Origin of the sequence: Streptomyces sp. NPDC047072, assembly GCF_040643855.1 — a bacterium.
GTDB lineage: Bacteria > Actinomycetota > Actinomycetes > Streptomycetales > Streptomycetaceae > Streptomyces.
This window is the reverse complement of the sequence record NZ_JBEYVC010000062.1, coordinates 1-53,958: the sequence shown is the minus strand read 5'-3', so window position 1 is coordinate 53,958 and position 53,958 is coordinate 1. Positions and strand designations below refer to the sequence as shown.

Annotated in this window: 56 protein-coding genes and 1 pseudogene; 37 read left to right on the top strand and 20 right to left on the bottom strand. The window is 71.5% G+C overall.

All coding sequences use genetic code 11. From position 1 onward, the window contains the following. Window positions 1-81: 81 nt before the first annotated feature. The 3 genes and pseudogenes from ABZ896_RS25295 to ABZ896_RS25285 all read left to right on the top strand — a co-directional run. A pseudogene (locus tag ABZ896_RS25295) lies at window positions 82-1,032 on the top strand (maleylacetate reductase); the annotation flags it as partial. A gap of 5 nt (window positions 1,033-1,037) precedes the next feature. Beyond that, complete coding sequence (locus ABZ896_RS25290; RefSeq protein WP_360933320.1) at window positions 1,038-1,952, top strand: YceI family protein; 915 nt, start codon at window positions 1,038-1,040, stop codon at window positions 1,950-1,952. 148 nt (window positions 1,953-2,100) lie between these two features. Beyond that, window positions 2,101-3,207, top strand: coding sequence for an FAD-dependent oxidoreductase (locus ABZ896_RS25285; protein WP_360933318.1), 1,107 nt, complete (start codon window positions 2,101-2,103; stop codon window positions 3,205-3,207). On the opposite strand, the gene ABZ896_RS25280 is transcribed toward ABZ896_RS25285, so the two are convergent. The 3 genes from ABZ896_RS25280 to ABZ896_RS25270 form a co-directional block, all read right to left on the bottom strand. Next, window positions 3,192-4,061, bottom strand: a complete 870-nt coding sequence (locus ABZ896_RS25280; RefSeq protein WP_360933315.1) for a hypothetical protein — start codon at window positions 4,059-4,061, stop codon at window positions 3,192-3,194. The genes ABZ896_RS25285 and ABZ896_RS25280 overlap by 16 nt on opposite strands. Window positions 4,062-4,138: 77 nt before the next feature. Continuing rightward, window positions 4,139-4,816, bottom strand: coding sequence for a response regulator transcription factor (locus ABZ896_RS25275; protein ID WP_360933312.1), 678 nt, complete (start codon window positions 4,814-4,816; stop codon window positions 4,139-4,141). Window positions 4,817-4,967: 151 nt separating this feature from the next. Next, window positions 4,968-6,005: a serine/threonine-protein kinase gene (locus tag ABZ896_RS25270; protein ID WP_360933309.1), complete on the bottom strand. Its 1,038-nt coding sequence runs from the start codon at window positions 6,003-6,005 to the stop codon at window positions 4,968-4,970. Between the two features lie 101 nt (window positions 6,006-6,106). Here ABZ896_RS25270 and ABZ896_RS25265 point away from each other — a divergent pair, with 101 nt between their 5' ends. The 10 genes from ABZ896_RS25265 (at window position 6,107) to ABZ896_RS25220 (ending at window position 17,524) form a co-directional block, all read left to right on the top strand. Continuing rightward, window positions 6,107-6,958, top strand: a complete 852-nt coding sequence (locus tag ABZ896_RS25265; RefSeq protein WP_360933306.1) for a hypothetical protein — start codon at window positions 6,107-6,109, stop codon at window positions 6,956-6,958. A 171-nt stretch (window positions 6,959-7,129) separates the two neighbouring features. Further along, window positions 7,130-8,164, top strand: a complete 1,035-nt coding sequence (locus ABZ896_RS25260) for a LacI family DNA-binding transcriptional regulator (protein ID WP_360933303.1) — start codon at window positions 7,130-7,132, stop codon at window positions 8,162-8,164. A gap of 117 nt (window positions 8,165-8,281) precedes the next feature. Continuing rightward, the gene (locus ABZ896_RS25255; RefSeq protein WP_360933301.1) at window positions 8,282-9,619 is read left to right on the top strand and encodes an ABC transporter substrate-binding protein; all 1,338 of its coding nucleotides are present in this window, start codon (window positions 8,282-8,284) and stop codon (window positions 9,617-9,619) included. Between the two features lie 11 nt (window positions 9,620-9,630). Further along, entirely contained in the window at window positions 9,631-10,569 is a 939-nt protein-coding gene (locus ABZ896_RS25250; RefSeq protein WP_360933298.1) for a sugar ABC transporter permease, read from the top strand. Continuing rightward, window positions 10,566-11,384, top strand: a complete 819-nt coding sequence (locus ABZ896_RS25245) for a carbohydrate ABC transporter permease (protein WP_360933295.1) — start codon at window positions 10,566-10,568, stop codon at window positions 11,382-11,384. The genes ABZ896_RS25250 and ABZ896_RS25245 overlap by 4 nt, the downstream gene beginning before the upstream one ends. A gap of 39 nt (window positions 11,385-11,423) precedes the next feature. Continuing rightward, entirely contained in the window at window positions 11,424-13,475 is a 2,052-nt protein-coding gene (locus ABZ896_RS25240) for a beta-galactosidase (protein ID WP_360933292.1), read from the top strand. A 77-nt stretch (window positions 13,476-13,552) separates the two neighbouring features. Beyond that, a complete protein-coding gene (locus ABZ896_RS25235; RefSeq protein ID WP_360933289.1) occupies window positions 13,553-15,133 on the top strand; it encodes a methylmalonyl-CoA mutase family protein in 1,581 nt (526 codons plus the stop codon). Next, complete coding sequence (locus ABZ896_RS25230; protein ID WP_360933286.1) at window positions 15,133-15,543, top strand: cobalamin B12-binding domain-containing protein; 411 nt, start codon at window positions 15,133-15,135, stop codon at window positions 15,541-15,543. Before ABZ896_RS25235 ends, ABZ896_RS25230 begins: the two co-directional genes overlap by 1 nt. Next, entirely contained in the window at window positions 15,528-16,484 is a 957-nt protein-coding gene (locus tag ABZ896_RS25225; RefSeq protein WP_360933283.1) for a TIGR03564 family F420-dependent LLM class oxidoreductase, read from the top strand. Before ABZ896_RS25230 ends, ABZ896_RS25225 begins: the two co-directional genes overlap by 16 nt. Then, complete coding sequence (locus tag ABZ896_RS25220; protein WP_360933280.1) at window positions 16,481-17,524, top strand: CoA transferase; 1,044 nt, start codon at window positions 16,481-16,483, stop codon at window positions 17,522-17,524. The genes ABZ896_RS25225 and ABZ896_RS25220 overlap by 4 nt, the downstream gene beginning before the upstream one ends. Here ABZ896_RS25220 and ABZ896_RS25215 read toward each other — a convergent pair. After that, window positions 17,515-18,525, bottom strand: a complete 1,011-nt coding sequence (locus tag ABZ896_RS25215) for a ferredoxin--NADP reductase (protein WP_360933277.1) — start codon at window positions 18,523-18,525, stop codon at window positions 17,515-17,517. The genes ABZ896_RS25220 and ABZ896_RS25215 overlap by 10 nt on opposite strands. An 89-nt stretch (window positions 18,526-18,614) precedes the next feature. Here ABZ896_RS25215 and ABZ896_RS25210 point away from each other — a divergent pair, with 89 nt between their 5' ends. From ABZ896_RS25210 to ABZ896_RS25195, 4 genes are read left to right on the top strand one after another with little or no spacing between them, the layout of a single operon-like run. Beyond that, entirely contained in the window at window positions 18,615-20,006 is a 1,392-nt protein-coding gene (locus ABZ896_RS25210; protein WP_360933274.1) for an AMP-binding protein, read from the top strand. Further along, entirely contained in the window at window positions 19,984-20,877 is an 894-nt protein-coding gene (locus tag ABZ896_RS25205) for an acyl-CoA dehydrogenase family protein (RefSeq protein ID WP_360933271.1), read from the top strand. The genes ABZ896_RS25210 and ABZ896_RS25205 overlap by 23 nt, the downstream gene beginning before the upstream one ends. Further along, window positions 20,864-21,955, top strand: a complete 1,092-nt coding sequence (locus tag ABZ896_RS25200) for an acyl-CoA dehydrogenase family protein (protein ID WP_360933268.1) — start codon at window positions 20,864-20,866, stop codon at window positions 21,953-21,955. Before ABZ896_RS25205 ends, ABZ896_RS25200 begins: the two co-directional genes overlap by 14 nt. A gap of 1 nt (window position 21,956) precedes the next feature. Further along, window positions 21,957-22,733: an enoyl-CoA hydratase/isomerase family protein gene (locus ABZ896_RS25195; RefSeq protein WP_360933265.1), complete on the top strand. Its 777-nt coding sequence runs from the start codon at window positions 21,957-21,959 to the stop codon at window positions 22,731-22,733. On the opposite strand, the gene ABZ896_RS25190 is transcribed toward ABZ896_RS25195, so the two are convergent. Together ABZ896_RS25190 and ABZ896_RS25185 are read right to left on the bottom strand one after the other, a co-directional pair. Next, on the bottom strand, window positions 22,730-23,167 hold the full coding sequence (locus ABZ896_RS25190; protein ID WP_360933262.1) for a GNAT family N-acetyltransferase: 438 nt from the start codon (window positions 23,165-23,167) through the stop codon (window positions 22,730-22,732). The genes ABZ896_RS25195 and ABZ896_RS25190 overlap by 4 nt on opposite strands. A gap of 37 nt (window positions 23,168-23,204) precedes the next feature. Beyond that, a complete protein-coding gene (locus ABZ896_RS25185; RefSeq protein WP_360933259.1) occupies window positions 23,205-23,972 on the bottom strand; it encodes an SDR family NAD(P)-dependent oxidoreductase in 768 nt (255 codons plus the stop codon). Between the two features lie 98 nt (window positions 23,973-24,070). Between ABZ896_RS25185 and ABZ896_RS25180 the strand changes: the two genes are divergently transcribed. Next, a complete protein-coding gene (locus ABZ896_RS25180; protein ID WP_360933257.1) occupies window positions 24,071-25,225 on the top strand; it encodes a thiolase family protein in 1,155 nt (384 codons plus the stop codon). 5 nt (window positions 25,226-25,230) lie between these two features. On the opposite strand, the gene ABZ896_RS25175 is transcribed toward ABZ896_RS25180, so the two are convergent. From ABZ896_RS25175 to ABZ896_RS25165, 3 genes are all read right to left on the bottom strand, one after another. Continuing rightward, window positions 25,231-26,280, bottom strand: coding sequence for a dihydrodipicolinate reductase (locus ABZ896_RS25175; protein WP_360933254.1), 1,050 nt, complete (start codon window positions 26,278-26,280; stop codon window positions 25,231-25,233). After that, window positions 26,277-27,104 (bottom strand): acyl-CoA thioesterase domain-containing protein, encoded by an 828-nt coding sequence (locus ABZ896_RS25170; protein WP_360933251.1) that lies wholly within the window; start codon window positions 27,102-27,104, stop codon window positions 26,277-26,279. Before ABZ896_RS25170 ends, ABZ896_RS25175 begins: the two co-directional genes overlap by 4 nt. Window positions 27,105-27,180: 76 nt before the next feature. Further along, complete coding sequence (locus ABZ896_RS25165) at window positions 27,181-27,852, bottom strand: TetR/AcrR family transcriptional regulator (RefSeq protein ID WP_360933248.1); 672 nt, start codon at window positions 27,850-27,852, stop codon at window positions 27,181-27,183. 122 nt (window positions 27,853-27,974) lie between these two features. On the opposite strand from ABZ896_RS25165, the gene ABZ896_RS25160 reads away from it, so the two are divergent. Genes ABZ896_RS25160 through ABZ896_RS25150 form a run of 3 tightly spaced genes read left to right on the top strand, consistent with a single transcriptional unit; the run spans window position 27,975 to window position 30,947 of the window. Beyond that, on the top strand, window positions 27,975-28,970 hold the full coding sequence (locus ABZ896_RS25160) for an acyl-CoA dehydrogenase family protein (RefSeq protein ID WP_360933245.1): 996 nt from the start codon (window positions 27,975-27,977) through the stop codon (window positions 28,968-28,970). 8 nt (window positions 28,971-28,978) lie between these two features. Continuing rightward, window positions 28,979-30,154, top strand: a complete 1,176-nt coding sequence (locus tag ABZ896_RS25155) for an acyl-CoA dehydrogenase family protein (protein WP_360933242.1) — start codon at window positions 28,979-28,981, stop codon at window positions 30,152-30,154. A gap of 10 nt (window positions 30,155-30,164) precedes the next feature. Beyond that, window positions 30,165-30,947 carry an enoyl-CoA hydratase gene (locus tag ABZ896_RS25150; RefSeq protein ID WP_360933239.1) on the top strand — a complete coding sequence of 261 codons (783 nt, stop codon included), beginning with the start codon at window positions 30,165-30,167 and terminating at the stop codon, window positions 30,945-30,947. Here ABZ896_RS25150 and ABZ896_RS25145 read toward each other — a convergent pair. Then, window positions 30,944-31,780 (bottom strand): helix-turn-helix transcriptional regulator, encoded by an 837-nt coding sequence (locus ABZ896_RS25145; protein WP_360933236.1) that lies wholly within the window; start codon window positions 31,778-31,780, stop codon window positions 30,944-30,946. The two genes, ABZ896_RS25150 and ABZ896_RS25145, sit on opposite strands and share 4 nt — an antisense overlap. A 102-nt stretch (window positions 31,781-31,882) precedes the next feature. Between ABZ896_RS25145 and ABZ896_RS25140 the strand changes: the two genes are divergently transcribed. Continuing rightward, the gene (locus ABZ896_RS25140) at window positions 31,883-32,590 is read left to right on the top strand and encodes an SDR family oxidoreductase (protein WP_360933233.1); all 708 of its coding nucleotides are present in this window, start codon (window positions 31,883-31,885) and stop codon (window positions 32,588-32,590) included. A 45-nt stretch (window positions 32,591-32,635) separates the two neighbouring features. On the opposite strand, the gene ABZ896_RS25135 is transcribed toward ABZ896_RS25140, so the two are convergent. From ABZ896_RS25135 to ABZ896_RS25115, 5 genes are all read right to left on the bottom strand, one after another. Further along, window positions 32,636-33,514 (bottom strand): acyl-CoA dehydrogenase family protein, encoded by an 879-nt coding sequence (locus ABZ896_RS25135; protein ID WP_360933230.1) that lies wholly within the window; start codon window positions 33,512-33,514, stop codon window positions 32,636-32,638. A 2-nt stretch (window positions 33,515-33,516) separates the two neighbouring features. Then, complete coding sequence (locus tag ABZ896_RS25130; RefSeq protein WP_360933227.1) at window positions 33,517-34,608, bottom strand: acyl-CoA dehydrogenase family protein; 1,092 nt, start codon at window positions 34,606-34,608, stop codon at window positions 33,517-33,519. After that, complete coding sequence (locus ABZ896_RS25125) at window positions 34,605-35,021, bottom strand: nuclear transport factor 2 family protein (RefSeq protein WP_360933224.1); 417 nt, start codon at window positions 35,019-35,021, stop codon at window positions 34,605-34,607. The genes ABZ896_RS25130 and ABZ896_RS25125 overlap by 4 nt, the downstream gene beginning before the upstream one ends. Further along, the gene (locus ABZ896_RS25120; protein WP_360933221.1) at window positions 35,011-35,577 is read right to left on the bottom strand and encodes a carboxymuconolactone decarboxylase family protein; all 567 of its coding nucleotides are present in this window, start codon (window positions 35,575-35,577) and stop codon (window positions 35,011-35,013) included. The genes ABZ896_RS25125 and ABZ896_RS25120 overlap by 11 nt, the downstream gene beginning before the upstream one ends. A gap of 89 nt (window positions 35,578-35,666) precedes the next feature. Further along, window positions 35,667-36,125, bottom strand: coding sequence for a pyridoxamine 5'-phosphate oxidase family protein (locus tag ABZ896_RS25115; protein WP_360933323.1), 459 nt, complete (start codon window positions 36,123-36,125; stop codon window positions 35,667-35,669). 133 nt (window positions 36,126-36,258) lie between these two features. Here ABZ896_RS25115 and ABZ896_RS25110 point away from each other — a divergent pair, with 133 nt between their 5' ends. From ABZ896_RS25110 to ABZ896_RS25055, 12 genes are read left to right on the top strand one after another with little or no spacing between them, the layout of a single operon-like run. After that, a complete protein-coding gene (locus ABZ896_RS25110) occupies window positions 36,259-37,713 on the top strand; it encodes an aldehyde dehydrogenase family protein (protein WP_360933218.1) in 1,455 nt (484 codons plus the stop codon). A 24-nt stretch (window positions 37,714-37,737) separates the two neighbouring features. Further along, on the top strand, window positions 37,738-39,120 hold the full coding sequence (locus ABZ896_RS25105; protein ID WP_360933215.1) for an ABC transporter substrate-binding protein: 1,383 nt from the start codon (window positions 37,738-37,740) through the stop codon (window positions 39,118-39,120). A gap of 9 nt (window positions 39,121-39,129) precedes the next feature. Next, window positions 39,130-41,241: an ABC transporter permease gene (locus tag ABZ896_RS25100; RefSeq protein ID WP_360933212.1), complete on the top strand. Its 2,112-nt coding sequence runs from the start codon at window positions 39,130-39,132 to the stop codon at window positions 41,239-41,241. Beyond that, the gene (locus ABZ896_RS25095) at window positions 41,222-41,932 is read left to right on the top strand and encodes an ABC transporter ATP-binding protein (RefSeq protein ID WP_360933209.1); all 711 of its coding nucleotides are present in this window, start codon (window positions 41,222-41,224) and stop codon (window positions 41,930-41,932) included. The genes ABZ896_RS25100 and ABZ896_RS25095 overlap by 20 nt, the downstream gene beginning before the upstream one ends. Beyond that, on the top strand, window positions 41,929-42,636 hold the full coding sequence (locus tag ABZ896_RS25090; RefSeq protein WP_360933206.1) for an ABC transporter ATP-binding protein: 708 nt from the start codon (window positions 41,929-41,931) through the stop codon (window positions 42,634-42,636). The genes ABZ896_RS25095 and ABZ896_RS25090 overlap by 4 nt, the downstream gene beginning before the upstream one ends. Further along, complete coding sequence (locus ABZ896_RS25085) at window positions 42,633-43,076, top strand: hypothetical protein (protein WP_360933203.1); 444 nt, start codon at window positions 42,633-42,635, stop codon at window positions 43,074-43,076. Before ABZ896_RS25090 ends, ABZ896_RS25085 begins: the two co-directional genes overlap by 4 nt. Beyond that, the gene (locus ABZ896_RS25080) at window positions 43,042-43,359 is read left to right on the top strand and encodes a hypothetical protein (protein ID WP_360933200.1); all 318 of its coding nucleotides are present in this window, start codon (window positions 43,042-43,044) and stop codon (window positions 43,357-43,359) included. Before ABZ896_RS25085 ends, ABZ896_RS25080 begins: the two co-directional genes overlap by 35 nt. Before the next feature lie 13 nt (window positions 43,360-43,372). Next, window positions 43,373-44,134: an SDR family NAD(P)-dependent oxidoreductase gene (locus ABZ896_RS25075; protein WP_360933198.1), complete on the top strand. Its 762-nt coding sequence runs from the start codon at window positions 43,373-43,375 to the stop codon at window positions 44,132-44,134. Next, a complete protein-coding gene (locus ABZ896_RS25070; protein WP_360933195.1) occupies window positions 44,134-45,330 on the top strand; it encodes a CaiB/BaiF CoA-transferase family protein in 1,197 nt (398 codons plus the stop codon). Before ABZ896_RS25075 ends, ABZ896_RS25070 begins: the two co-directional genes overlap by 1 nt. After that, complete coding sequence (locus tag ABZ896_RS25065; RefSeq protein WP_360933192.1) at window positions 45,327-46,121, top strand: enoyl-CoA hydratase-related protein; 795 nt, start codon at window positions 45,327-45,329, stop codon at window positions 46,119-46,121. The genes ABZ896_RS25070 and ABZ896_RS25065 overlap by 4 nt, the downstream gene beginning before the upstream one ends. Continuing rightward, window positions 46,114-47,247: a thiolase family protein gene (locus ABZ896_RS25060; protein ID WP_360933189.1), complete on the top strand. Its 1,134-nt coding sequence runs from the start codon at window positions 46,114-46,116 to the stop codon at window positions 47,245-47,247. The genes ABZ896_RS25065 and ABZ896_RS25060 overlap by 8 nt, the downstream gene beginning before the upstream one ends. An 11-nt stretch (window positions 47,248-47,258) precedes the next feature. Next, window positions 47,259-48,407 carry an acyl-CoA dehydrogenase family protein gene (locus ABZ896_RS25055; protein ID WP_360933186.1) on the top strand — a complete coding sequence of 383 codons (1,149 nt, stop codon included), beginning with the start codon at window positions 47,259-47,261 and terminating at the stop codon, window positions 48,405-48,407. Here ABZ896_RS25055 and ABZ896_RS25050 read toward each other — a convergent pair whose 3' ends face one another. Together ABZ896_RS25050 and ABZ896_RS25045 are read right to left on the bottom strand one after the other, a co-directional pair. Next, window positions 48,408-49,427 carry a phosphotransferase family protein gene (locus ABZ896_RS25050; protein WP_360933183.1) on the bottom strand — a complete coding sequence of 340 codons (1,020 nt, stop codon included), beginning with the start codon at window positions 49,425-49,427 and terminating at the stop codon, window positions 48,408-48,410. Further along, a complete protein-coding gene (locus ABZ896_RS25045) occupies window positions 49,424-50,719 on the bottom strand; it encodes an acyl-CoA dehydrogenase family protein (protein WP_360933180.1) in 1,296 nt (431 codons plus the stop codon). Before ABZ896_RS25045 ends, ABZ896_RS25050 begins: the two co-directional genes overlap by 4 nt. 37 nt (window positions 50,720-50,756) lie before the next feature. Between ABZ896_RS25045 and ABZ896_RS25040 the strand changes: the two genes are divergently transcribed. The 3 genes from ABZ896_RS25040 to ABZ896_RS25030 are packed head-to-tail and all read left to right on the top strand — an operon-like array spanning window position 50,757 to window position 52,746. After that, window positions 50,757-51,413 (top strand): helix-turn-helix domain-containing protein, encoded by a 657-nt coding sequence (locus ABZ896_RS25040; RefSeq protein WP_360933177.1) that lies wholly within the window; start codon window positions 50,757-50,759, stop codon window positions 51,411-51,413. Beyond that, window positions 51,410-51,865: a VOC family protein gene (locus ABZ896_RS25035; protein WP_360933174.1), complete on the top strand. Its 456-nt coding sequence runs from the start codon at window positions 51,410-51,412 to the stop codon at window positions 51,863-51,865. Before ABZ896_RS25040 ends, ABZ896_RS25035 begins: the two co-directional genes overlap by 4 nt. After that, window positions 51,862-52,746: an SDR family oxidoreductase gene (locus tag ABZ896_RS25030; RefSeq protein ID WP_360933171.1), complete on the top strand. Its 885-nt coding sequence runs from the start codon at window positions 51,862-51,864 to the stop codon at window positions 52,744-52,746. The genes ABZ896_RS25035 and ABZ896_RS25030 overlap by 4 nt, the downstream gene beginning before the upstream one ends. Here ABZ896_RS25030 and ABZ896_RS25025 read toward each other — a convergent pair. From ABZ896_RS25025 to ABZ896_RS25015, 3 genes are all read right to left on the bottom strand, one after another. Further along, window positions 52,732-53,043: a DUF1330 domain-containing protein gene (locus ABZ896_RS25025; protein WP_360933168.1), complete on the bottom strand. Its 312-nt coding sequence runs from the start codon at window positions 53,041-53,043 to the stop codon at window positions 52,732-52,734. The two genes, ABZ896_RS25030 and ABZ896_RS25025, sit on opposite strands and share 15 nt — an antisense overlap. Before the next feature lie 32 nt (window positions 53,044-53,075). Next, window positions 53,076-53,264, bottom strand: a complete 189-nt coding sequence (locus ABZ896_RS25020) for a ferredoxin (RefSeq protein WP_360933165.1) — start codon at window positions 53,262-53,264, stop codon at window positions 53,076-53,078. Further along, on the bottom strand, window positions 53,261-53,958 hold a 698-nt coding region (locus ABZ896_RS25015), incomplete at its 5' end, for a cytochrome P450 (RefSeq protein ID WP_360933163.1). The genes ABZ896_RS25020 and ABZ896_RS25015, both read right to left, overlap by 4 nt.

Below are 53,958 nucleotides of genomic sequence, written 5' to 3'. Positions count from 1 at the left end.
TTGGCGCCCGCCAGGGAGACGGTGACGAGGTCGCCGCTGCGGATCGTGGCGGGGCCGAGGGTGATGTCCCGGGTGGCGTAGCGGTCGACCGCGGACGCCCTCGGCGACGCCTGCGCCGGACTCCATGCCGAGGCCCGGATGCACGTGCCCGTCGAGGACGCCGACCGGGCCGTCGCGGTCGCCCGCGCGGCCGGGGCCGACGGGGTCGTCGCGGTCGGCGGCGGCTCCTCGGTCGGCCTCGGCAAAGCGATCGCCCTGCGCACCGGACTCCCGCTGATCGCCGTCCCGTCCACCTACTCCGGCTCCGAGATGACCCCGGTGTGGGGCCTGACCGAGAACGGCGTCAAGCGGACGGGACGCGACCCGAAGGTCCAGCCCCGCAGTGTCGTCTACGACCCCGAGCTGACCCTCTCCCTGCCGGTGCCGCTCACCGTGACCAGCGGCGTCAACGCCCTCGCCCACGCCGTGGAGGCGCTGTACGCCCCCGACACCTCGCCGCTGATCGCGCTGATGGCCCAGGACGGCGTACGGGCGATGGCCGAGGCGTTGCCGCTGCTCGCGGCCGACCCCGCCGACCTGGACGCGCGCGGCCGGGCGCTGTACGGCGCGTGGCTGTGCGGGGCGTGCCTCGGGGCGACCACGATGGGCCTGCACCACAAGCTCTGCCATGTCCTCGGCGGCACCTACGGGTTGCCGCACGCGCAGACGCACACCGTCGTCCTGCCGTACGCCCTCGCCTACAACGCCCCTGCGGCTCCGGGGGCGTTGACGGCACTGCGCCAGGCGCTCGGTGCCGACGACCCGTCACACGCCCTGTGGGAACTGGCCGGACGCCTCGGCGCCCCGCGTTCCCTCGCCGAACTCGGCCTCAAGGAGAGTGACTTGGCGGAGGCCGCCGCGCAGGTGGCGGGACAGCCGTACGCCAACCCGCGTCCCGTCTCCCAGGAAGGCGTGCTCACGCTTCTGCGGGCGGCCTACGAGGGACGCCACCCCGATCTCCCCACCGAAGAAGCAGTCCCCGAAGAAAGGTGAACACCATGGCCCTCGCACTCCTCAGGCGCCGGCGGTCCAAGGCTGCCCTTGCCGAGGCGGCGGGCCTCTCCGTCCCCCTCCCCGCCGGCGCGGGCGCCGTGGCCCGGGAGATCGTCGACCCGATGGGCTCGCCGATGGCCGGTGCCGACGTCACCGTCACCGCCCTGGACACGCACCGCGTGGCGGCCCGCGCGACGACCGACCCCTACGGCAACTTCATGGCCGTGCTGCCGCCCGGCCGGTACAGCCTGCTTGCCGCGGCCGAGGGACTCCAGCCGCACCGGGAGACGGTCGACATCCACCAGGGCGCGGTCGCACCCGCCGAGCGGATCTGGCTCCAGCCCGCCGCGGCGCTGCAACTCCCCACGCCCGGCGTGTGGTTGTTCGACCCGCCCCACACCGCGATCCGCTTCATCGCCAAGCACGTCGGCATGGCCCATGTGCACGGCCGCTTCGAGCGGTTCGAGGGCGGCATCCAGGTGGCGCAGGACATGGCCCAGTCCCGGGTGCACGTCCGCATCGACGCCTCCAGCATCACCACCGGGAACAACACCCGCGACGCGCATCTGAGGTCCGGCGACTTCCTCGACGTCGAGCGCTTCCCGCACATCGACTTCGTGAGCACGCGGTTCGCCTACCGGGGCGGCAGCAAGTGGACCCTCCAGGGCACCCTCACGATGCACGGCGTCAGCCGCTCGGTCGCGCTGGACACCACCTACCTGGGCACCGTGAACGGCGGCTACGGCGAGGAGTTGCGCTGCGCGGCCCTCGCCACCGCGGAGCTGCACCGCGAGGACTACACCCTCAACTGGCGTTCCATGCTGGCCCGGGGCATCGCGGTGGTCGGGCCCACGGTCCAACTGGAGCTGGACGTACAGGCGATGTACCGCACCCATGACACACCGACCCCGCCCGAGTAAAGGGGTGAGACAGCTTCACCAAAGTCACACAGGACTCACCTGACACTTGAGGTTTCAAGCGTTATTCTCACCGTCATCCGAGTGCACGGGGGCGCGGGCATGAGTCCGTCATGGCGCTCGACTCCCCCCACCGTGCAGGAGATTCGGCGTGAGTGACGGCGACGTAGTGGTGATCGGCGGCGGCTATGCGGGCGTCCGGCTGGCGAAACGGCTGGACGCGACCGCCCGGGTCACCCTGGTGGACCGCAAGGAAGTGTTCTTCCACCGGATCTCCTCCCTGCGCGCGGGTGTGCGCAGGGAGTGGACGGTGACGCCCTTCATACCCTACGACCGACTCCTGCGGCACGGCCGGGTGGTCGTCGGCAAGGCGCTCCGCATCGACACCGCCGAGCGCCGGGTCGTGCTCGCCGACGGCACGCGACTGCCGTACGACGTCGTGGTGATCGCCACCGGCGCCGACTACCCGGAACCGGCGCGCTTCACCGGCACCACCACCGAGGAGGCGATGAAGTCCTTCGCGGAGCACCAGGAGAGCATCACCCGGGCCGAGCACATCCTCGTCGTCGGGGGCGGGCCCTCCGGGGTCGAACTCAGCGCGGAGATCCGCCTGGCCAGGCCCGACGCCCGGGTCACCCTCGCCCACTCCGGCACGGAGCTGCTGCACTCCGCGGGCAGCGGGCGGGCCGGCCGCAAGGCCCGCACCTGGCTGGAGGCGCACGATGTCGAGGTCCGCCTCGACTCCTTCATGGCGCCCGGCAACGACTTCGGCACCTACCGCTCCGCGCACGGCGACGTCATCGCCGCCGACCTCTCCTTCTGGGCGACCGGCACCACCCCCAACACCCTGTGGCTGCGCCTCGGCGGCCACGGCGAGTGGCTGAACTCCTCGGGCCATGTGAAGGTGGACCGCACCCTGCGCGCCGAGGGCCATCTGGACGTCTTCGCGGTGGGTGACGTGAACGACGCGACGGAACAGAAGATCACCCCGGCGGCCCTGGCCCAGGCCGACCTGGCGGCCTGGAACATCCGGGCCCACCTGAACAGCTCGGGCCGCCATCGCAAGGAACCCCGCTTCTACCGCCCGGTCCACCGCACCCCCCTGATCATCCCCTTCGGCCCGGCGGACGGCGTGACGGTCCTCCCGGTACCGGGCGGCGAGACGGCGGTACTGGGCGCCCGCACCTCGACACTGGCCAAGGCGAAGACGCTGATGACCCCGTACATGCGGCGCCAACTCGGCTATACGGCGGCCTGAGGGGCGAAGGTCACCTCAGCCGTCGCATGCCGGGCTTCCCGGTGGCTGGAGACATGCAGGCGGACCCCGCTCTCGGTCGGGGTCCCCTCGGCGAGCAGGTGCTCACCGGCGAAGGCCGGACGGTGCAGGCGATACGACAGCGTCCGCACCCGCCGGCCGGCGGCATGCCGCCGGACCAGATCAAGCATCAGCACCGCGAGCAGCGGCCCGTGCACGACGAGCCCCGGATACCCCTCGACGTCACGGCAGTACGGGGTGTCGTAGTGAATGCGATGGGCGTTCGCGGTGAGCGCGCTGAACCGGAAGAGCAGACGGGAATCCGGCTGGAGGCTCAGCCCCCAGGGTGCTGAACCCGTCGGCACGCTCTGCGAGTCGACCGACTCCGGATGCCGCCCCGAAACCCGCCCGGAGCGGTAGACGATGTCCTGTTCCTCCACGACACAGACGCGCCCGCCCTGCCGGAACTCCTGCCGCTCGGTGACGAACAACAGCTCCCCGGTGCGCCCGTGCTTCGGTGTGACCGCACGGAGGCTGCTGACCCGCGTGACCGGCTCACCGACCCGCAGCGGCGACACGATCTCGCACCGCCCGCCCGCGAACATCCGCTGCCGCTCGGGAATCGGCGGAAGGAAGCGCGCGTCGCGCAGATGCCCGTCCGGTCCGAGCTCCCGCTGCGCGGGCCAGTCCAGGAAGTGGAACCACTGCCACAGTGGCGGCAACGGATCCCCGGCCCCGGCCACCGGTTCCGGCAGGTCCAGCAGCGCGGAGACCGCGGCTGTCGGACCGGGCGGAAGCGGGTCCGTCTCCGTGACGGGCGCCGGGTGCCAGGACTCGACGTACGAACTGAGGGGCATCGGCACTCTTTCCTCGCGTGGTTGCCCCGTGCCTATCAGAAGCGCTGCCTGTCAGAAGCGCCGCCTGTCAGAAGTACTCAGGCGCGCAGGACGTGCTGGGTCGGCCGGACCAGCCCGGTCTCGTAGGCGAACACCACCGCCTGCACCCGGCCGCGCGCGCCGATCTTCGTGAGGATGTTGCTGACGTGGGACTTCACGGTGGTCGGGGCGATGGAGAGACGGCTGGCGATCTCGGCGTTGGAGTCGCCGGAGGCGACGGCGGTGAGGACGTCGCGTTCGCGTTCGGTGAGAGCGTCCAGTTGGCCGCCCCGCAGCGGGCGGTCCAGGGCGCGCTGGGTGCGCACCGTGTCGATGAGCGCGCGGGTCAGTCCGGGGGAGACGACGACGTCACCGGCGGCCACGACCCGGATGGCGGCGGTGAGTTCCTCGGGGGTGGCGTTCTCGGGGAGGTGTCCGGCGGCTCCCGCGCGCAGGGCCGCGTAGGGAGGGGCGTCGGTGTCCGGGGTGAGGAGCAGGACGTGCGGCGCCGGTCCGTCCGGTGCGTGGGCGAGCCGGCGGACGGTCTCGACGGCGTCCGGGGCGGCCGTACGGCTGTCCAGCAGGACGACGTCCGGCCGGAGCTCGGCGCTCAGGCGGACCGCCTCCGCTCCGTCCGCCGCCACGCCGACCACGGTCAGGTCGGGCTGGGAGGCCAGGAGCATACGGAGGCCGACGCGCTGAAGGGACTGGTGATTGGCGATGAGGACGGTGGTCATGGCGTGCGTACTCCATCCTCGCCCAGCGGAGTAGATGCTGAACGAAACGGTTTCGTTCTCGTGGGCATCAGCGTAACCCCGGAGCTATCGAAACGGTAGCGTGTCGGTTATGTGGTGGATCACATTCCGTTTTTGGGTCGGGAGGTTTGGGTCACGGAGTCGAGGGGCCCGGTGGCGACGGCGGTCGTGACGTGCCCGCGACCGTAGGAGGCGGTGTCGTGTCCGGCAGGCGGGTCTCCCCGCCGGGCGGAATCGCGGTGAGCACCATGACGGTCGCCACGGCGGCCGCGACGATCAGGACCGCGGCGACGAGGAGCCGGGAGCGGACGTCGCGGACGGGCGGTGCCGTGGGTGCGGGCCGGGGCGGCGGAGGTGTCGCGAGCGGGGTCAGGAAGGCCGCGATCTCGTCCGCGCCCGGCCGCAGCGCCGGGTCCTTGCTGAGCAGCCGGTGCAGCAGGGGAGTCAACGGACAGTCCACGGAGGGAAGTTCGGGATCCTCGTGGACGACCGCCAGCAGGGTCGCGGGCGCCGACGGCCGGGCGAAGGGGGAGCGGCCGGTGAGGGCCGTGCAGAGGGTGGCGCCCAGGGACCACCAGTCGGAGGCCGGGCCGGGGGCCGCTCCGGTCGCGCGTTCCGGGGGCATATACTCCGGGGAGCCGAGCAGCAGGCCGTCCCGGGTGATCGCCCGGGCGTCGTGCAGGGCGGCGATCCCGAAGTCGGCCAGGACGACCCGTCCGCCGGGGGCGAGCAGGACGTTGCCGGGCTTGACGTCCCGGTGCAGGACTCCGGCGGCATGGACCCGGGCCAGCGCCTCGGTCAGGGCGAGCCCGACGCGGGCCGTCTCGTGGACGTCGAGCGTCCCGTGCGCGGTGACGGTCTGTTCCAGCGACGGTGCCTCGATCAGCTCCATCACGATCCAGAGCCGGTCGTCCTCCTCCAGGACGTCGTAGATCCGCACGACGCCCGGGTGGTCGACGCGCGCACCGGCCCGCGCCTCGCGCAGGGCGCGCGCCCGCCGGGCGTCCCGGTCCGCCTCGATGCCGTCGAAGTACAACTCCTTGACCGCGACCGGGCGTTGGAGCATCTCGTCCCGGGCCCGCCACACCCGCCCCATGCCACCCTGGCCGACGCTCTCGACCAGGCGGTAGCGGCCCCCGATCCGCATGGCGCTCACCTCCCCCGCGTCCATGACAGCACGTTCCGTGCCGGGTTCGGCAGAGGGGGCAACCCGGGCGCGACCGGCGGCGACCCAAGGGTGAAATCCCGGCCCCCACGAAGGGAGTTCACTTCATGCGCACCCGCATCACCCGTCTGCTCACCGTCCTCGCCGCACTGGCCGCGGTCCTCGTCGCCCCCGTCGCGACGGCGTCCCCGGCCCAGGCGGCGGACAACTGGAGCCCGCCCGCCAATCTCGTCCAGCCGCTGAACGAGGTGTGGAACCACGTCGAGTCGACCTATCCCGACCTCTACGGTTTCCGCAACTACGGCTGGGACCAGGTCATGGCGAACAAGGGCAGCGTCAACTACTGCGTCCGCTGGGAGTCCGACGCCCCGGTCAGCACCGCCCTCAGGGACCAGATCCACGCGGCCCTGAAGAAGCAGTTCGGCAAGTGGATGGCCGCCATGCTCGACAACGGCACGGGCACCAACGCCTGGCCCTACACCACCGTGCCGGTCAACATCGTCGGCTGGGCCGTCAAGGACCGCTCCACCTTGCAGTGGACCGACAACTCGGTCGACATCTACGCCGGCAACCTCGACAGCGGTGGCGCCCCGCAGTGCGCGCCCGACTGCGGCCGCTTCTTCCACCAGGACGGCAACTACTCCAAGTGCCCCGGGGGAGTCGCCCGCCACTACGACCAGTCGCTCTGGCTGACCAAGGGCTTCCAGGGCGGCGCCGGCGGTGACTGGGGCCAGCGCGTCGGCCAGGAGTACTTCACCGGCGCCCTGGCCCAGGAGAACATCCACATCTATCTCCACGAGGTCGGCCACACCTTCGGCCTCGACGACTTCTACGACTGGACCCCGACCGGCCAGTGCTGCTTCCTCATGAAGGCCGGCAGCGCGACCCAGATCACCGACTTCGACAAGTGGATGCTGCGCGACTTCTGGCGGCACCTGAAGAGCCGGTACGGCCTGTGAGCACCCGCTGGTACGGCCGCTGAGGACACCGTGCGTTCGGCGGGTCGGACGTCGACCGGCCGAACCGCTTCTTTCCGGCCCGAGGCATTGACGTCGCCCTCTGTGCCTGTCACTGTCCTGACTACGTAGTCATTGACTACGTAGTCACTCACTGGACGGCGAGGAGCGCGCATGGCGGTCACCGGAACCGGACGTCCCCGGCGCGGCCCCGGCATGACCGAGGTCGCGCGGGCCGCCGGTGTCTCCCAGAAGACCGTCTCGCGGGTCGTCAACGGCGAACCGCACGTCAGCCCGGAGGTGCGCGACCGCGTACTGAGGGCCGTTCAGGAGCTGGGGTACCGCCCGAACAACGCGGCGCGCGCCCTGCTCCTCGGCCGGTACCGCAGGATCGGTGTCGTCTCCCTCGGCACCGCCCTGTACGGCCCGTCCACCCTGCTCCTCGCCCTGGAGCGGGCGATGCACCGGGCGGGCTACTCCTTCGCCCTGGCCGGCACCCTCGAAGGGCAGCCGGTCTCGGTCGCCGTGGAGGCGCTGCTGGAACAGGGCGTGGACGGGATCGTGCTGTCCGAGCCGATCGACGACGGGACCCCGCTCCGGCTCGGCGCGGACGTCCCCCTCGTCAGCCTCGCCGAGGGCATCGAGATCACCGAGGGGGCCGGCGCCGTGGTCGGCGCCGACGGGGTCACGGCGGCGAGGACGGCCACCGCGTACCTGCTCTCGCTCGGCCACCGCACCGTCTGGCACATCCCCGGCCCGCACGACTGGTGGGCCGCCCGGGACCGTGCACGCGGCTGGCGGGAGGCGCTCGCCGCCGCCGGTGCCCCCGAACCGCCCTTGGCGGCCGAGGGGGACTGGAGCCCGGCCTCCGGGTACGCGGCCGGCCGACAGCTTGCCCAACTCCCTGATGTCACCGCCGTGTTCGCCGCCAACGACGACATGGCGATCGGCGCCCTGCGGGCGTTCGCGGAGGCGGGGCTCGACGTCCCCGGTGACGTGAGCGTCGTCGGCTACGACGACATCCCCGCGGCCGCCTATCTCTCCCCGCCCCTGACCACCGTCCGGCAGAACTTCACCGCCGTCGCCGACCGTGCCGTCGACGTGCTGATCGCCCTGATCGAAGGAAGACCGGTGCCCGCCGAACGCACCGAACCCGTCGTGGAGTTGACCGTACGGTCCTCGACCGGAACCCGCCCCACCAACCGCTGAACCGTCGGCGCAGCGGCCCCTGGCAACCCGCCCCGGGCCCCGTCCGCCCTGCCCGCGTGTGCCGCCCGGGACGGCCGCACCGCGCTTCCCGTAGCCGCACCACGTGAGGAGTCACGTGTGTTCCCCGTACCCCCGACCCGCCGCACCCTGCTCCGGGGCGCCCTCGGCCTCGGCACCGCAGCCGCCCTCACGGCCTGCGGAGCCGACAGCACCACCGCCCGCACCTCCGGAGACGTGACCCTGTCCCTGTGGACCCACGACCCCGGGTACGAGAACTTCTTCCGCAAGGGCATACCGGAGGCAGATCAACTCACCGACGTCCGCTACCACTTGAAGGTCACCAGGGCCGCACCCGCCGACCTCGTCACCAAGCTGCTCGCCCAGGCCGTCGCGGGGCGCGGCACCCCCGACATGGTGGGCTTCGAGATCGGCAGCTTCCCCCGCATGCTGCGCGGCGACATCGCCCCACGCCTGCTGCACGACCTCACCCCGGACATCGCCGCCGTCCCCGGCCTGAAGGCCGACCTGCTGCCCGCCCGCCTCGCCCCCTACAGCAAGGACGGCAGGCTCTACGCCCTCGACTCGGACACCCCGATGGTCGTCTACTACTACCGCGACGACCTCTTCCGGAAGTGGAACCTCCCCACGGACACGGCCACTTGGGAGGAGTACGCCGAACTCGGCGCCCAGGTGCACAAGGACCACGGCGCCTCCCTGTGCGTGGTCTCCACCGTCGGCAGCGACACCGGCCAGGTCGTGCAGTCCTTCCAGATGCTGCTCTACCAGCGCGGTGGCTCCTTCTTCGACGCCGACGGCGAGCTGGTCCTCGACTCGCCCGAGGCCGAGGAGGTGCTGCGCTTCCTCTGCGACGGACTGCGCACCGGCTTCGTCATCGACATCTCCGACTACTACGGAGCGGCGATGCAGGCCGCCCTGAAGACGGACAAGGTCGTCGGCCTGCCCATGGCCATCTGGTACAAGACCTACGGCCTGATCTCCAACGTGCCCGAGCAGAAGGGGAAATGGCGGGTGCGGGCGATGCCCCGCTTCACGGAGGGCGGCGGTGTGACGGCCGCGCTCGGCGGCACCGGCTTCGGCGTCGTCAAGGACAAGGCCAACACCGAGGCGTCCGTCGACTTCCTCCTCAACACCTGGCTCACCCACGAAGGACAGGTGCGCCGGTACACCGAGACCGGCTATCTGCCCACCCGCCGCTCCGTCTACGAGGACCCCGAACTCAACGCCTCCACGGACGAGTTCTGCGGCGGCCAGAAGCTCTTCAGCCTCTACCGCTCGCTCCTGCCGGACGTCCCCGCCTTCTACCAGAGCCCCGACCAGTCGATCCTCTTCGACGTCCTCGCCGGCAACCTGCTGCGCGCCTACCGCGGCGACCTCACCCCACGCCAGGCCCTCAAACAGACCGCCGCCGACTACCGCGACCAGGCCGGACGCTAGGAGGCCCCGCCATGACCACCGCCCTAGCGGGCCGCGCCCGCACCACCTCCGGTGCCACCGACACCGGCACCGCCCGCCGCCCGCGCAGGTCCTGGGCGCCGTACCTCTTCATCTCGCCCTTCTACCTGCTCTACGTGCTGTTCATGCTGGTCCCGGTCGCCGTGTCGCTGTGGCTGAGCATGACCGAATGGGTCGGTCTCGGCAGCCCGCACTGGGTGGGCCTGCGCAACTACCGGTTGCTCGCCACCGACATCAGCTTCCACCGGGCCCTCGGCAACACGGCCGTCTTCGTGCTCGTCTCCGTCTGCGTCGTCGTCCCGCTCGCCCTGCTCATCGCCCAGGCCCTCAACACCCGTGGCCTGCGCGCCCGGGACCTGTGGCGCACCGCCTACTTCGTGCCGATCGTCGTCTCCCCGATCCTCGTCGCGCTCATCTTCGGACTGCTCTTCGACCGGCAGTTCGGGCTGATCAACTCGGTGCTGCGGGCGCTGTTCGGCACCGGTGGCGTCGACTGGCTCGGTGACCCCAGTCTCGCCAAGGTGAGCATCGCGCTCGTCATGATCTGGCGCTGGACCGGCTACCTCACGGTGTTCTTCCTCGCCGGACTCCAGAACGTGCCCAAGGAGTTGTACGAGGCCGCAGCCCTCGACGGTGCCGGACGCCTGCGCACCTTCACCACCGTCACCCTGCCCGCCCTGAAGCCGGTCACCGCGTTCGTCGTCGTGACCTCCTTCATCGGCGCGGCCCAGATCTTCGAGGAGCCCTACCTGCTCACCGGTGGCGGCCCCGCCGAATCCACCCTCTCGGTCACGATGTTCATCTACCGGGCCGCCTTCCAGCGCCAGCAGTTCGGGTACGCGGCCGCCGCGGCCGTCGTCCTCTTCGTCCTCGTCTTCGGACTGAGCCAGCTCTTCAACCGTCTCCTCGGCATCGGGAGGGCGTCCGCATGATGCGCACCCGTATTCCCCTCTACGGCACGCTCGTTCTGCTGCTCGTGGGCTTCCTCGCCCCGCTGGCCTGGGCGTTGAGCGGGTCCTTCAAGCCGCGCGGCGACATCTTCGCCTACCCGCCCCGGCTCTTCCCAGACCCGTTCACCCTCGACAACTACCAACGCCTGTTCTCCGGGCAGCCGTTCTGGCGCTGGTTCCTGATGAGCACGGTCGTCGCCCTCGTCGCCACGACGGTCTCCGTCTTCGTCTGCGCACTGGCCGGATACGGCTTCGCCAAGTTCCGTTTCGCGGGCCGTCAGTTGCTCTTCGGCGTGATGTTCAGCTCGCTGTCGATCCCCTTCGCGGTGATCCTCGTGCCGCTGTTCGTGATCCTCGTCAAGACCGGCCTCGGAAGCCCCTGGTTCGCGCTGATCGTGCCCTGGGTGGCGCCCGCGTTCGGGATCTTCATGATGCAGCAGTACATCGTGCAGTCGATCCCGGACTCGGTCCTGGAGGCCGCCCGCATCGACGGGGCGAGCGAGTTCGGCATCTTCCGCACCATCGTGCTGCCTCTTCTGCGGCCCTCGCTGGGCGCGTTGGCGGTCTGGCAGTTCCTCCAGAGCTACAACAGCTTCCTGTGGCCGCTGGTCCTGGTCTCCGACAGCTCGCAGTACACGCTGCCGCTCGGCCTGCAGACCCTCTTCGTCTCCGAGCAACGGCAGTACGACCTCGTGCTGGCCGGAGCCGTCATCGCCGTCGTGCCCGCGGTGGCCCTCTTCGTGGTGCTGCGCAAGCAACTCCTCGAAGGCCTGTCCACGGGTGCGGTCAAGGGCTGACGGGTTCCAGGAAAGACTCAACCACCGTATTGGAGAAGGATGTTCGCGCTTCCACCCCGGGTCCTCTTCGGCGCCGCCTACTACCACGAGTACCAGCCGTACGAGCGGTTGAAGGACGACCTCGACCAGATGGCCGAGGCCCGCTTCACCGTGATCCGGGTCGGCGAGTCCGTCTGGTCGACCTGGGAACCGGAGAACGGCCGCTTCGACCTCGACTGGCTCCAGCCCGTCCTGGACGGCGCCCACGAGCGGGGTATCTCGGTGATCCTCGGGACCCCGACGTACGCCGTCCCACCGTGGCTGGCCCGCCAGTACCCGGAGATCGCGGGGGAGTCCCGCACCGGCGAGCGGATCGGCTGGGGCGCCCGTCAGGAGGTCGACCTCACCCACCCGGCGTTCCGCTTCCACGCCGAGCGGATCATCCGGAAGATCGTGGCCCGGTACGCCGACCACCCCGCGGTGATCGGCTACCAGGTCGACAACGAACCGGGCCTCCAACTCCTGCACAACCACGGCGTGTTCCAGCGCTTCGTGGACGAACTCCGCGCCCAGTACGGCGACGTGGAGACCCTGAACCGCGCATGGGGCCTGGTCTACTGGTCGCACCGGCTCTCCACCTGGGCCGACCTGTGGACCCCCGACGGCAACGCCCAGCCGCAGTACGACCTGGCCTGGCGGCGCTTCCAGGCCCGGCTCGTCACCGAGTTCATCACCTGGCAGGCGGACATCGTGCGCGAGTACGCCCGCCCCGGCCAGTGCGTCACCACCTGCATCTCCTACGACCGTCCGGGCGTCGAGGACGACAAGCTCACCGAGCGCCTCGACGTCACGGCCGGCAACCCGTACTACACGATGCAGGACGCCCTCGAACTGCCCGACCGGGACGGACCCGGGCAGGACTGGACGACCAACGGCACCTGGGCGCTGTACCGCAGCGCCGACCGCATGTACTCCTCCCGCCAGGAACCCTTCCTCGTCACCGAGACCAACGCGCAGGCCATCAGCTATCCCTGGAACAACCGCCCTGCCTACGACGGACAGTGGCGCCAGGCCGCCTGGGCGCTGGTCTCCCGGGGCGCCTCGATGATCGAGTACTGGCACTGGCACACCCTGCACTTCGGGGCCGAGACCTACTGGGGCGGGATCCTCCCGCACAGCGGCAAGCCCGGCCGCGTCTACCGCGAACTCGCCGCGCTGGGCGCCGAGTTCGAGAAGGCGGGCGACCTCGCCGCCTCCCTCACCCCCGACGCCGACGTCGCCTTCCTCTACGACGGTTCGAGCAAGTGGGCCCTCCAGGGCCAGCCCCCGCTCGCCACGGCGGACGGGGGTGCGGACGGACGGTCGTACGAGCGCGTCTTCGACGCCTTCTACCGGGGCGCCTTCGACGCGGGGCTCCAGTCCCGCATCGTGCATCCCGGTCAACTCCCGGACGGCGAGCTGCCGTCGGTGCTGGTCGTCCCCGCGTACTACGCGGCCGACGACGAGATCCTGGACCGGCTTAAGGCGTACGCCGAGGCGGGCGGCCACCTGGTCGTCGGTCCCCGGACGGCATACGGCGACACCGAGGCGCGGGCGCGTACCGAGGTGCAGCCCGGGCGGCTGGCCGAGGCGGCGGGGGTGATGTACGACGAGTTCAGCAACCTCGGCGAGGCTTTGAAGGTGACCGGGACGGCCGTACTGCCCCTCCCGGCCGACGCGCACGCCCTGCACTGGGCCGACGGCCTCCAGCCGCAGGGCGCCGAGGAGTTGGCGACCTACCAGCACCCCCACTTCGGGCGGTGGCCCGCCGCCACGACCCAGGTCTGCGGCAAGGGCCGGATCACCTACGTCGGTACGGTCCCCGACCCCGCGTTCGCGCGGGCGCTCTTCGAGTGGGCCGTGCCGGAAGCGTGGCGCCCCGCCCACCCGAGCGTCACCGCGACCTCGGCGACCGCGCGGGACGGGCGCCGGGTGCGCTTCCTGCACAACTGGTCGTGGGACGAGGTGACGGTTCCGGTGCCGGCGCCCCTGCGGGACGTCCTCGCGGACGCGACCTACGCGGAGGAGGTGCCTCTGGGGCCCTGGGACGTGAAGGTCCTCACGGAGGACTGAGCCGAAGCGCGGAGGAGAACACTCATCGTCGGCTTCGGTATTGGCATTCTCATTTCATGCAAGTACCGTATCCGGCGATGGATGACACCGTGCAGACCTCGTCCGGCATCCCGCTCAAGCCGGTCTACGGACCGGAGGACCGGGCCGCCGATCCGCCCGCGCCGGGCACCTTCCCGTTCACGCGCGGCAACTACGCCTCCGGCTACCGGGGGCGGTTGTGGACGCTGCGGCAGTACTCCGGGTTCGGCACCGCCGAGGACTCCAACCGCCGGTACCGCTATCTGCTGGAGCAGGGCGGCACCGGCCTCTCGGTCGCCCTCGACCTGCCGACGCAGTGCGGCTACGACTCCGACGACCCGGAGGTGACCGAGGAGGTCGGCCGGGTGGGCGTCGCCGTCGACACCCTCGCCGACGCGGAGGTGCTCTTCGACTCCATCCCGCTGGACCGGATCAGCACCAGCTTCACCATCAACGGCACGGCCGCGATCCTGCTCGCCTTCTACGTGGCCGCCGCCGAGAAGCGCGGGGTGCCGAGGGCGAGGCTCACCGGCACCATCCAGAACGACATCCTCAAGGAGTACGCCTCCCGGGGCACCTGGATCTGGCCACCCGAGCCGTCGCTCAGGCTGATCGCCGACACCATCGAGTTCTGCGCGGCCGAGGTGCCCCGCTTCAACGCCATCTCGGTGGCCGGGGCGCACTTCCGGGACGGGGGCGCCAACGCCGTGCAGGAGATGGCGTTCACGCTGGCCGACGGCGTCACCTACGTCGACACGGTGCTGGCCCGTGGCCGTATGACGATCGATCAGTTCGCCCCGCAGGTCTCCTTCTTCTTCTACACGCACGGCGACTTCTTCGAGGAGATCGCCAAGTACCGTGCGGGGCGCAGGCGTTGGGCGACGATCGTGCGCGAGCGGTACGGCGCGGATTCCGACAGAGCCGCCATGTTCCGCTTCGGGTGCGTGGCCGGAGGCGCCTCGCTGTACGCGCCGCAGGCCCGCAACAACACCGTCCGGGTCGCCTACGAGGCGCTCGCCTCCGTCCTCGGCGGGGTCCAGTCGATGTTCACCGCCGCCTGGGACGAGCCGTTCGCGCTGCCCAGCGAGGAGTCGGCGACCCTCGCCCTGCGCACCCAGCAGGTCCTCGCCCACGAGACCGGCGTCGCCCGGGTCGCGGACCCGCTCGGCGGCTCGTACTTCGTCGAGTCGCTCACGGACGCCACCGAGGAACGGATCGTCGAGATCATGGACGACCTGGAGCGGCACGGCGGCATGGTCCGGGCGATCGAGGACGGCTACCTCCAGGGGCTCATCGCCGACGAGGCGTACCGGATCCACCAGGAGGTGGAGGCGGGCACCCGGCCCGTCGTCGGCGTCAACCGCTTCGTGGACCGGGACGAGCCGCCCCCGGACATCGCCACCTACGAACTCGACGCCAGGGGCAGGGAGTTGCAGCTCAAGCGGCTCGCCCGCGTGAAGGCCGAGCGCGATCCGGCGGCCGTACGGGCCCGGCTCGCCGAGCTGGCGCGCGCCGCCGAAGGGGACGTGAACCTGATGGGACCGCTCGTCGACTGCGCCAACGCCTACTGCACGGTGGGGGAAATGGTGAGCACGCTCAAGGACGTCTGGGGCGAGTTCCGGCAGCCGGTGGTGTTCTGATGGGCGCCCGCATCCTTGTCGCCAAGCCCGGTCTCGACGGTCACGACCGAGGCGCCAAGATCGTCGCGCGGGCGCTGCGCGACGCGGGCTTCGAGGTCGTCTTCACCGGTATCCGGCAGCGCGTCGAGGACATCGTCGCGACCGCCGTCCAGGAGGACGTGGCCGTCGTCGGCCTGAGCATGCTGTCCGGCGCGCACCTCGCGCTCACCGCCCGGACCGTCGAGGGGCTGAGGGCCGCCGACGCCGGGGACATCACGGTCGTCGTCGGCGGCACCATCCCCCCGGCCGACGTGCCCCGACTCAAGGCCGCCGGCGCGGCCGCCGTGTTCCCCACCGGAACACCGCTCGACGTCGTGGTGGCGGACGTACGCGCCCTGACTCTGGAGGGACGAGCATGCGGATCGGAGTGATGATCGGGGCCGAGCGCGGGGACTCCGCGCGCAAGGCGGCCCGGCTGGTCGCCGACGCCCAGTGGGCCGAGTCGGCGGGCATGGACACCGCCTGGATCCCCCAAGTACCCACCGACTTCGACGCGTTGACGGCGGTCGCCCTCATGGGCGCGGCCACCTCCCGCATCGAACTCGGCACGGCCGTCGTCCCCCTCCAGGCCCAGCACCCCATCGCCCTCGCCCGGCAGGCCCTGTCCACCCAGGCCGCCACCGGCGGACGGCTCGCCCTCGGCGTCGGCCCCTCGCACCACTGGATCATCGAGGACATGCTCGGCCTGCCCTACGAGCGCCCGGCCGGTCTCACCCGCGACTACCTCGACGTCCTGGACGCGGCCCGGGGCGGCCCCGGGCCCATCGACGTCGAGAACCGCACCTACACCGTGCACAACCCCCTCGACCTCGCCCCCGTCGCCCCGCTGCCCGTCCTCGTCGCCGCCCTCGGCCCGGTCATGCTGGCGATCGCCGGGGAACGCGCCGACGGGACCATCCTGTGGATGGCCGACGAACGGGCCGTCGCCGAGCACGTCGTCCCGCGCATCACCAAGGCCGCGGAGGGCGCCGGGCGTCCGGCACCCCGGATCGTCGCCGGCATCCCCGTCTGCCTGTGCCGCCCCGGCGAGGTCGACGCGGCCCGCGAGCGCGCCAACCGCATCCTCGGCGAGGCCGAGATCTCGCCCAACTACCAACGCCTGCTGGACTACGGCGACGCCCGCGACGTCGGCGACCTGTGCGCGGCGGGCGACGAGGCGGCCATCGCGGCCCGCTTCAGGAGGTTCGCCGACGCGGGCGTGACCGACCTGTCCGTACGACTGCTACCGATCGGCGAGAACCGCGACGAACTGGTCGCCTCCAAGCGCCGTACCCGCGACATGATCGCCTCGCTCGCCACGGACTTCCGGTGACCACGTCCGGCCCGCTCGCCGGTATCCGGATCCTGGAGGTCGGCCACATCCTCGCGGGCCCCTTCGCCACCATGCTCCTCGCCGACCTCGGCGCCGACGTCACCAAGATCGAGCCACCCGGCGGCGACCTCTCCCGCCAGGTCGGCGACGCCTACTTCGCCAGCCTGAACCGCAACAAGCGCAGCATCCGCCTCGACCTGACGACTCCGGATGGGCAGGAGAGGCTCGGTGAACTCGCCGTCGACACCCACGCGTTGCTCGTCAACCTCAAGCCGTCGGTGATACGGCGGCTCGGGCTGACGTACGATCGTCTCCGCCACCGGAACGAGAAGCTCGTCTGCGTCGCCGTCACCGGATACGGGCTCGACGCGGGCGACGACCCCGCGTTCGACTACGTCATCCAGGCGGCGACCGGTGTGGCCGCGCTCACCGGCGACCCCGACGGGCCGCCGACCCTGCCCGGGTACTCGTCGGTCGACAACTCGGCCGCACTGACTGCCGCGTTGGGGCTGCTTGCGCAGATCGTGTCCGGGCGCGGCGGTCAAGTCGAGGTCGCGCTACGGGACGTGATGCTCGCGCAGCTCAACTACCGTGCGTCGGCGTACCTGAACGACGGGACCGAGCCGCGCCGGCTCGCGGGCGGCGCCCACTCCTACTACGTCCCGGCCCAGCTGTTCCCCACGTCCGAGGGGCACTTGGCGCTGTTCATCACCCACGACGGGTTCTGGAAGACGTTCGCGGGCGAGGCCGGGATCGACGGGTTCCCGACCATGGCCGAGCGCGCCGCGCGCCGGGACGAGGTGCTCGCGGTGGTGACACGGGCGCTGGCCTCCGACACCGCCCGGGGGTGGGAGGCGCGGCTACGGCCGCTGGGGATCCCGGCAGCCGCCGTACGCACGCTTCCCGAGGCGCTGGAAGCCGCCCCGGAGATGATCGTGCGGGCCGGGGAGTACCGGCTCGTGGGCAGCCCGATCCGGGTCGACGGCTACGAGCCGGAGCACCGTCCGCCGCCCCGGATCGGCGAGCACGGTCACTCGTAGTGGACCGTGACTGACCCCTCGTCCGGGACGCCCTGGCAGGTGAGGACGTAGCCCTCCTCGACTTCGTCCTCCGTCAGGGCGTCGTTCGCGCGCATGGTGGCGCTGCCCTGAGTCAACTTGGCCATGCAGGTCGCGCAGTTGCCGGCCTCGCAGGAGAACGGCGGGGTGAGCCCGGCGCGGCGGGCCGTCTGGAGCAGGGTCTCGCCGGGGTGCTTGGCCATGGTGGCGCGCTGGGTGCCGAGGACGATCGTCACCGTGTCCTTGGGCGCGGGCTCAGGGACCGCCGGTTCGGCGACCGTCGGCGCCGGGGGCGTACCGCCTCCGAAGCGCTCGCTGAACACCCGGCCCGGCCCCGGCAGCGCGCTCTCCACCAACTCCATGAAGGGCTCGGGGCCACACACATACGCGTCCCCGTCCTCGTCCGCGCCCACGAACTCCCGTACGGCGTCCCGGTCCAGGAATCCTCTGTCCGCGTCCAGATGCCGTACGACCGTCAGACGGCCCGGGTAGCGCCGGGCCAGGTCCTCCAGCGAGGTGAGGAATATCGCCGAGGGTCGGTCACGGTCGGCGCACAGCAGTCGGACGCGCCGGTCGGTCGTCGCGAGGGCGCTCTTGGCGAGGGAGAGGACCGGGGTGATCCCGCTGCCGCCGCTGAAGCCGAGCAGTGGAGTCGCGGCCGGGCGGAGGCAGAACTTGCCCCGGGGCAGGGTGAGTTCGAGTTCGTCGCCCTCGACCACATGGTCGTGCAGCCAGTTGGACACCTTGCCGCCCGGCACCCGCTTGACGGTCGTCATCAACTCCGCGTCCGTCTCCGGGGCGCTGGACATCGAGTACGAGCGCAGAAGAGGACGGCCGTCCACCGGGACCCGGAAGACACAGAACTGCCCGGCCTCGTAGGTGAAGGGGCCGTTGTGCGGATCGAGCACGAACGTCCTGGCGTCCTCGGTCTCCTGCACGATCTTGACGACCGTCGCGCGCTGGAACGGAGCGGGGATCGCCATGGACGCCCTCCTCAGGCTCTGGTATCAAGGTTCTGTTGCTGCGAGAATACTATTCTCGCCTAGCAGATGGGACCCTCTCGATGCGTGGGGTGTTGGTTTTCGAGGACCGGCGGTACACCGCGTCCGAACTGGGCGCTCTCGCCGACGGGTTGGCCGACCGGCTGGCCCGGCGGGGTGTGCGGGCGGGGGAGCGGGTCGCCCTCATGTCGTCGAACCGGCCCGAGTTCGTGATCGCCGTCCAGGCCCTGTGGCGCCTGGGCGCCGCGGTCGTGCTGCTCAGCCCCGCGTGGAAGCGGGGCGAGGTCGAGCACGCCCTGGACATCACCAAGCCGGCGCATGCCGTGGGCGACCATCCGGTGCTGGCCGAGCTGATGCCGATGCTGCACCTGGACGAGCCGATCCCGGCCGGGGCAGGGGCTGTGTACCCGGCGCCGGAACCGAGCTCCGACGCCGTGCTCGTCTTCAGCTCGGGCACCACCGGCATGCCCAAGGCGGTCCGGCACACCCACGCCTCGCTAGCCGCGGCCGTCGTCCACTGGCGGGACGCGCTGGGACTCACCGCCGACGACCGGATCCAGATCACCACCCCGCCCTCGCACATCCTCGGTCTGCTCAACATCGTGACGGCTCTGGAGGTGGGCGCCTGGCTGCGTCTGCACCGGCGCTTCGACCTCGACCGGCTGCTCCACCACATCGAACTCGACGGCATCACCGTGGAGATGGCGGTCGCGCCGATCGCCCTCGCCCTCGCGGCGCACCCGAAGCTGGAGTCGTACGACCTGTCGTCCCTGCGCTACGTCATGTGGGGCGCGACTCCGGTCACCCCGAGCGTCGCCGAGACCGTCACCCGGCGTACCGGTGTCCCCTGGCTGCCCGCGTACGGCGCCAGCGAACTGCCCGTCATCGCCTGCAACCCGCTCGACGGCCCGCGCCTCGACACCCCGGGGCGGGCCGTGCCCGGGGTGCGCGTCCGCGTGGTGTCCCTGGAGACCGGGAAGCCGCTCGGGCCGGACGAGACCGGGGAGATCGAGGTGCGCGCCGAGTCCCTGATGGCGGGCTACCTCCCGGCCGAGGCGACGGCGGACGCCTTCCACGACGGCTGGTACCGCACCGGGGACGTCGGCAGCGTCGACGCGGACGGCTGGATCCGGCTCACCGACCGCTCCAAGGAGATGATCAAGGTCCGGGCCTTCCAGGTCGCGCCCGCCGAGATCGAGGCGGTGCTGTACGGACATCCCGCGGTCGCCGACTGCGCGGTGTTCGGGGTTCCCGACGAGACCGACGGCGAGGCGATCGTGGCCGCGGTGCGCACCAGTGCGCCGGTGGACGCCGACGAACTCGTCGCCCTGGTCGGCGACCGGCTGGCCTCCTACAAGCGCCCCAGCCACGTGGAGTTCGTGACCGAGATCCCCCGACTGCCGTCCGGCAAGGTCCTGCGCCGGGTCCTCAAGGAGCGTCATGGACGTACGTCTGACCGATGAGCAACGCCAACTGCGGGCTGCGGCGGCCCGGTTGGCCGACGACCTAGGGCCCGGGGCCGTACTCGATCTGGACGACGGCGAAAGGATCGCACGGCTGGAGAAGGCGGTGGCGGCCACCGGCTGGCGGACCCTTCGTTCCGACGGGGCGTCCGGGGTCGAAGTCGCGCTGGTGGTGGAGGAGTTCGGCCGGGGACTGGTCGACGTGCCGCTCCTGGGTCCTGTCCTCGCCGACGATCTGGCGCCCGGGACGCCGTCGGCCACCGTCGTGGTGGACGGCGTGGCGAGGGACGCGGGTGGGTTGCGGCAGGGAATCACCCTCGACGGCGAGCGCGTGCTGTCCGCCCCGCTCGGTCCGCTCGTGACCGGCGCCGACCTGACGCGGCGCAACGCCCAACTGTCCGGTCGACCGTCGCTTCTCGGGGAGATCTCCACTGAACACGCGGCCCGCTGGCACGCGTTGGCCCTCGTCGCCACCTGCGCCGACCTCCTCGGAGCGGCCCGTGGCGCCCACACCCTTGCCTGCGACTACGCGAAGGTCCGCGAGCAGTACGGGAGCACGATCGGCTCCTACCAGGCCGTCGCACACCTGCTGGCCGAAGGGCTCGCCCTGATCGAGGGCTCGGTGAGCGTCCTGCGGCACGCGGCCTGGGCCGTCGACGAACTGCCCCCCGACGAAGCGGTGCAGGCCGCCCGCATCGCCAAGCTCTACTGCGCGCGAGCCGCCCGCACGGTCTGCGAGACCGCCGTCCAGGTGCACGGCGGCATCGGCAACACCTGGGAGTGCCTCGCCCATGTCCAGCTGCGCCGCGTCCTGACGTCCACCGAGCTGTTCCCCGTCCGCCTGGAGGAGTTGGACCTTGGACTTTCGTGACTCTCCCCAAGAGGCCGCGTTCCGGGTCCGGTTGCGGGGCTGGCTCGCCGAACGGGCGGGCACCTTCCCGAGTGCGGGCGACGAGTACTGGGCCCGGCAGGGCGAATGGCACCGCGCCCTGCACGCGGCCGGGTTCTTCGGACTCTCCTGGCCCAGGAAGTACGGCGGCCACGAACTCCCGCCCGTCTACGACGTCATCCTCGACGAGGAACTCGCCCGGGCCGGCGCCCCGCCCCGGCCCAGCCTCGGCTACCTGGTCCAGGGCCTCGGCCGGCACGGCGGCGAGGAGCTGTGCCGCCGCTTCCTGCCCGGCATGATCGACGGCACCGAACGCTGGTGCCAGGGCTTCAGCGAACCCGGCGCCGGTTCCGACCTCGCCTCCCTCACCACCCGGGCCACCCGCGACGGCGACTCCTACGTCGTGCACGGCCACAAGATCTGGACCAGCTACTCCGACGTCGCCGACTGGTGTCTGCTGCTGGCCCGCACCGACCCGGACGTACCCCGGCACAAGGGCATCTCAGCGTTCGTCCTCGACATGCACCAACCGGGCGTCGAACAGCGTCCGTTGAAGATGATGAGCGGAGTGACCAAGGAGTTCGGCCAGGTCCTCTTCGACGGCGCGCGCGTCCCCGCCGACCAGATGGTGGGTGCGCCGGGGGAGGGCTGGAAGCTGGCGATGACCGTCGTCGGCCACGAACGCGAGCCCGCCACCCTCGGCTTCTCCGCCCGCTATGGCAAGCTCGTCCGCCAACTCGCCGCGCGTACGGCCGGGTCCCCACCGCCGCCCGAACTCGCCTGGGCCGCCGTCGAGGCCGAGATGCTCCGCCTGCACGTCCGCCGACGGCTCTCCGAACAGCTCGACGGCGTCTCCCACGGCCCCGAGGGCTCCCTCGACAAGCTGCTGATGACCTGGGCCGAACAGGCCGTGGGACACGCGGCGTTGACCGTCGGCGGCACCGAGGACCCCGAGCTGCTGAACGCCTACCTCTACAGCCGCGCGCAGAGCGTGATGGGCGGGACCTCGCAGATCCAGAAGAACATCATCGCCTCGCGCATCCTGGGACTTGGAGTCTGACATGACGGAGAACCTGTACGGCATGCCGGAGGAGATCCAGGTCCGGGCGGACGGTCCGCTGCGGATCGTCACCCTCAACCGGCCCGACGCGCTCAACGCCGTCAACGACGCCCTCCACACCGGCCTCGCCCGGCTCTGGCCCCGGCTGAGCGAGGACCGGGACGCCCGCGCGGCCGTCCTCACGGGCGCGGGGAAGGCGTTCTCGGCGGGCGGCGACTTCGGCTACCTCGACGAACTGCGCCGCGACCCGGAGCTGCGGGCCCGGTCCATCGCGCACGGCCGGGACATCGTGCTCGGCATGGTGCGGTGCCGCGTCCCGGTCGTCGCGGCCGTCAACGGCCCCGCCGTGGGCCTGGGATGCAGCCTCGTCGCCCTCAGCGACACCGTCTACATCGCGGAGACCGCTCACCTCGCCGATCCGCACGTCCAGGTCGGTCTCGTCGCCGCGGACGGCGGCCCGCTCACCTGGCCCCTGCACACCAGCCTGCTGCTGGCCAAGGAGTACGCCCTGACCGGCGCCCGCATCCCCGCGGAGCGGGCGGTGGCCATGGGACTGGCGAACCACGCGGTCGCCGACCCCCTGGCCGAGGCGACCGCCTGCGCCAAGCGGATCGCGGGCCTGCCCCGGCAGGCGGTGGAGACCACCAAGCGCCTCCTCAACATGCACCTGGAACGCGCGGTCCTCGCCACCCTCGACTACGCCACGACGGCCGAGGAGCACTCCTTCACCACGGAGGACTTCCGCACGACTCTGGAGCGACTGACCGGTGGTGCCTAGCCCGGGACTGTTCGTGTGACCACCCAGTGGTGCCCGCCGATCCGGCGGGTGCGCTCGAAGCCGTGTCTCTCGAACAGTGCCACCTCGGTGTCCTCGGGGTAGCTCTCCACGGTGCCGCCGCCCAGACGCGCGATCTCGTCGAGGGCACCGTCGAGGGCGGCCGACGCCACGCCCCTGTGCCGGTGGGCCCTGTCGACGAAGAAGCAGATGACCCGCCAGCGTCCGACCGCGGGCGGTTCGGCGGTCGGCCCGAACCGGCACCAGCCGACGCAGCGCGAGCCGTCGTACACGAGCGAGGCGTGTTCCCCGCCCTTCTCACCGGAGGGCATGCACCAGCAGCCGCCGACCACATCCTGGTGCCGCTCGATCAGCGCCGCGAAGTCGGGCCACGCGTCCCGGTCCAGGGGACGCACCCGGAAGGCTTCCCTCGTCATACCGCCAGGCTGCCACGCGGCACTGACAACGGCGTCCTCACTTGGGCGGGAACCGCAGCGCCCCGTCCAGGCGGATCACCTCGCCGTTGAGGTAGTCGTTCTCGCAGAGGTGCTGGACCAGGGCCGCGTACTCAGGCGAGCGGCCCATACGGCGGGGGTGCGGGACCTGCGGACCCCAGTACGCCTCAAGGCGGTCGCCCGCCTGACCGTAGGCCGGGGTCAGGAAGGTGCCGGGGGCGATGGTGAGGACCCGGATGCCGAGCGGGGAGAGGTCGCGGGCGGCGACCAGGGTCATGGCGGCGACCCCGCCCTTGGCGGCGGCGTAGGGCAGCTGGCCGGTCTGGCCCTCGTACGCCGCGATGGAGGCGGTGTTCACGATCACGCCCCGGCCCCCGTCGCCGTCCAGCGGCTCCTGGCGGGCCATCGCGGCGGCCGCCAGCCGCATGACGTTGAAGACGCCGGTGAGGTAGATGTCGACCGTCTGCCGGAACCCGGCCAGATCCAGCGGTGAACCGTCCTTGCCGATCAGCCGCCCCCCGCTCGCCGGACCGCCGTGCACGTCCACCGAGATCCGCAGCGGGGCCAGGGACTCGGCCGCGGTGACGGCCGCGAGGACGTCGTCCTCGTCGGTGGCGTCCGTCCGCACGTACCGGACGCCCAGCTCCGCCTCCAGGGCCTTGCCCTTGTCGTCGGCGAGGTCGGCGACCACCACGGCCGCGCCCGACGCGTGGAGCCGGCGGACCGTCGCCTCGCCCAGACCGCCGGTCCCGCCGACCACGAGCGCGGACGACCCCGCTATCTGCATGACAGCTCCCTTGCGAGTGACGTTCTGATTTTGCGAGAGTAGCATTCTCGTACGGTGCTGTGATCCCGTCCGGCCCGCCGAATCGGTTGGAGACGTCCATGCCCGAGGCAGTCATCGTGTCCGCCCTGCGCACCCCCGTCGGCACCGCCGTCAAGGGGACCCTGCGCGACACCACCGCCTTCGACCTCGCCGACCATGTCGTCGGCGCGGTGGCGCGCGGTCTCGACCCGGAGCGGGTGGACGACGTGATCCTCGGGGAGGGCCTCTACGGCGGCGGGGTCCTCGCCCGGCACGCGGCCCTGACCGCCGGGCTCACCGCGGTCCCCGGCCAGGCCGTCAACCGGCACTGCGCCGCCGGTCTGACCGCCGTCGCCGACGCGGCCGCGTCCGTCCGGGCCGGCATGGACGACCTCGTCATCGCCGGTGGCGTCAACTCCGCCTCCACCGCGCCGAAATCGCGCTTCCGCGTCGACGGCGAGTGGGTCGAGCCCTGGATGCCGCCGACCCATCCCGACCGGCCGGACGCCCCCAACGCGGACATGTCGATCACCGTCGGCTGGAACACCGCCCAGCGGGTCGGCATCAGCCGGGAGGACATGGACGCCTGGGCGCTGCGTTCGCACCGCAACGCCGTCCGCGCGATCGACGAGGGGCGCTTCGAGGAGGAGATCGTGCCGATCGAGACCCCGCACGGGCTCTTCTCCGTGGACGAACACCCGCGTCGCAGCACGTCGTTGGAGAAACTCGCCGCGCTCAAGCCGCTGCATCCGGAGATCGAGGGGTTCAGCATCACCGCGGGCAACGCGTGCGGCGGCAACGACGGCGCGGCGGTGCTGGCGGTGGCGAGCGAGGGCGCGGCCGCCTCGTCGGGGCTGCCTGTCCTGGCCGTCGTGCGGTCCTGGGCGCATGTGGGTGTCGACCCCGCCGAGACGGGACTCGCCCCGTTGAAGGCCGTCCCGAAGGCGCTCGCCCGGGCCGGGCTCACCATCGCCGACGTCGACCTGTTCGAGATCAACGAGGCGTTCGCCGCCGTCGCCGTGGCCGCCGTACGCCGTCTGGAGCTCGACCCCGACCGGGTCAACGTCAACGGCAGCGGCTGTTCGCTGGGACATCCGGTCGCGGCCACCGGGGCGCGGATGCTGGTCACCCTGGTGCATCAACTGCGGCGCCAGGGCGGGGGGATCGGTGTGGCCGCGATGTGTGCGGGCGGTGGGATGGGGTCGGCGATGGTCGTCGAGGTGCCCGCGCCGTAGGGCGCTCAACCCGTGGACGCCGGGCCCAACGTCGCCGTGATCTGCGGCAGTTCCCGCGTCGTACGGATCCCGGGCTGTGCCGCGCACACGAACGGCACCGCGTTCACCGCGCGGTTCGCCGTGTACGCCGGGGACACCGCCGCCATCCGGTCCAGCGGCACCGGGAAGCGCAGGCCGACCTCCAGCGGGGCATCGCTGTCGACCGAGATGTGCCAGCCGGTGTCGTGCAGGGCCCAGGCCGGGTCGAGGTCGGTCGTGCAGTACCAGGTGGCACGGAAGCTGAGGAGGGGTCGGCTGGCGTGCAGCCCCGTGACCGTGAGGCGCTGCGCGGCGACGGTGCCGGCGGCCAACTCGCCGGCGGCGATCCGGACTCGGCGCCGTGCGGTCGCCAACTCCCCGCCTGCCTCAAGGGAGTCGAGCGGCAATGAGAGCGCGTCGGCGACCAGCCGCAGCGACGGGCCGAAGCTGGTGCGCGCGTGGCTCAGCCGCCCCTCGTCGAAGGCGGCGGGCGCGGCCCCGAAGCCCATCACCGCGAACAGCAGCTCCGGAGAAGGGCGTTGGGACAGATCGGCGTACTCGTCGATCGTCAGCGAGTCCAGCCGCCGTGCGATCGATGTCAGCATGAGCGGCACCGCCTCCGTGATGAACCCCGGGCTGCTGCCGGTGCTGTGGATCGATGTCCCACCGCGCTCGCAGGCGGCCTCGACCCGCTTGCGTACGTCGGGATTCATGCTCGGCGGATGATGGAACTCCCCGCGCGTGGTCACGACGTTCGCCCCCGACTCCAGGATCCGGCACACCTCGTCGACGTCGCACAGCAACGGCATGTAGAGCACGCAGTCCGCGCCCAACGCCTGTACTTCCCTGAGATCCTGAGTGGCCGTCACCCCGACAGTCGTGTCGATTCCGCACAGTTCGCCCGCGTCCCGCCCGGCCTTCTCCGCCGAGTGGACGTACACACCCGCGAGATCCAGCCCGGGATGCTCGACGACGGCCCGCAGCGCACGGGACCCGATCGTGCCGGTCGCCCACTGCACCACCCGGTACGCGCTCATGCCGCCTCCCCGGTGAAGCGCAGAAGGGCCTCCTGGCCGTAAGAGGCGACGAGTGCGCCGTCCTCGGTGAACACGTCCCCCCGGCCGAAGCAGCGGCCGTGCGCCAGGATCGGGCTGTGCTGGCGCAGCAGCAGCCAGCCGCCCGCGTCGAACGGCCGGTGGAACCAGACCGTGTGCGAGGTGACGGCGGAGGTGAACGCCGTGCCGGAGTCGTGCTGGGTGAGCCCCTTGAGCGGGCGCAGTGCGGTGCCGATGAGCGTGAGGTCGGTGGCGTACGCCGTGAGGGCGGGGGCGAGGCCGGCCGTCGCCGACGGGGTCCGCATCCACAGGTCGAACTCGGGCGGCTCCGAGCCGGGGGAGTCCAGGTCGGTGAGGGTCCGCGTCTCCCAGGGCAGCGGATGCAGGTCGGTGCGGTGCTCGGGGCCCGGCAGCGGCGGGACGGCGGCGGCCGTCTGGTGCTCCGGACCGTCCTCCGGCGCGTGCAGGGAGACCGAGGCGGTGGCCACCACGCCCTTGGACTGGCGGGCCACGACCGTCAGCGCGGCGAAGGAACCGCCGTCGTGGTGGCGCTCCACTTCGTAGCGGACCGGCTCCCCGGTCAGGCCGGCGCGGGCGAACACGGCGTGCAGGGACTTGACGGTCTTCTCCGGGCAGACGAGCTGCGCGGCGCGGGCGAACTGGGCCAGCAGCTGTCCGCCGAACAGCCGGTGGTAGCCGAGCCGTTGGTTGCGCCCCTCGTACACGAAGGGCGCTCCCGAAGGGTGTGTGCGCAGGTCGAGACAGGCGAGCAGATCGTCCCAGAGGTCACTCGAGGCAAGCGGCATGCCCCGAGCGTAAGCGATATTTACGACTGTGAGAATGGGGTTCTCAAGGGGTCCTCGGTCAGAGGACGCCCAGGCGTCAGCTGAGCGTGAACCCCTTCGCGCAGAAGTCCCAGATCTCCTCCGAGGTGAGCGGGTGGGACCCCTCCTGACCGCTGGACTGCGCGTTGAACATGACGGTCTGCATGGTCAGCGCGGCCACCCGGCGGGCCTTGAAGCCCTCGCGGAGCAGCCCCGCCTCCTCCAGCTCCGTCATCAGCTCGGTGAACAGCGCGAGCAGCGGCGCGTTCGCCACCCGCATCTCGGCGGGGTGGGAGACCAGCAGGCGCAGCGCGAAGTCCGTGAACAGCGGCGCCTGCTTGCCGGTGGGGTTCGGGCGCGAGCTGTCGAACAGGGTCTGGACGACGACCCTGAGCCGCTCCAGCGGACCGGACTGCTCGGCCGCGGCGGTCCGCAGCTCGTCCGCCGACTTGCTCATGGCGTCCTCGAACAGGGCGAGGAGCAGCTCGTGCTTGCCGTCGAAGTGCTGGTAGAAGCTGCGCAGGGACTGGCGGGAGCGGTCGACGACCTCCTGGACGGTGAAGTCCGTGGTGCCCTTCTCCGCCATGATCGCCTGCGCCGCGTCGAGGAACCGCTCGACGCGTTGCTCGGCCCGACGTTTGGCCGCCTGGGTGGAACGCTCGACGGCGCGCTGCTTCCAGGCCGGTTCCTCGCTCGGGCTGCTCACGGGCTGGTCCGCCTTCTGTGTCATGGAGAGAACATTACTGGAGTGTAGCGGCAAGCTCGCACCTCCAGCCTGGACACCTCGGATGACATGGAGGAGACTGAGGATTTCAGATTGAGAGAATTATATTCTCTTGTTGAGGAGCCGTGATGCTGTTTGAGTTCGACGCGGAGCAGCGCCTGTGGCAGGACACCGTGCACAAGGCCGTCGCCAAGGAGTGCCCGCCGACGCTGGTCCGGGCCGTCGTCGACACCGGCGCCGACCCGGGTCCGCTGTGGCGGGTCTACGGCGACCTGGGCTGGACCGAGCTGACCGATCCCGCCGATACGGTCGAACTCGCGATCGTGCTGGAGGAGTTGGGCCGCGCGACCGATCCGACGCCCTACCTGGCCACGCTCACGCAGTTCGCCCCGCTGGCGGGAGACTCGGTCGAGCCGGGACGGGCCGGTGCCGCCGTGTTCGACGGGGTCATCGCCCGCCCGGACGGGGGCGGTTGGCTCCTGGAGGGCACCGCGCGCCACGTCCTCGACGGCGACCGAGCCGACCGGCTGGCCGTGGTGACGGAGGCGGGCGTCTTCGTCGTACCGGCCGACGCGGTGACCGCCGTACGCACCCCCGCCTTCGACCCCGTCCTGCACCTCGCCGACGTCACCTTCGACCGCGTGCGGGTGACGGCGGAGTCCCGCAGCGACGCCGACCCCGAATCGGCCCGGCACCTCGCCCTGACCGGCCTCGCCCTGACGATGGTCGGGGCCTGCCGGCGCGCGCTCGACCTGGTCCTCGAACACGCCCGTACCCGCCATCAGTTCGGCGCGCCCATCGGCTCCTTCCAGGCCGTCAAGCACAAGGCGGCCGACATGCACGTGGCGGTCGAACGGGCCCGCGCCCTCGCCTATTTCGCCGCGCTGACGATCGCCGAGGACGATCCCCGCCGCCGGCTCGCCGCCTCCATGGCGAAGGCGGCGGCGGGCGAGTGCCAGGCCCTCGTCTTCCGCAACGCCGTGCAGCTGTTCGGGGCCATGGGGCACACCTGGGAGAACGACCTCCAGTTCGCCATCAAGCGGGCCAAGGCCGGGGAGCTGCTGCTGGGCGGCGCCGCCCACCACCGGGCGCTGATAGCCGAGGAGAGCCATGCGATCGTCTGAGGGGTGCCATGCGCCTGTCCTTTGACCCCGAAGTCGAGGCATTCCGCGCCGAGTTCGCGGCCTTCCTCGACGCCCACCTGCCGACGGAGGCCGAGGCCGCCCAGCGGTCCCGGTCCACCGCCGACCTCCCCGAATGGGCCCGGCGCTGGCAGCGCCTCCAGTTCGACGAGGGCTGGCTGCTGCCCGGCAACCCGCCGGAGTTCGGGGGCCGCAACGCGACGGTGATCCAGCAGTACGTGCACCGCGAGGAGCTGTCCCGCCGCCGGATCTACCACTCCTTCAACCCGCAGGGCGTCGGCATCATCGCCGCCTCCCTGCTCTCCTTCGGCACCGAGGAACAGAAGCACCGGTGGGCCGTGCGCATCCTGCGCGCCGAGATCACCGCCGCCCTCGGCATGAGCGAACCGGGCGCCGGCTCCGACCTCGCCTCCCTGCGCACCCGCGCGGAACTCGACGGCGACCACTTCACCGTCAACGGCCAGAAGGTGTGGACGTCCGGCGCCCACGACGCCGACGTCCTGCTCACCTTCGTCCGCACCGACCCGGACGCCCCGAAACACCAGGGCATCAGCGTCCTGCTCATCCCCACCGACACCCCCGGCGTGACGCGCCGGCCCTTCGCCTCGTACACCAGCCCCGACGACAAGGACTTCAACGAGGTCTTCTTCGAGAACGTCCGGGTCCCCGCCGAGAACCTCGTCGGCCCGCTCAACGAGGGCTGGCGGGTCGCGAACGGTTCGCTGGGGCACGAGCGCACGCTCATGTGGCTCGGCGAGGCCGAGCGGATGAGCGAGGTCCTGCGGGACTTCCGGCCGACGAACACGCTGGAGAAGGACTGGTACGCCACCCTCGTCATGGACCTCCAGGCGCTACGGCTGCTCGGCTCGGCCGCCCTGGCCCGGGCCGCCCGCGGCGAACAGGACGTGCCCGCGCTGTCCGTGCTCAAGGTCTTCGGCTCGGAGTCGGCCCAACGCGCCCTGGAACACGTCCTGGAGGCGTGCGGACCGGACGGGCTCGACCATCCGGCGCGGACGGCGCCGTACCACCACATGAGCTATGACGACGACTCCGCCAGCTGGTTCAACCGCTACGCCCGCAGCTTCGGCGGCACCATCGCGGGCGGCACCTCCGAGATCCAGCGCACGATCATCGCCGAGCGCGTGCTCGGTCTGCCCCGACGGTGAGGAGAACTCCGTGCACATCCTGTACGAGGTGAAGGACCACATCGCCACGATCAGCCTCAACCGGCCCGAGGTCGCCAACGCCCAGAACGCGGCGCTCCTCGACGAACTCGACGCCGCCTGGACGCGGGCCGCCGAGGATGAAGAGGTGAAGGTGATCGTGCTGCGCGCGGAGGGCAGGCACTTCTCCGCCGGGCACGACCTCAAGGACCGCTGGCCCGCCCCGAACGAGATCACCCTGGAGTGGATCTACCGGGCCGAGAACCGCCGGTACCTGGAGTACACCCTGCGCTGGCGCAACGTCCCGAAGCCGACGATCGCCGCCGTCCAAGGGCGCTGTATCGCGGGCGGGTTGATGCTGTGCTGGCCCTGCGACCTGATCGTCGCGGCCGAGGACGCCCTGTTCTCCGACCCCGTCGTGCAGATGGGTATCGGCGGGGTCGAATACCACGGCCACACCTGGGAGTTGGGGCCGCGCAAGGCCAAGGAGATCCTCTTCACCGGCCGCCCGCTCACCGCCGAGGAGGCGGAGAAGGTCGGCATGGTCAACAAGGTCGTCGCGCGGGAGGAGTTGGACGCCGCGACCCGTGAACTCGCCGAGCAGATCGCCCGGATGCCCGCGTTCGGGCTCCGCCAGGCCAAGCGGGCCGTCAACCAGAGCCTCGACGTGCAGGGGTTCTACGCGGCGATCCAGTCCGTCTTCGACATCCACCAGACCGGACACGGCAACGCGCTGAGCGTCAGCGGGTATCCGATCCTCGCGAAGCTGGACGAGATGAAGGAGAAACTCCGCTAGACCAGGCTCTGTGTGCCGAGTACCGAGACCAGCCGGAGCTTCTCGGCGGCCTCGGTGCCGGGTTCGGCGGAGTAGACGAGGATGTGCAGGTCGCCCTCCTCCACGCGGAGCAGGTCGCAGTCGAGGGTGACCGTGCCGACCAGCGGATGCTCGACCGTCTTGGCCGAGGCCGCGAGCCGGCCCACCACCCCCGCGTCCCACAGCTCGGCGAACCGCTCGCTCCTGGTGCGCAGGTCGGCGACCAGGCGCGGGATGTCCCGGTCGGCCGGATAGCGGGCGGCGGTCGCGCGCAGTTCGGCGACCATGCCCACCTCGAAGGCCTCGCGTTCCTTGGGGGTGTGCCGTACCCGGGTCGGCATGCCCGTGAAGTTGCGCCACACGCCGTTGCGCTCGAAGCCGCGCAGCGCGGAGGGATCTCCCATGAGCGCCGCGTACATCGGGTTGGCCACGAGCAGCGTCATGGCCGCGTCGGAGACCGCGACCGGGGTGTCGACCAGCCGGTCAAGGAGCCGCTGCACGCTCGGCGTGATGTAGCCGGGGACGACGTCGGGACCCGGTGGCACCAGCCCCGCGAGCCCGTAGAGATACGTCCGTTCGTCCGCCGACAACCGCAGCGCCCGCGCGAGCGCCTCGACGACCTGCGCGGACGGATTCGCCGCCCGGCCCTGTTCGAGACGTGTCACGTAGTCGACCGAGATCCCCGCCAGCAGCGCCAGCTCCTCGCGCCGCAGCCCGGCCGCGCGCCGCTGACCGCCGGCCGGCAGCCCCGCCGCGTCCGGGGAGACCCGGTCCCGCCAGCGCCGCAGTGCCTGTCCCAGCTCGGTCGTCGCCATGCGTCCAGTGAACACCGTCGGCCCGGGACGTGCCTGGTACTGCCGGTCCCAGGAAGCGGAGGCGACTGGCTGCCTCCGGAGCCGCGGCGCACTGTGGACGGCATGACGACAACACTCATCACCGGAGCGAACAAGGGTCTCGGCTACGAGACCGCCCGCCAGCTGATCGCGGCGGGGCACACCGTCTACGTGGGCGCCCGCGACGTGGAGCGCGGCCGCCGGGCCGCCGAGGAACTGGGCGCGCGGTTCGTCCAGCTCGACGTGACCGACGACGCGTCCGTCCAGGCCGCCGCGAAGACCGTCGAGGCCGAGGGCGGACTCGACGTCCTCGTCAACAACGCCGGCATGGAGGCCCGCACCGAGGACAACGCCGTGCCGGTCGCCGAGACCCTGACCGCCGACCAGATACGCACCACGTTCGAGACCAACGTCTTCGGCGTCGTCCGCGTGCTGCACGCCTTCCTGCCGCTGCTGCGGCGCTCGGCGGCACCGGTCGTGGTCAACGTCAGTAGCGGTCTCGCCTCGCTGACCCATCTCTCCGACCCGGACCACCCCGCGCACTTCTACCCGGGCGTCGCCTACCCGACGTCCAAGACCGCGGTGAACATGCTGACCGTGCAGTACGCGAAGGCGTTCCCGGGCATACGGATCAACTCCGTGGAGCCGGGGTTCACCAAGACCGACCTCAACGGCAACACGGGCACGCAGACCACCGAGCAGGGCGCCGAGATCATCGTCCGGATGGCGCAGGTCGCGTCCGACGGGCCGACGGGCGGGTACTTCGACGCGAACGGTCGGCTGCCCTGGTGACTCGCCGACGGCCCGCTGTCCTGGTGACTCAGAACTGAACCAGCCTCAGAGCTGAACCAGCCGGGGCGCCGCGCCCTCCGCGCGCAGCCGCGCCCCGGCCTCGCGGGTCAGTTCGCGGGCACTGCCCAGCAGCCCGTCCAGCACGAGCGCGCGCCGGACGTGCCGGTGCAGCGGGTGCTCGGCGGTGAACCCGATCCCGCCGAGGACCTGCTGGCAGTGCCGGGCCGCGGTGAGCGCGGCCTGCCCGGCCGCCGCCTTCGCCAGCAGCGAGCCGAAGGGGTCCTCGGCGGCCACGAGAGCCGCCTCCGCGCCCTCCAGCGCCACGAAGGTCTCGGCGAGCCGATGCCGTACGGCCTGGAAGGAGGCGAGCGGACGCCCGAACTGTTCCCGGCCGAGGACGTGGGTCCGGGCCAGCGCAAGCATGGCCCGCCCGCTGCCGAGCAGCCACCAGCCGAGGGCCCGGCGACCGGCTTCCAGCGGCAGGGGATCGCCGGCCGGCACGGAGCGCAGGGGCAGCTCGGGATCCAGCGAAGCCGCCGGCTTCAGCGGACCGTCGGCGGCCCGCTTCGGCGGAGCGCCGACGTCCGGTTTCGGCGGCCCGTCGGGGGCAAGGGCGGGCCCGTAGTCCGATGCAGCACCCTCGCGTTCCCATACGACCCACCGCCCGCCCGCGTACGGCAGTACCGGCGCCCCACCGAGCGGTCGCCCGGCGGCATGCAGCACCACGTCGTTGAGGACCGCCGCCCGCGCCCCCGTCTCGCCCAGCAGCCGGAACACCGTCGGGATCGCCACCTCGGGGAACTCCGCCAGCAGCTCGGGCCAGCCCAGTTCGACCAGTGCCGTCTCCAGCGCGGGGCCGCCCGTCGACGCCGTCATCGTCTTGCGCAGGGTCTCGGAGAGCAGCTCCACCTCCGCGGGGTCCACGATCAGTCCCTCCCCAGGTCGAGCAGTCGGCGGGCGATGATGTTCCGCTGGATCTCGGCGGTGCCGCCGTAGATGGTGGCCGCCTTCGCGTACAGGTACTCCGTACGCCACGGCGACTCGGTCAGCTCCAGCACTCCGGGCAGCAAGTCCCGTACGGTCTCGAAGAGTTGTTGCTCGGCGGTGGCGAGGAGCACCTTGTCCACCGAGGTCTCCGGGCCGAGTCGGGCGCCTTGCGCCAGCCGCCGTTGCGTCGAGTGCGAGCGGCAGCGCGCCGTGTGGAGGGCGAGGTAGGCGGAGCCCAGCGCGGAGTCGTCCGGCATGGTCGTCTCGTCCAGCAACCGGTCCACCCGCGTGTACAGATGGGCGATCCGGTGCCAGAAGCACGTGGAGCGCTCGTGCGGGAGCAAATCCATCGCGAGCCGCCAGCCGTCGCCGGGACGGCCCAGCATGCGCGTGGCGGGCACCTCGACGTCGTCGAAGAAGACCTCGGCGAACTCGTCGACGCCGTGCAGGGTGCGCAGCGGGCGGACGGTGATGCCCGGGGTGTCCATGTCGACGAGGAACGCGGTGATGCCCGCGTGGCCGGGCGCCGTGCGGGTCAGCAGGACGCAGCGGGCCGCGTACTGGGCGAGGCTCGTCCAGACCTTCTGGCCGTTCACCACCCAGGTGTCCTCGCGCGGGACCGCCTTGGTGGTCAGAGACGCGAGGTCGCTCCCGGAGCCCGGTTCGGAGAAGCCCTGGCACCACTGCTCCCGGCCGCCGAGGAGCAACGGCACCATTTCGGCGGCCAGTTCGGGTGGCGCGTAGGAGATGAGCGTGGGGACCAGGACCTCGACCATCGACCAGATGCCGGGCTCGGCGAGGCCACGCGCGGCGACCTCCTCGCCGAGCACCGCGCGGAACACGGCCGGCCCGCCGAGTCCCCCCACTTCGACGGGCCAGCCGTGGCGCATCCACCCGGCCTCGTACAACTCCCGGCGCACCCGGCCGAGTTGGGCGACCTGGGCGTCGAGGGAGCGGTCGGGGCCGGGGGAGAGGTCGTGGTCCGCGAGCCAACTCTGCAGAGCCGTACGGAACTCGGCGACGGTCCTCATACCGCGGGACGCTCGAACGCGTGGGGACGCCCCGAGTCGTGTACCCCGCTGCGGCGGATGAAGGTCATCGCCCGGGTGTGCAGCCGCCAGCCGTCGTCGGTGCGGACGTAGGTGTCGGTGTAGTAGCCGATGCGCAGGTCGTGCGTGGCGTGGTCGACGAAGCACAGCGGCTGGGTGCCCGTCGCCGTGTCGCCGCCGTCGCCCTCGACGACGGGCGTGCCGGTCATGAACAGCCCCTTGGGGGCCGCCGCGACCAGCGCCGGGAACTCCGCGAGGGGGTAGGTGTCGCCGAAGGCGCTGTAGGTGCCGTCGGGGGTGAACACCGCGAGCAGGCCGTCGATGTCGCCCCGGGTGATGGTCACCGCGTAACGGGCCAGCAGATGCTGGATCTCCACGAGGTCGTCAGTGGTCATCGCCGCTTCCTTCCGCAATGCTTCCTCCGTGGTCTCCCGGCACGCCGAACGCGTTGAAGACCATCGCCAGCAGGGCGTAGGTGCCGACCGTGAACACCAGGTCCATCCGCTGGTGTTCGTCGAGGTGTTCGGCCAGTGAGCCCCAAGTCCCGTCCGAGAGTGTGGAGTCGTCCTCCAACTCGTCCACCGCCGCGAGCACCAGGCTCTCCACCGGATCGGCCGCCTTGCCCGCGCCCGCCGCCTCGATCTCGGCGTCGGTGAGACCGGCCTCCCGGCCGAGCTTGAGGTGGTGGGCCCACTCGTAGGCGCAGTCGCGGCGCCGCGCCACCCGGAGCGTCACCAGCTCGCGGAGCCGGGGCGGCAGCGAGTTCTTGAAGAGCATGTGAGTGCTGAAGGGGAGGAAGACCTCCGCCAGATCGGGGTGGCGGGCCAGCGCGCCGATGGCGGGACCGGCGCCGCGCTCGTTGCGCAGCCTGCGGGGCAGGAGCGCGGACAGCGCCTCGCGCGTGCGGTCGGTCCACTGGTCGTCCGGCAACGGAGGCAGACGCGGGGGCATGCGGGGTCCTCCTGAAACGGACTCGGTGAGAATGGCATTCTCTTCATCCGTAGTGAAGGTTTCCATGTGCATCGCGAGACCGTCAACCATCAGGCCCGCAGCTTCCCGAAGTCCCAGCTGACGACCTTCTCCGGGTGCAGCCGCAGCCACGCGTGCCGGCCGTCGTAACGGAAGTCGCCGTACTTCTCGGTGAACAGCCGCTCGGGCGACCGGAGTTCGTCGACCTCCTCGCCCTTGCGCGGCACCTCGCCGACCACCTCGGCGCGCCCCAGCAGCTCGACACCCCTGAGCTGTAGAAACTCGAATCCGCCGTCGTCGACCAGCACGCTCAGCCGTGCGTCCCGCGCGAGGTCCGTCCAACGCTGGCTGCGTACCAGCGAGTTGAGCCACAGGTCCGTCCCGTCCCAGACGAACCAGAGCGCGCCGTTGTGCGGATGCCCGCCCGGCCCGACCGTGGCGACCCGGCAGACGGGGCTGCCGCGGAGAAAGGCGTCCCGCTCCTCGTGCGACATGGCGATCGCGGTACCCCTGCGTTGACCGGGCACGATTCCTCCCACTGCTGTGTGAATGCGTAATTCTCCTGCGCGAACGGTTGCTTCTCATCTAGCGAGAAGCTACTTTCCACCGCAGGCAGGGCCATGGCAAGCAGGGGCCTGCGAACCCAGGGAGAGATGGGGAGCCGTGAGTCTTTTCCACGAGGACCGGCTGTTGATCGACGGCGAACTCGTCCGCGCCGCACGCAGCTTCGAGACCGTCGATCCGTCCACCGGGAAGGTGCTGGGCACCGCGTCCGACGCGGAGCCCGTCCATGTCGAGGCGGCGGTGAAGGCGGCCCGCCGGGCGTTCGACGAGACGGACTGGATGCGCGACCGCGACCTGCGGCTGCGCTGCCTGCGCCAGCTCTACGACGCCCTGCACACCCACCGTGAGGAACTGCGCGAGCTGACCATCGCCGAGGTGGGCGCGCCCCGCCAGCTCACCCACGGCCCCCAGCTCGACGAGCCGATCGAGCTGGTGAAGTACTACGCCGACCTGCTGGAGGGTTACGCCTTCCGCGAGGAACTCGGCGTACGCGAGAGCCGGGGCCGCCCGCACCGCCGCTGGGTGGAGAAGGAGGCCGCCGGAGTCGTCGCCGCGATCCTGCCGTACAACTTCCCCAACCAGCTGGCCCTCGCCAAGCTCGCCCCCGCGCTGGCCGCCGGCTGCACGGTCGTCCTCAAGGGCGCCCCGGACACCCCGTGGACCACCCTCGCGCTCGGCCGGATCATCGCCGAGGAGACCGACATCCCCGCGGGCGTCGTGAACGTCCTCGTCTCCTCCGGGCCCGGCACCGGCGAGCTGCTCACCACCCACCCGGACATCGACATGATCACCTTCACCGGGTCGACGCCGGTCGGCCGGGCGATCATGGCGGCCGCGGCCGTCACCCTGAAGCGGGTGTTCCTGGAGCTCGGCGGCAAGTCGGCGATGATCGTGCTCGACGACGCCGACGTCCAGAACGCCGCCGTGTTCGCCGCGTTCACCATCTGCTCCCACTCCGGACAGGGCTGCGCGCTCACCTCCCGCCTGCTCGTCCCGCGCGCCAAGTACGACGAGATCGTCGGCCTGGTCGCCGCCATGCTCGGCCGGGTCAGGTACGGCGACCCCGCCGACGCGGCGACCCACATGGGCCCCCTGATCAGCGAGAAGCAGCGCACCAAGGCGCACACCATGGTGGAGCGGGCGGTCGCGGAGGGGGCCCGGCTGGTCACCGGCGGCAGGCCCGCCGACCGCGAGGGCTTCTTCTACGAGCCGACGCTCCTCGCCGACGTCGAGCCGGACTTCGAGATCGCGCAGGAGGAGGTCTTCGGACCGGTCCTCGCGGTCATCGCCTACGACGACGAGGACGACGCCGTCCGCATCGCCAACGACTCGGTCTACGGCCTGTCGGGCGCGGTGCTCGGCGCCGACGACGAGCACGCGGCCGCCGTCGCCCGGCGCATCCGCAGTGGCACGTTCAGCATCAACGGGGGCAACTTCTTCGCCGCCGACGCCCCGTTCGGCGGATTCAAGCAGTCCGGCATCGGCCGGGAGATGGGCGTGGCGGGTCTGGAGGAGTTCCTGGAACTCAAGACCTTCGCCGTCCCGGAGAAGTAGCCACCACCGACGAGGGGAACTTCCGTGAGAGCCAAGGCAATTCCCGCCGCCCTCGCGGCGACCGCGCTGTTCGCCGTCGCCGGATGCGGTGGCCACGACGACAGCGGCGGCACGTCCGACGACGGCGCCACCAAGGCCGCCCAGCAGGCCGCGACCGCCGACTTCGGCGACCTCAAGGACGTCTGCGGACCCGGCGACGCCAAGTCCCCGTCCGCCCAGGGCGTCACCGCCGACTCCATCGAGGTCGGCGTCTTCTCCGACGTCGGCTTCACCAAGAAGTCCGAATTCGTGGACACCGCCAAGGTGTTCACCTCCTGGTGCAACGCGGCCGGCGGCATCGACGGCCGCAAGCTCACCGCCACCACCCGTGACTCCAAGCTGATGGAGGTCCGCCAGCGGATGCTGGAGGCCTGCAAGGAGGACTTCGCCCTGGTCGGCGGCGGCGCGGCCCTCGACGCCCTCGGCGTCAAGGACCGCCTGAACTGTCTGCTGCCCGACTTCCCGGCCCAGGTCAGCCAGATCCAGAACAACGGCTCCGACCTGCAGCTCAACGCCACCGGCGGAGCGTCGTACAACCGCTACGCGGGCTACTACGACTGGCTGCTGAAGACCGCCTACCCGCAGTCCGCGGGCGCCCTGGGCATCATCGGCGGTGACGCACCGGTCACCAAGGTCATCAACGCCGAGGCGCAGGAAGGCCTTCAGGCCGTCGGCGGGAAGTTCGTCTACAAGGACCTCTACCCGGCGGCGGGCGTCTCCGACTGGACACCGTACGCCCAGTCCATCAAGAGCAAGGGCGTCAAGGGCCTGATCTTCAACGGGGACTTCGTCCAGCTGGCCAAGCTGGAGCAGGTCCTGACCTCCATGAACTACAAGCTCGACTGGATCGACGCCAACAACAACTCCTACGGCCCCGCCTTCCTCCAACTCGCGGGCAAGTCCGCCGACTTCCAGAACAACCTCGCCGACCTCAGCGGGGTGTACCCCCTGGAGAAGGCCGCCGACAACCCGGCGACCGAGCAACTCGTGGACCTCTTCAAGAAGTACGCCCCTGACGCCCAGCTCACCCTGCCCGCCGTGCGCGGCTTCGCCTCCTGGCTGCTGTTCGCCAAGTCCGCGAAGAGCTGCGGCGACGCCCTCACCCGCACGTGCGTCTACGAGGCCGCCCGCAAGGAGACCGCGTGGACCGGCGGCGGACTGCTCGCCCCGGTCGACCTGAGCAAGTCGGACGCCCCGCTGACCTGCTTCAACATCGAGAAGGCCAGCTCCAAGGGCTGGGAGCCAGCCGACTTCGCCCCCAACGACGGCGCCTACCGCTGCAACGCGCCCACGTACGAGTTCAAGGGGAACTACGGCAAGCCGCTCACTCTCGCCGACGTCGGCAAGAGCATGAGTGACGTGAAGTGATGTGACCTGATGGAGCAGTTCCTCACCTTCGGGATCGTCGGGCTGACCACCGCCGCCGTCTACGCGGTGATCGGCAGCGGACTGGTGCTGACCTACGTCACCACGGGCGTGTTCAACTTCGCGCACGGGGCGGCCGGCATGCTCGCGGCGTTCTGCTACTGGCAGTTCACCGTCGGCTGGGGCTGGCCGGTCCCGGTGGCCCTGGCGGTGGTGCTGCTCGTGCTCGCCCCCGGCTTCGGCCTCGCCGTCGAACGGGTCCTGATGCGGCCCGTGCAGCACCTCGGCGAGGCCGAACGGCTGGTGATGACCGTGGCGCTGCTCAGCGGCGCCATCGCCGCCGCCCGCTGGATCTGGGACCCCAACGTCCCCCGCCCGCTCCAGACGTTCTTCGCCGACCGGGACGCCCTCCACCTCGGCCCGGCCACCGTCACCTGGCACCAGGCCCTCACCATGACGGTCGCCGTGGCGGTCGCCGCAGGCCTGTGGTTCCTGCTCAACCGCACCCGCGCCGGCACCGAGATGCGGGCCACCGTCGACGACCCCGCGCTCGCCCGCCTCACCGGCGCCGACCCGACCCGCGCCGGCCGCACCGCATGGATCCTCGGCACCCAACTCGCCGCGATCGGCGGCATTTTGATCGCCCCGACCGTCGCGCTGGACGCCTCGCAGCTCTCCCTGCTGATCGTCAGCGCCTACACCGCCGCCGTCTTCGGCCGACTCCGCAGCCTCCCCCTGACCTTCCTGGGCGCGGTCGTCGTCGGCTGCCTGGAGAGCTACCTCACCGGCTATCTCCCGCAGAACGACTACCTGCCCGGGCTCCGGCTGGCCGCCCCCGCCCTGCTGCTCTTCCTCGCCCTGCTCTTCTTCCGCAACCCCCGCCTGCGCCACCGCGAGCACCGGCTGGTGCAGGTCCCGGCCCCCTCACTGCGCGGCACCCCCGTCTTCGCCGCCGCCACGGTGGTCTTCGCCCTGGTCCTGGCCACCACGCTCGGCGAGGCCGACCTCGTCACCTACGGGCCGATCTTCTCGCTCGGCATCGTCGCCCTGTCCTACGTCCCGCTCGCCGGGTACGCCGGACAGATCTCCCTGTGCCAGCTGAGCATGGCCGGCATCGGCGCGGTCGTCTGGGGACACCTCGGCTCCCACGGCCAACTCTGGGCGCTGGCCGCCGCGATCGCCGTCTCGGCCGCCGCCGGAGCCCTGGTCGCCCTGCCCGCCCTGCGCTTCTCGGGCGTCTATCTCGCCCTCGGCACCGCCGCGTTCGCGGTCGTCCTGGACCGGTGGATCTTCACCCTGCCCTCCTTCGACGTCCTGGGGATGCGGATCGCCTTCTTCGACCAGGGATCGGTGAACGCGGTCGGCCCCAGCCTCTTCGGCCAACACCTGAACTCCGCCTCCGAGTTGACCGTCGTGGCCGCCGTCTGCCTCGGCCTCGCCTCCCTCGGGGTCGCCTGGCTGCGCCGCAGCGGATTCGGACGCCGGCTCATCGCGCTCAGGGACAGCGAGGCCGCGTACGCCACGCTCGGCGGCAACCTCCTGGTCGCCAAGGTGGCCGTGTTCGCCCTGTCCGCCGGGATCGCCGGACTCGGCGGTGCCCTCTACGGCATGCAGCAACAGGCCGTCACCGCCGACCAGTTCAGTCTGATCGCCGGGCTCCCGATCTTCCTGGTCGCGGTCATCGGCGGCCTCGGCGCGGTCGGCAACGGCCTGTTCGCCGGGACGGCGTACATCGGCCCCAACATCCTGATCGGCCTCGCGTCCTGGACCCAGAACATCGTCAGCGTGCTCCCCGCGCTCGCCGGAATGGGATTGGGCCACAGCCCCCAGGGACTTATTTCCCGCCTCCGCAGCCAGTGGGAGCCACTCGGCCGCGACCGGATCGCCCTGCCCGCCCTCCTCGCCGCACTCGCACTGGGCTGGGCCCTGCGACTGACCGACCTGATCAACGGCTGGACGCTGCTGCTGGGTTCACTCGCCGTGGCGTACGCGCTGCGTGCCTGGGCGGCCGCACGCCGGGCCCCCGAAGCGGCACCGGACGTGCCGGTCGAGTGGTGGGGCGTACGACGACCCTGGCGCCCGCAGGACCGGGAGGTGCTGGCCCGTGCCACTGCTGGAAGTTAGCGGAGTGACCGTCGCCTTCGGCGGCAACCGCGCCCTCGACGGCGTCGGCCTCAGCGCCGAACGCGGCCGGATCACCGGCCTCATCGGACCCAACGGGGCAGGGAAATCCACCCTGTTCGACGTCGTGTCCGGACTGCGCAGGCCCTCCTCCGGGCGGGTCGTGCTGGGTGGCCGGGACGTCACCCGGTACGGCCCGGCCCGCCGCTCCCGGCACGGACTCGCCCGCACCTTCCAACGCCTGGAACTCTTCGGGCGGTTGAGCGTCCGCGACAACCTCCTCGTCGCCGCCGAACTCGGCCCTTCGCGGCGCCGGGCCGGCTCCGTCGCCGACGACCTGCTGAAGCGGCTCGGGCTCGCGGAGATCGCCGACGCGAGCGCCGACACCCTGCCCACCGGCGTGGCCCGCCTCGTCGAGGTCGGCCGCGCCCTCGCCGTACGCCCAGGGTTGCTGCTCCTCGACGAGCCCGCTGCCGGGCAGGACGGTGAGGAGACCGAGCGGTTCGCGGCCCTGCTGCGTTCCGTGGCCGCCGACGGGACCGCGGTCGTCCTCGTCGAGCACGACATGGGCCTGGTCATGGGTGTGTGCGACGAGGTGTACGTGCTCGACCTCGGCAAAGTCATCGCGGTCGGCCCGCCCGACGTGATCCGCGCCGACGAGACGGTCCTGGCCGCCTATCTGGGGGACGCGTGAACGCCCTGCTCGAACTGCGCGGGATCCGCGCCGCCCACGACGGCATCACCGTCCTGCACGGCGTGGACCTGCATGTCCGCGCCGGGCAGGTGGTGGCCCTGCTCGGCCCCAACGGCGCCGGCAAGACGACCACGCTACGGGTCGCCGCCGGCCTGCACCCCGCCCGGTCCGGCCGGTTGGTGCTGGGCGGCCGGGACGTCACCGGCGCCGACCCGCGCGGTCTCGCGCGCGCCGGGGTGTGCCTGATCCCCGAGGGACGCGGGGTCTTCCCCAACCTCTCGGTCCGCGACAACCTCCTGATGATGACCTTCACCGGCCGCAGCCGCGCGGAGATCGAGGACATCGCCTTCACCCGCTTCCCGGTCCTCGCGAGCCGCCGCTCCCAGGCGGCCGGCACCCTCTCCGGCGGCGAACAGCAGATGCTCGCCCTGGCCCGGGGCCTCGCCACCGACCCCGCCGTCCTGCTCCTGGACGAACTGTCCATGGGACTGGCCCCGTTGGTCGTCGCCAAGCTCTACGAACAGGTCGCCGAGATCGCCCGGCAGGGCGTGGCGGTCCTGGTCGTCGAACAGTTCGCGGCCGCAGTCCTCGGCATCGCCGACCACGCGGCCGTCCTCGTCCGCGGCCGGGTCGAGCGCCAGGGCCGCCCCGACGGCGGCCTGCGCGACGAACTGTCCGCCCTCTATCTGGGGAGTTCCGCATGACACCCACGTCCGGTGAGCCACGGGCCGACCGCTTCGTCCGGGAACTGGCCGAACTGAAGATCCCCGACCCGGCCACCGCCCGCACGACCCTCTGGCTGCGCCTCGGCGCCGCCCTGATGGTGCTCGGCCTGGTCCTCGCGGCCTCCGCCTACGCCATCACCCACACCACCCAGAACCCCCTCGACCAGCGCGACGGCCTCGCCCTCGGCCTCGGCGGGATCGCCGCGACCGTGGTGGGCGCCGCACTGTTCCTGCGCTACTCGCTCACCGGATTCCTGCGGTTCTGGATGGCCCGCCAGTCCTACGACCTCGCCGTGCTCGCCGACCGCCTGGGCACCCCGCCCGCCCGGGGGACCACTCCCGGACCCCTGGCTCCCGGACCCCTGGCCGGAAAGGACCTGAACCATGACCTCGCCAGCACCGACCCCACGGCCCGGTGACCAGCTCGCCAGCACGGTCTGCACCACCCGCGTGGTCGTCGTCCGCGCCGCCGCCGACCGCGCCCCCGCCCTGACCTGCGGCGGCAGCCCGATGATCCCCGCCACCGGCGCTCCGGCCGTGCCGCCGACCGGAGCCGAACCGGTCACCCTCCTCGGCAAGCGGTACGTCGACGCCGAGGACACCCTGGAAGTGCTCTGCACCAGCGCGGGCTCCGGTGAACTCGCCTGCGACGGCGTCCCGTTGACCCTGAAAGCGGCCAAGCCCCTGCCTGCCTCCGACTGATGTGAAGGACCCCATGAACAACGGGCTGTTCGACCTGACCGGCCGCTCCGCGCTGGTCACCGGCGCCGCGGGCGGGATCGGCGCCGCGGTCGCCCACGCACTCGCCGCCGCCGGCGCGGCCGTCCTCGTCACGGACGTCGACGGAACGGCCGCCGCGACCGTCGCCGAGAAGATCACCGCCGCGGGCGGTACGGCGGACAGCGCGCCGCTGGACGTACGGGACCGGGGAGCCGCCGACGCGGCGGTGGCACAGGCGGCCGCCCTCGCCGACGGCACGCTGCACATCCTCGTGAACAACGCCGGCATCACCGCACCGGCCATGTTCCCCGACCTCGACGAGGACGCCTTCCGGCGGATCCTGGACATCCACGTCCTCGGCACCTTCACCTGCTCCCAGGCCGCGCTGCCCCTCCTGCCGACCGACGGCACCGGACGCATCATCAACGTCACCTCATCGGCGGGCCTCACCGGCACCCTCGGCCAGGTCAACTACTCCGCTGCCAAGGCCGCGATCATCGGCATGACCAAGTCGCTCGCCCGTGAACTGGCCCGTCGGCAGATCAAGGTCAACGCCCTCGCCCCGCTGGCCGCGACCCCGATGACCGAGACCATCCGTACGAACGAGAAGTTCGCCGCGACCATGCTCGCCCGCATCCCGCTCGGCCGCTGGGCGGAGCCCGCGGAGGTCGCGGGCGCCTTCGTGTTCCTCGCCTCTGACGCGGCCTCCTTCGTCACCGGCCAGGTGCTGCCGGTCGACGGCGGCCTGGTCATCTGATGGGCCCGCTCACCGGGGTGACCGTCGTCGCCCTCGAACAGGCCGTCTCCGCACCCCTGTGCACCCGGGTCCTCGGCGACCTCGGCGCCCGGGTGATCAAGGTGGAGAACCCGGACGGCGGTGACTCGGCCCGGTACATCGACGACGTGGTGGGCGGGGTCTCCGCCCACTTCGTGTGGGTCAACCGCGGCAAGGAGTCCGTGACGCTCGACCTCAAGTCCGAGGCGGGGCTGCGGACTCTGCACCGCCTCCTGGACACCGCCGACGTCCTCGTGTCCAACCTCGCCCCCGGCACCACCGCCAAGCTCGGCCTCGCCCCCGACGACCTCGCCACCCGCCACCCCGACCTGATCGCCGTCGAGATCGACGGCTACGGACAGGGCGGCCCCCTCTCCCACAAGCGTGCCTACGACCTCCTCGTCCAGGCCGAGTCCGGGGCCTGCGCGATCACGGGGACGCCGGGATCGCCGGCGAAGCCGGGGCCGCCGATGGCCGACGCGAGCACCGGGCTGTACGCGGCGCTGTCGATCGTGTCGCTGCTGTACGCGGGGGAGCGGCAGGACGCGCGGGAGCGCCAAGGCGCGCGGGAGGGCAGGTCGGTGACGGTGAGCCTCTTCGACACCATGACCGAACTCATGGGCTACGCCCTGAACTTCACCCGCCACACCGGCGAGGACCAGCAACCCCGCGGCATGGGCTCCCCGGCCGTCGCCCCCTACGGCGCCTACCGCACGGCCGACGGCCAGACCGTCGTCCTCGGCACCACCAACGACCGCGAATGGCAGCGGTTCGCAAGGGAGTTGCTGGAAAGACCCGACCTCGCCGACGACGAGCGCCTGCGCACCAACCCCGGCCGGGTCGTCCACCGCGACCTGCTGGACCGGGAGTTGGCCGCCTGGTGCGCACGCCACGACCTCGCCCAGATCCGGAGCCGCGCCGACGAGGCCGGCATCGGCAACGCCCGCTACAACACCCCCAGCGACGTCCTCGCCCACCCGCACCTCGCCGCCCGCGACCGCTGGCGTGACATCGACACCCCCGCAGGACCGGTCCCCGCGCTGCTGCCGCCCCCGGTCATCTCCGGCTACGACCCGCCGATGGGCGCCGTCCCCGCGCTGGGCGAGCACACCGACCGGGTGTTGGCCGAACTGGGCCTGACCGACGACGAGTTGCGCGAGCTGCGGAGGGGCGCGTGACCGTCCTGCTCTCCAGCGACACCGGTGGCGTCCGGACCCTCACACTGAACCGCCCGCACCGCAGGAACGCGATCGACCCCGAGCTGTGGAAGGCACTCCGTGAGGCGCTCACCGCGGTGGCCCGCGACCGGAGCGTCCGTGCCCTTGTCCTCACGGGCGCAGGCGGAGCCTTCAGCTCGGGCGCCGATCTCAAGTCGGGAGACCAGAGGCACCCCTTGGACAAGGTCCGCGACCTCAACGACGTGGCGGTCCTGCTCCACGACCTCCCCGTCCCCACCGTCGCCCAGGTGAACGGCGTGGCCGTGGGCGCCGGCTGGAATCTCGCCCTCGGCTGCGACCTGGTCGTGGCCACCCCCGAGTCCCGCTTCTCGCAGATCTTCGTCCGCCGCGGTCTCTCCCCGGACTGCGGCGGCACCTGGCTGCTCCCGCGCCTCGTCGGCCTCCAACAGGCCAAGCGGCTCGCCCTGTTGGCGGAGACGATCGACGCCGAGGAGGCCCGGTCGCTGAACCTCGTCACCTGGGTGGTGGAGGCCGAACGGATCGACGCCTTCGTGACGGACCTGGGCGAACGGCTGGCCGCCGGTCCGCCCGTCGCCCTCGCCCAGACCAAGGCACTCCTCAACGAGGCGACCGGCGGCACCCTGCACACCGCGCTCGCCGCGGAGGCCCGCGCCCAGGCGACGAACTTCGCGACCCTGGACGCCCAGGAGGCGTACGCGGCCTTCGCCGAGAAACGCGAGCCCCACTTCACCGGCCGCTGGTACCGATCCCCCGAGGAGCCCCATGCGTGAAGCAGTGATCGTAGAGGCCGTCCGCACGCCGGTGGGCAAACGCAATGGAGGACTGGCCGAGACTCACGCCGCCGACCTGTCGGCCGTGGTGCTGAACACCCTCGCCCAGCGGGCCGGTATCGACCCGGCCGTCGTGGACGACGTCGTCTGGGGCTGTGTCTCCCAGGTCGGCGACCAGTCGAGCAACATCGGACGGTACGCGGTCCTCGCCGCCGGCTGGCCCGAGACGATTCCCGGTACGACCGTCAACCGGGCCTGCGGCTCCAGTCAGCAGGCCCTCGACTTCGCCGCCCAGGCCGTCATGTCGGGCCAGCAGGACGTCGTCGTCGCGGGCGGGGTCGAGGTCATGAGCCGGGTACCGCTCGGCTCGGCACGGGCCACAGGAACGCCGTACGGTCCCCAAGTCCTCGCCCGTTACCAGGGGTTCTCGTTCAACCAGGGCATCTCCGCCGAGAAGATCGCCCAGAAGTGGGGCCAGACCCGGACCCGGCTCGACGAGTACGCCGTGCTCTCGCATCAGCGTGCCGCCGCCGCGCAGGACGCCGGAGCCTTCGACGCGCAGATCGTGCCGATCGGCGAGGTCACGGCCGACGAGGGCGTACGGCGGGGCAGCACCGTCGAGAAGCTGGCCGCGTTGAAGCCCGCCTTCCTCGACGACGGGACGATCCACGCGGGCAACGCCTCCCAGATCTCCGACGGAGCGGCCGCGCTGCTCGTCACCACTCCGGAACGGGCACGTGAGTTGGGGCTCAGGCCGCTCGTCCGGTACCGCGCCGGCGTGGTCACCGGCGCCGACCCCGTGCTCATGCTCACCGGGCCGATCCCGGCGACCGAGAAGGTCCTGCTCAGGGCGGGCGTGGGCCTGGACGAGATCGGCGTCTTCGAGGTCAACGAGGCCTTCGCCTCCGTCCCGCTGGCCTGGCTCGCCGAGACCGGCGCCGACCCGGCCCTGGTCAACCCCCTCGGCGGCGCGATCGCCCTGGGCCATCCGCTGGGCGCGTCCGGAGCGGTCCTGGCGACCCGCATGATCCACCACATGCGCGACCACGGCATCCGCTACGGACTCCAGACCATGTGCGAAGGCGGCGGCACGGCCAACGCCACGCTCCTCGAACTCGCCTCCTGAAAGGGCCCACCGTGCGCCGAGAGGTCTTCGAAGCCGACCACGAGGAATTCCGCAAGCTGGCGCGGGAGTTCATCGCCAAGGAGGTCGTCCCGCACTACGCCGACTGGGAGAAGGCGGGCCGGTTGCCCCGCACCCTCTTCGAACAGCTCGGCGCGCTGGGCCTGTTGGGCATGGCGATCCCCGAGGAGTACGGCGGCGCGGGCCTCGACGACTACCGCTACAACGTCGTGCTCCAGGAGGAGTCCGCCCGCGCCCTGGTCACCCTCGGCACGGTCCGCACCCAACTCGACGTCGTCCTGCCCTACTTCCTCGCCTACGCCGACCCCGCACAGCGCGAGCGCTGGTTCCCCGGGCTCGCCACCGGCCGGCTCCTGACCGCGATCGCCATGACGGAACCGGGCACGGGCTCGGACCTGGCGGGCATCCGCACCACCGCCGTCCGCGACGGCGACACCTATGTCCTGAACGGCGCCAAGACCTTCATCACCGGCGGGCTCCTCGCCGACCTGGTCATCGTGGTCGCCCGCACCGGTACCGATCCCGAAGACCGTCGTGCGGGCCTGACCCTGCTGGTCGTCGAGGACGGTATGCCCGGGTTCACCCGGGGCCGGGTCCTCGACAAGATGGGCATCAAGGTCCAGGACACCGTCGAGCTGGCCTTCGACGACGTCCGGGTCCCGGTGGCCAACCGCCTGGGGGAGGAGGGCGCCGCCTTCGGCTACCTCGGCCACAACCTCGCGCAGGAACGCATGACCGTGGCGGTCGGCTCGGTGGCCCAGGCGCGGGCCGCACTCGACGCCACCGTCGACTACGTGAAGGAGCGCCAGGTCTTCGGACGGACCGTGGCGTCCTTCCAGAACACCAAGTTCGAACTCGCCGCCGTGGCCGCCGAGATCGAGGCCGCCCAGGCGATGCTCGACCGGGCTGTGCTCTGCCTGGTCGACGGCGAACTGTCCGCCGCCGACGCGGCCAAGGTCAAGCTGTTCTGCACCGAGATGCAGGCGCGGGCTGTCGACCGCTGCCTGCAACTCTTCGGCGGCTACGGCTATATGACGGAGTATCCGATCGCCCGGCTGTACACCGACGCGCGGATCACCCGCATCTACGCCGGTACGAGCGAGGTCATGAAGGTGATCATCGCGAAGTCGCTGGGGCTCTGACTAGCCGGAGTACCGGGTCGTCGCCGCCAGCTCGGCGGCGCTCTTCATCAGGTCCAGCACCATCGGGCCGAACGCCTGCAACTTCTCGTTGTCACCGGCCCGTTGGAAGCCCTGTTCCAGGACGACCCCGAGCTTCCACTGGGCGAGAACGTCGTAGTAGTCCATGTCGTCGACCTGGCGGCCCGAGACCGCCGCGTAGTGCTGGACCAGCTCGGACCGCGACGGCATCCCCGTCAGGTCGACGTACAGGGCGGTGGCCGCCTCGGGCGCGCTGGTGTCCTCGGGCCAGCCGCGCAGCATCCAGGCGAGGTCGAGCTTGGGGTCGCCGACCGTGCCCATCTCCCAGTCGACGATCGCGGCCAGCCGGGCGGGGGCGCCGTGGCGGAACATGACGTTGGCGAACTGGTAGTCGCCGTGCATGAGCCCGGGGACGAAGTCGAGCGGCTTGTGCGCGCGCAGCCAGGCCGCCGCCTCGTCGAAGCCGGGCAGCTCCCGGGTCTTCACGCGCTCCAAGTACCGCGTCCAGCGGTCGACTTGACGCTCGTGGAAGCCGTCGGGGCGGCCCAGGTCGTGCAGCCCCTTCGCCCGCCAGTCCACCTTGGACAGCAGCGCGATGCCCTCCGCGAGCCGGTAGCCGAGCCCCGCCCGGGCGGCCAGATCGTTGTCGAAGGGGGCCGCCCAGCCGCGTACGCCCATGGGGGACCAGCCGTCGACGAACTCCATCAGATAGAAGGTCCGGCCGAGGACTGCGGGGTCGGTGCAGACGGCGACCGCCTTGGTGTGCGGGACGTCCGTGCCGTTGAGCGCCTCGATGATCCGCCACTCGCGCAGGATCCCCTCGTCCCGCGCGGCCGGCGCCTTCGCCGGCGGGATGCGCAGGGCGCAGTGCAGCTCGCCGCGGCGGATCTCGTAGATCTCGTTCTGCGCGCCCCCGGAGACGAAGGAGTGCTCGACCGGCTCGCCCTTGCCGGGGAGTCCGGACTCGTCCAGCCAGGCGGCCAGCCGCTCGACGTCGATCACCGGACACCGTCCGGGAGGAACTCGGCGTACTTCGCGCGGGCCGCCTCGACCCGCCTGGGCAGATAGCCGGTGGGCCAGAGGTCGTCGCTCGGCTTGTGGTCACGCAGCACCTGACGGGCCACCGTCACCTTGTGCACCTCGGTCGGGCCGTCGGCGATGCCGAGGACGCTCGCGCCCAGCAGCATCCGGAACAGCGGCATGTCACCGCTCACACCGAGCGCGCCGTGCACCTGGATCGCCCGGTGCGCGATGTCGTGCAGCACCGCCGGCAGCTGCGTCTTGATCATCGCGATGTCCTTGCGGACCTTGCGGTAGTCGTTGTACTTGTCGATCTTCCACGCGGTGTGCAGCACGGCCAGCCGGAACTGCGTCAGCTGTGCGTACGAGTCGGCTATGTGCCCCTGGACAAACTGCTTGTCGGCCAGGCGCTCGCCCTGGGTGTGCCGGCTCAGCGCCCGCTCGCACATCATGTCGAAGGCCTTGCCCGCCAGCCCGATGGTCCGCATCGCGTGGTGGATCCGCCCGCCGCCGAGCCGGGTCTGCGCGATCACGAAGGCCTGGCCCGCGCCGCCGAGCAGCGCGTCGGCGGGCACCCGTACGTCGTCGTAGTGGACCAGCGCGTGCGAGCCGCGCTCCTCGGGCTCACCGGCGAGGGCCACGTTGCGCTCGATGACGATGCCGGGCGTGTCCGCCGGGACCAGGAACATCGACATGCTCTTGTACGGGTCGCCGTCCGGGTCCGTCACCGCCATCACGATGAAGAACGCGGCGGTCTTCGCGTTGGAGGAGAAGTACTTCCAGCCGCTGATGACCCAGTCGTCGCCGTCCCGCACCGCGCGGGTCGTGAACTCCTTGGGGTCGGCGCCGGCCTGGGGCTCGGTCATCGAGTAGCAGGAGAAGATCTCGCCGTCGAGCAGTGGACGCAGATAGCGGTCCTTCTGCGCCTCGGTGCCGTAGTGGGCGAGGATCTCGGCGTTGCCCGTGTCCGGGGCCTGGCAGCCGAAGACGATCGGGGCCCAGGAGGAGCGCCCCAGGATCTCGTTGAGCAGGCACAGCTTCACCTGTCCGTGCCCCTCGCCGCCGAGCTCGGGGCCGAGGTGGGTGGCCCACAGGCCGTGCGCGCGGACCTCCTTCTTCAGGGGGTCGAGGACCCGGCGGAGGTTCTCGTCGGGCGGGGTGAACTGGAGGCCGTCCCACAGGAGGTCGAGCGGCTCGACCTCCTCGCGCACGAACCCGGCCGCCCAGTCCAACTGGGCCTGGTAGTCCGGATCGGTTTCGAAGTCCCAAGACATTGTGTCTCCTTCCGGCGACTGTCAGAATAGCGTTCTCATGAAGGAGAATACAATTCCCGCGTCACGGAGTGACATTGCCGAACGGATCGCGCAACGCGCGCTGGCGAGCCGGGAAGCCCAGTACGCGAGCGAGGTACGGGCCCTTCTGGACGCGGCCCGTGTCGTCATGCGTCGGTGCGGTACGGCGTCCCGTCCGCGCGTCGCCGACATCGTGACGGCGGCCGGACTGTCCAACGAGGTGTTCTACCGGCACTTCCGGTCCAAGGACGCCCTGGTCGCCGCGATCATGGAGGACGGCGCCGAGCACCTGTGCGGCTACATCACCCACCAGATGGCCAAGGAGACGACACCGGAGGGCAAGGTGCGCCGCTGGGTCGAGGGCGTGCTCTCCCAGGCCATCGACGAGGAGACGGCGGCGACCACGCTCGCCGTCATGTGGAATGCCCAGAGCGTGGGGGAGGGCTTCCTCGCGGGCCCGCCGACGGCCGCCGGCATGCTGGCGGGCCTGCTGGAGGGACCCTACGGCCAACTCGGCAGCCGGGATGCCGCGTTGGACGCGTCCCTGGCCGCCCACGCGACGGTGGGCCGGCTCGCCGAGTACCTGTGGCGCCGCAGCCCGCCGACCCGCGCCGACGTCGACCACCTCACCCGGTTCTGCCTGCGCACGGTCACCCCTCAGGAGGCGTACGAGTGAAACCAAGTGATCAGTTCCATGTGGGGATCGTCGTCTACGACCTCGCGGCGGCCGCCGCCGAGTTGTCGGAGACCTTCGGCTACCAGTGGTGCGAGGAGATCACCGCACCGGCCAGGGTCGGACTGTCCGAGGGGGAGCGGGTCCTCGACCTCACCTCGGTGTACTCGATGTCCACGCCCCGCGTGGAGTTGGTGCTGGCCGTCCCCGGGACGCTCTGGCAGCCGGCCGACTCGGGGGTCCACCACCTCGGGTACTGGTCGGACGACGTGGCCGCGGACTCCGCCGAACTCGCCCGCCGTGGCCACGCGTTGGAGGCGGAGGGGAGACGGCCCGACGGTACGGCGTACTGGGCGTTCCACCACGGTGGGGGAGGCCCGCGCGTCGAACTCGTGGCTCGCGCGCTCCAGCCTGCACTGGAGAAGTTCTGGGCGACCGGCAGGAGGAACGGATGACCACGGTCGGGATCGTCACTGGCGCGGGCCGGGGGATGGGGCTGGAGTGCGCGCGTCGTCTCGTCGGAGAGGTGGATCGGCTGCTGCTGGTGGACATGGACGGGGATGCGGCGCGGGCGGCGGTGGACGGGCTGTCGGGCGGCGCCGGAGGTGAGGGGGCGGCCGACAGCCCAGCCGGCGGCGACCGGTCGGGCGGCGACCGTCGCCCTGCCCTGGTCGAGCCCTTCGCCCTGGACATCACCGACCGCGAGGGGCTGGGCCGACTGGCCGCCCGTGTCGCCGAGTTGGGCACCCTGCGGGCCGTGGCGCACGCGGCCGGGATCTCGCCGACCATGGCGGACTGGCGCCGCGTCATCGAGGTGGACCTCGTGGGCACGGCCCGACTCGCCTCGGTCCTACGGCCGTTGGCGACCAGCGGGACCGCGATGGTCTGCTTCGCCTCGATGGCCGCGCAGATCGGGGCGACCGAGGCGAACCCCGACGCCGAGGCGGCCCTCGCCGACCCGCTGGACGCCGGGTTCCTGGACCGGCTCCGCGACGCGCTCGGACCTTCCGTCGAGGATTCCGGCGTCGCCTACAGCTGGGCCAAGCGCGGAGTGCAGCGCTTCGTGCAGCGGGAGGCGGTGCGGCTCGGCCCGCTCGGGGCCCGTGTGTGCTCGGTGTCGCCGGGGATCGTCGCGACCCCGCAGGGCAAGCAGGAAGCCGCCAACCACCCGTCGATGAAGGCGCTCGTGGAAAGGTCGGCCCTCGGGCGTGAGGGCCGACCGGAGGAACTCGCCGCCGTGGTCGCCTTCCTGCTCTCCGACGAGGCGTCCTTCCTCACCGGGGTGGACGTCCTCGTGGACGGCGGGGCGATGGCGGGACTGTCAGCCGCGCGCTGACGGGGGCTCGGCGGCCGTCACGATCACCGCGTTCGTCTCGGCCGCCGCCTGCCGCAGCTTCCGCGCCTCCTGGTACGCCTCCGAGGCGTACCAGGCCCGCGCCGCCTCCACGGACGGGAACTCCAGGACGACCGTGGTGTCCCCGAACCAGTCGCCCTCCAGCGTCTCGGGCGCCGAGTCGTTCGCCACGAGCCGCGCTCCGGTCCCGGCGAGCGTGGGCCCCGCGGCCCGCCCGTACGCGGCCATGCCGGCCGGGTCCTTCACGGACTCGGTGAAGATGACGTACGCCTTCGGCATGACGCTCCCTCGACTTGAACTCAAAGCGGGACTCAGCTGACGGTGATCGCCCGTTCCGGGCACAAGTCCGCCGCAGAGCGCACCGCGCCCTCGAACTCGGCCGGTACATCAGGGGTTTCGACGACCGCGTACCCGTCGTCGCTCAGGTCGAAGACTTCCGGGCACAGCGTGCAGCACACCCCGTGCCCGCGGCAGCGGTCGTCGTCGACGGTTACCTTCACCGGGCCTGGCTCCACTCCAGGTTGAGATGGGTCAGCCCGCGCAGGATGAACGTCGGCACGTACTGGAAGCGGCGCGCGTCCGCCGGTCCGTGGACGGACTCCGCGATCCGGATGTCCGACGTACGGTCCAGCAGCCGCTCCAGCGTCACCCGGGCCTCGGCCCGGGCCAGCGGCGCTCCCGGGCAGGTGTGCGCTCCGCGTCCGAACGCGAGATGACGGCGGACGTTCGCCCGGGTCACGTCGAAGGCGCCGGGGTCCTCGAACTGGCGCGGGTCGCGGTTCGCGGCGCCGTTGACCACCATCAGCGTGGTGCCGGCGGGGATGTCGACCCCGCCCACCGTGGTCGGCACCTTCGACAGCCGGAAGTCGCCCTTGACCGGGCTCTCCATGCGCAGGGTCTCCTCGACGAAGTTCGGTATGCGATGCCGCTCGGCGCGCAACTGCCGCTGGACGTCGGGCTGTTCGGCGATGATCCGCAGCGCGGTGCTCAGCAGCCGGACCGTGGTCTCCTGCCCGGCCGCGAAGAGGTTGGCGGCGACCCGTACGACGTCGGCGACCTCGGGGGTGGAGTCGTCGGGGAAGGTCGCGGTCGCGAGGCCGGTGGCTGACCGGGTCGAGGCCGCGGCGATCGAGATCGCGCGGCGCTGACGGTGGTCCCCGACATCTCCACCGGCAGCCGCACGTACGGACTCCT

Bases quoted from the DNA above. Each gene is read 5' to 3' on its own strand.
- ABZ896_RS25235 (WP_360933289.1), top strand. From the start codon at position 13,553: ATGGATGACACCGTGCAGACCTCGTCCGGCATCCCGCTCAAGCCGGTC.
- ABZ896_RS25170 (WP_360933251.1), bottom strand. From the start codon at position 27,104: ATGCCGCTTGCCTCGAGTGACCTCTGGGACGATCTGCTCGCCTGTCTC.
- ABZ896_RS25030 (WP_360933171.1), top strand. From the start codon at position 51,862: ATGACCACGGTCGGGATCGTCACTGGCGCGGGCCGGGGGATGGGGCTG.
- ABZ896_RS25230 (WP_360933286.1), top strand. From the start codon at position 15,133: ATGGGCGCCCGCATCCTTGTCGCCAAGCCCGGTCTCGACGGTCACGAC.
- ABZ896_RS25195 (WP_360933265.1), top strand. From the start codon at position 21,957: ATGACGGAGAACCTGTACGGCATGCCGGAGGAGATCCAGGTCCGGGCG.
- ABZ896_RS25145 (WP_360933236.1), bottom strand. From the start codon at position 31,780: ATGGCGACGACCGAGCTGGGACAGGCACTGCGGCGCTGGCGGGACCGG.
- ABZ896_RS25100 (WP_360933212.1), top strand. From the start codon at position 39,130: ATGGAGCAGTTCCTCACCTTCGGGATCGTCGGGCTGACCACCGCCGCC.
- ABZ896_RS25275 (WP_360933312.1), bottom strand. From the start codon at position 4,816: ATGACCACCGTCCTCATCGCCAATCACCAGTCCCTTCAGCGCGTCGGC.
- ABZ896_RS25045 (WP_360933180.1), bottom strand. From the start codon at position 50,719: ATGTCTTGGGACTTCGAAACCGATCCGGACTACCAGGCCCAGTTGGAC.
- ABZ896_RS25025 (WP_360933168.1), bottom strand. From the start codon at position 53,043: ATGCCGAAGGCGTACGTCATCTTCACCGAGTCCGTGAAGGACCCGGCC.
- ABZ896_RS25080 (WP_360933200.1), top strand. From the start codon at position 43,042: ATGACCTCGCCAGCACCGACCCCACGGCCCGGTGACCAGCTCGCCAGC.
- ABZ896_RS25225 (WP_360933283.1), top strand. From the start codon at position 15,528: ATGCGGATCGGAGTGATGATCGGGGCCGAGCGCGGGGACTCCGCGCGC.
- ABZ896_RS25130 (WP_360933227.1), bottom strand. From the start codon at position 34,608: ATGAGGACCGTCGCCGAGTTCCGTACGGCTCTGCAGAGTTGGCTCGCG.
- ABZ896_RS25185 (WP_360933259.1), bottom strand. From the start codon at position 23,972: ATGCAGATAGCGGGGTCGTCCGCGCTCGTGGTCGGCGGGACCGGCGGT.
- ABZ896_RS25180 (WP_360933257.1), top strand. From the start codon at position 24,071: ATGCCCGAGGCAGTCATCGTGTCCGCCCTGCGCACCCCCGTCGGCACC.
- ABZ896_RS25040 (WP_360933177.1), top strand. From the start codon at position 50,757: ATGAAGGAGAATACAATTCCCGCGTCACGGAGTGACATTGCCGAACGG.
- ABZ896_RS25290 (WP_360933320.1), top strand. From the start codon at position 1,038: ATGGCCCTCGCACTCCTCAGGCGCCGGCGGTCCAAGGCTGCCCTTGCC.
- ABZ896_RS25215 (WP_360933277.1), bottom strand. From the start codon at position 18,525: ATGGCGATCCCCGCTCCGTTCCAGCGCGCGACGGTCGTCAAGATCGTG.
- ABZ896_RS25155 (WP_360933242.1), top strand. From the start codon at position 28,979: ATGCGCCTGTCCTTTGACCCCGAAGTCGAGGCATTCCGCGCCGAGTTC.
- ABZ896_RS25245 (WP_360933295.1), top strand. From the start codon at position 10,566: ATGATGCGCACCCGTATTCCCCTCTACGGCACGCTCGTTCTGCTGCTC.
- ABZ896_RS25250 (WP_360933298.1), top strand. From the start codon at position 9,631: ATGACCACCGCCCTAGCGGGCCGCGCCCGCACCACCTCCGGTGCCACC.
- ABZ896_RS25140 (WP_360933233.1), top strand. From the start codon at position 31,883: ATGACGACAACACTCATCACCGGAGCGAACAAGGGTCTCGGCTACGAG.
- ABZ896_RS25070 (WP_360933195.1), top strand. From the start codon at position 44,134: ATGGGCCCGCTCACCGGGGTGACCGTCGTCGCCCTCGAACAGGCCGTC.
- ABZ896_RS25190 (WP_360933262.1), bottom strand. From the start codon at position 23,167: ATGACGAGGGAAGCCTTCCGGGTGCGTCCCCTGGACCGGGACGCGTGG.
- ABZ896_RS25280 (WP_360933315.1), bottom strand. From the start codon at position 4,061: ATGCCCCTCAGTTCGTACGTCGAGTCCTGGCACCCGGCGCCCGTCACG.
- ABZ896_RS25060 (WP_360933189.1), top strand. From the start codon at position 46,114: ATGCGTGAAGCAGTGATCGTAGAGGCCGTCCGCACGCCGGTGGGCAAA.
- ABZ896_RS25075 (WP_360933198.1), top strand. From the start codon at position 43,373: ATGAACAACGGGCTGTTCGACCTGACCGGCCGCTCCGCGCTGGTCACC.
- ABZ896_RS25160 (WP_360933245.1), top strand. From the start codon at position 27,975: ATGCTGTTTGAGTTCGACGCGGAGCAGCGCCTGTGGCAGGACACCGTG.
- ABZ896_RS25175 (WP_360933254.1), bottom strand. From the start codon at position 26,280: ATGAGCGCGTACCGGGTGGTGCAGTGGGCGACCGGCACGATCGGGTCC.
- ABZ896_RS25270 (WP_360933309.1), bottom strand. From the start codon at position 6,005: ATGGACGCGGGGGAGGTGAGCGCCATGCGGATCGGGGGCCGCTACCGC.
- ABZ896_RS25265 (WP_360933306.1), top strand. From the start codon at position 6,107: ATGCGCACCCGCATCACCCGTCTGCTCACCGTCCTCGCCGCACTGGCC.
- ABZ896_RS25125 (WP_360933224.1), bottom strand. From the start codon at position 35,021: ATGACCACTGACGACCTCGTGGAGATCCAGCATCTGCTGGCCCGTTAC.
- ABZ896_RS25165 (WP_360933248.1), bottom strand. From the start codon at position 27,852: ATGACACAGAAGGCGGACCAGCCCGTGAGCAGCCCGAGCGAGGAACCG.
- ABZ896_RS25085 (WP_360933203.1), top strand. From the start codon at position 42,633: ATGACACCCACGTCCGGTGAGCCACGGGCCGACCGCTTCGTCCGGGAA.
- ABZ896_RS25240 (WP_360933292.1), top strand. From the start codon at position 11,424: ATGTTCGCGCTTCCACCCCGGGTCCTCTTCGGCGCCGCCTACTACCAC.
- ABZ896_RS25260 (WP_360933303.1), top strand. From the start codon at position 7,130: ATGGCGGTCACCGGAACCGGACGTCCCCGGCGCGGCCCCGGCATGACC.
- ABZ896_RS25120 (WP_360933221.1), bottom strand. From the start codon at position 35,577: ATGCCCCCGCGTCTGCCTCCGTTGCCGGACGACCAGTGGACCGACCGC.
- ABZ896_RS25205 (WP_360933271.1), top strand. From the start codon at position 19,984: ATGGACGTACGTCTGACCGATGAGCAACGCCAACTGCGGGCTGCGGCG.